Origin of the sequence: Methylobacterium nodulans ORS 2060 (genome assembly GCF_000022085.1) — a bacterium.
Classification (GTDB): Bacteria; Pseudomonadota; Alphaproteobacteria; order Rhizobiales; family Beijerinckiaceae; genus Methylobacterium; species Methylobacterium nodulans.
This window is the reverse complement of sequence record NC_011894.1, coordinates 5414699-5471705: the sequence shown is the minus strand read 5'-3', so window position 1 is coordinate 5471705 and position 57007 is coordinate 5414699. Positions and strand designations below refer to the sequence as shown.

Here is a 57007-nt window from a genome sequence, read left to right as displayed (position 1 = left end):
AGCGGAAAGGTGCGGGTCCGCGTCACGATCCCGGCCCGGGGAGCCACCGCGAAGAAGCTGCTGGCATCCTCCCGCGTGAGGTTGGCGACCGAGACGATCCGCCGTTCGCCCCACAGCAGCGTGTAGGGAAAAGCGGGGATGTCGCTCATGTGGATCCCGCCACAGACCACGCTGCCGCCCTTGCGGATTGCGCGCAGGGCCGCGGGCACGAGGCGGCCATCCGGCGCGAAGATCAGCGCGGCATCCAGCGGGGCGGGGGGCAGCGCATCGGCATCCCCGGCCCATGCGGCGCCAAGCGAGCGGGCGAAGTCCTGACCCGCCCGGTCGCCCGGCCGCGTGAAGGCATAGACCCGGCGGCCCTGCCAGCGACAGACCTGGGCGACGATATGGGCCGCGGCGCCGAAGCCGTAGAGGCCGACCGCCTCCGCCTCGCCCGCCATGCGCAGGGTTCGCCAGCCGATCAGCCCCGCGCACAGGAGCGGCGCCGTCGCGACCGGATCCGCGGCGCGGTCGAGCGCGATCGTGAAGGCGGCCTCGGCCACGACGTGGCTGGCAAAACCCCCGTCCCGGCTGTAGCCGGTGAAGCCCGGCGCATCGCAGAGATTCTCGCGGCCCGCGGCGCAGTGGGGGCAGCGGCCGCAGGTATGGCCGAGCCACGGCACGCCGACCCGCTCCCCGATGGCGGGCGCCGTGACCCCGGGCCCCAACGCCTCGACGAGGCCCACGATCTCGTGGCCGAGGACGAGCGGGAGCCGCGGATCCGGCAGCTCGCCGTCAATGATGTGGAGATCCGTGCGGCAGACCGCGCAGGCCTCGACCCGGATGCGGACCTCGCCGGGGCCCGGAACCGGATCGGGACGGGTCTCGTGAACGAGCGGGCCGCCGACCCTGGGCAGGACCATCGCGTGCATCGCTTCACCCCTTCGCGGTCATCCGACCCCGCAGGCGGCACCGGCCCACCGGAGCGGGGCGCCTCAGCCCGGTCCGGTGCGGATCCGAGCGCCCATGGTCCGCGTCCGGAGCCGGGATGCCAGGGATGATGCCAAGTCGGCCGACGATGCGCGACCCCCCGCCGAGCAGAGCGGATGCCGTCATACGGCTTCCGGTTGATCCGTTCGGAAACGAGAGGGCGCGGGATCCCTCTCCCGTGCGGGAGAGGGGTAGGGGTGCGGGCTCAGGTGGTTCAGCAAGTATCCTGAACCGGCCCGCTGCCAGCACTGCCGTTTCAGCCATACTGCGGAAGGGTCCGGGACCCTCACGCGCGATCTTCGATCGCCTGCCCCTCTCCCGCTCGGGAGAGGGGTTCCCCTCGCGTACTGGTCTCGGAAGGAAGAGACCGGAAACTGTATCATGCCCGCCATCGCCGCAGGCGCATCCCTCAGGCGTCGATCAGCCGGCGCATGCGGGTGCGGCGGAGCGTGACCTGACGGGCGCCCGCGCGCAGCAGCGCGCCCTCGCCCTCGAGCTGCGAGATCGTGCGCGACACGGTCTCCAGGGTGAGGCCGAGATAGTCGGCGATGTCGCGCCGCGTCATGGGCAGATCGAAGCTGCCGGCATCCCCCAGCCGCTCGCCCACCGCCATCAGGAAGGCGGCGACGCGCTCAAGGGCCGAGCCGCGCCCGAGCATCAGCATGTGATCCTGGGCGTGCCGCAGGGTGCGGGCCGTCAGATCCCAGAGCTGGCAGGCGACCTCGGCCTTCTGCGTCGCGGCGCGCTCGATCTGCCGCCGCTTGAAGGTGAGAACCTTGGTGTCGCTCACAGCCTCGGCGGTGTGGCGGTGGATCTCGCCCGGATCGAAGCCGAACAGGTCGCCGGGCAGGTGGAAGCCGGTGATCTGCCGGCGGCCATCGCTCAGGATCTTGTAGGTGCGCACCGCGCCGCTGACCACCTTGTAGACGAACTCGGCCTCCTCGCCTTCGCCGAAGATCTCCTCGTCGCGGGCGAAGACGGAGGGCGAACCGATGAGGTCGGGGCAATTCGCGAACAGGCCGCCCGCGTGGAGGCCGGCAGCCGGTGAGGGAATGCCCAGGTGAGCCGGCCGGGTGCTCTGCCGTGCGGTGTCGGGGGCCATCGGATCCGTCCTCGTCCTGATTGATGAGGCGAGAGTGGCCGAGCCGCGAAGAGGATGAAATTCCGGGCGGACTCTAAGAGAGCCGCCTGAGGGATTCTGCGTAGGTGGCGGGGCCGCCGCACCACGTCGAGGCCGTTCAGGCCCGGCATGATGTCGTCGAGGACGACGAAACCGGGCACGGCGGCATCCGCCGCCTTGTCGACCGGCAGGGATTCCCCCGTAAGAGCGGATTCGTCCGCCTGGAGCTCCGCGGCGGAGAGGAGCCGCAGGTCGGCCGAAACGCGGTCGCCGGCCTCCAGGAGCACCACGTCGCCCGGCACCAGCCCGGCTCTGTCGAACCCGGCGGGCTGCGCGGGGCGGTCGGGTGATGACCCGCGCCGGAGCGGCGCATGGGGCAGGGTGAAGCGGGGCGCATCGGCAGTCATGCGGCCGAGGATGAGGCGAACCATCCGCTCCGCCATGATCCGCATCAAAGGCCGTCCATCGCCCGGCCGGACGCCGTCCTCTCGTGATGCGCCGGCACTCTCGCGCCGGACCGGTCTCGCGGGTCAGGTCGCCTTCGGCGCCTGCGGCGGAGAGGCGGCGTCCGCGACGCTCTGCGAGAGCCGGCCGGACTCCTGCTGGTAGTCCGACATGGCGTGCGACACGAACGTCACCTGGAGCTTGAAGGCGTCCGCAGGCGTGCCGCAGCGGGCGAGCGCCTGCAGATGCTCCGCCTGGGCGTGCAGGCGGCGGCCGGCGAAATCCAGGATCTCCGCGGTGAGCCGCAACGGCAGATCGACGCCGAATGATCGCCACATCCTGGGGTCGGGCACGGCGCCCCCGACCGCGGCGGTGATGCTCTGCCTGTGAAGGGTCTTCTCTGCACTCCTCGTCTCTGCCGTCATGGGTGCCTCCTCCGGAAAGGTCGGTGATGATGAGCGACCCGGATTCGGGAGCCTGCGTCCATCGATCGGAGAGTGCCAGTACAATCGACGCATGACCTGGATCGGAGGACCGTTCACGGCGCCGTGCGCGGCGGGTGCTCCTCTCGCACTGAGGCGCTCGCAGCCGGCTGGCGGTTCATGAGCTGCACCTCGCCCCGATCCGAGGGGCTCGGCGGAGGATGCCGACGGCCTCGAACCCGCTTCGTCGGACGGTGCTCCGACCGGTCAGGCCGCCACCGCGAGGGTGTCGCCGCACCGGATCGGCCCGCCCGCAACGACCTCCGCGTAGACGCCGCAATCGACGTGGCCGAGATGCTGCATCAGGGCGCGCGGGATCGCGAGGTCGCGCTCCCCCGTGGCCGGATCGACGTTGGTGGCAGCACAGCGCTCGATCCGCTTGGTCACCCGCAGGCGCAGGCCGGTTTCCGCCACGAGCTCCGTCCCGACGAGATCGAGCTCGCCGAAGGGAGGCAGGCCCGTGACCTGGAGATTGCCGCGGAAGCGCAGCGGATCGACGGCTGCGCCGACCATGTCCTCGATAGCCGCGACGCTGGCGAGGTTGATGAGCGAGACGAAGCCGCGGCGGGAATCGGTGAAGCGGAAGCCCTCGGGGGCCGCAAGCATCTTCGGCGGGCCGCGCAGCGCATCGGGCATGAAGCGGCGGAAGAAGGCCTCGACCGCGAGCCGCCCCTCCCTCGTCCCGAGATCGGCCCGCAGCACCTCGCGGCCGCCCTCCCGGATCGTCAGCGTGCCCGTCGCGTCGTCGTAGCGGGTCGCCAGCCGGGCGAGCTGCTCGTTGCGCATCAGCATCAGGAACTTGATCTTGGGCTGATGGGCTGGTGCGGCCGGATCGAAGCCGCTCGGGCCGTTCTCGACGGCGAAGAGGCGGTCCCCCGGGAAATACGATCCCGCTGCGAGGTCCGCCGCCTCCAGCGGCTCGGGCGAGAGCCCCTTGACCGGGTAGCGGTGGAGGGCGGCGATGCGGAGCATGGCGGTCATGCCTGACCGCTACGCCTCCGGCGCCTGCGGGACAAGCGAAGCGCTCCCCCGCGCCCCGCGCATGACGGATCCGGCCGCCTGCCCGGCTCCGGCCCTTGTGTCACCGATTTACAACACCACATGGAGCCCACCGGCGGCTCAGCCTGAGAGCCGGAGCCCTGCGCCTGATGGGCGGGGGCAGCTGTCGGTCCGTCCGCGCCCCGCAGGGGGCGGGCGGTCGCGATCAGAGGAGGGGAGACGAATGAACTTCGAAAAATACACCGAGCGCGCCCGCGGCTTCGTGCAGGCCGCCCAGGCCCTGGCGCTCCGCGAAGGCCACCCGCAGCTCGCGCCGGGTCACGTCCTGAAGGTCCTGCTCGACGATCCGGAGGGCCTCTGCGCCGGCCTGATCGACCGCGCCGGCGGCCAGTCCCGCGTCGCGCTCGCCCAGATCGAGGCGTGGCTCGCCAAGCAGCCGAAGGTCTCCGGCGCTGCCGCGCAGCCGCAGGCGACGCGCGACCTCATGCGCCTGTTCGACACGGCCGAGAAGGCCGCCGAGAAGGCGGGTGATTCCTACGTCACCGTCGAGCGCCTGCTGCTCGCACTCGCCGTCGAGAAGGACAGCGAGGCCGGCAAGGCCCTCTCCGCCGCGGGCGTGACCGCCGCCTCTCTCAACGCCGCCATCAACGCCCTGCGCAAGGGGCGCACCGCCGACAACGCCACCGCCGAGAACGCCTACGACGCGCTCAAGAAATACGCCCGCGACCTCACTGAGGACGCCCGCGAGGGCAGGCTCGACCCGGTCATCGGCCGCGACGAGGAGATCCGCCGCACCATCCAGGTCCTGTCCCGGCGCACCAAGAACAACCCGGTGCTGATCGGCGAGCCCGGCGTCGGCAAGACCGCCATCGTCGAGGGGCTGGCGCTGCGCATCGTCAACGGCGACGTGCCCGAATCCTTGCGCGACAAGCGGCTGCTCGCCCTCGACATGGGCGCGCTGATCGCGGGTGCGAAGTACCGCGGCGAGTTCGAGGAGCGCCTGAAGGGCGTGCTCTCCGAGGTCACGGCGGCCGAGGGCGGCATCATCCTGTTCATCGACGAGATGCACACGCTGGTCGGCGCCGGCAAGGCGGACGGGGCGATGGACGCCTCGAACCTGCTCAAGCCTGCCCTTGCCCGCGGCGAGCTGCATTGCGTGGGCGCGACGACCCTCGACGAGTACCGCAAGCATGTGGAGAAGGATGCGGCGCTCGCCCGGCGCTTCCAGCCGGTCTTCGTGTCCGAGCCGAGTGTGGAGGACACGGTCTCAATCCTGCGCGGCATCAAGGAGAAGTACGAGCAGCACCACGGCGTGCGCATCCAGGATGCGGCGCTGGTGGCGGCCGCGACCCTGTCGAACCGCTACATCACCGACCGCTTCCTGCCCGACAAGGCGATCGACCTCGTCGACGAGGCGGCCTCGCGCCTGCGCATGCAGGTCGATTCCAAGCCCGAGGAACTCGACAACATCGACCGCGAGATCGTGCGGCTGAAGATCGAGGCCGAGGCGCTCAAGAAGGAGACCGACGCGGCCTCGCGCGACCGGCTGACCCGCCTGGAGAAGGAGCTCGGTGACCTGGAGGAGCAGTCGTCGGCGATCACGGCGCGCTGGAAGGCCGAGAAGGACAAGCTCGGCCGCGCCGCGGAGCTGAAGAAGAAGCTCGACGAGGCGCGCACTGAACTCGCCTCCGCGCAGCGGCAGGGCCAGTACCAGCGGGCGGGCGAGCTCGCCTACGGCATCATCCCGGGGCTGGAGCGGGAGCTCGCCGAGATCGAGGCGCGCAGCGCCGACGGCACGCGCGGCAACGGCTCGGGCCTGATGGAAGAGGCGGTGACGCCCAACCACGTGGCGAGCGTCGTCTCGCGCTGGACGGGTGTGCCTGTCGACAAGATGCTGGAGGGCGAGCGCGAGAAGCTGCTCGCGATGGAGGAGGCCCTGAGCAAACGGGTCGTCGGCCAGCGTGAGGCGGTGGAGGCGGTCGCGACCGCGGTGCGCCGGGCGCGCGCCGGCCTGCAGGATCCGAACCGGCCGATCGGCTCGTTCATGTTCCTGGGGCCGACCGGCGTCGGCAAGACCGAGCTGACGAAGGCTCTCGCGAACTTCCTGTTCGACGACGAGACCGCGATGGTGCGCCTCGACATGTCCGAGTACATGGAGAAGCACTCCGTCGCCCGGCTCATCGGCGCGCCGCCCGGCTATGTCGGCTACGAGGAGGGCGGGGCCCTCACCGAAGCCGTGCGGCGCCGGCCCTACCAGGTTGTCCTGTTCGACGAGATCGAGAAGGCGCATCCGGACGTGTTCAACGTCCTGCTGCAGGTTCTGGACGACGGGCGGCTCACGGACGGCCAGGGGCGGACGGTGGATTTCCGCAATACGCTCCTTGTGATGACCTCGAATCTCGGCGCCGAGTACCTGGTGACCCAACCGGAAGGCCAGGACACCGATGCGGTCCGCGACGAGGTGATGGCGGTGGTGCGCGGGCATTTCCGTCCCGAGTTCCTGAACCGCGTCGACGAGATCATCCTGTTCCACCGCCTCAAGCGGGCGGAGATGGGGGCGATCGTCGATATCCAGCTCGGCCGGCTGCAGAAGCTGCTCGACGAGCGCAAGATCACGCTCGAGGTCGAGCCGGATGCCCGCGCCTGGCTCGCCGAGCGCGGCTACGACCCGGCCTACGGGGCGCGTCCGCTGAAGCGGGTCATCCAGAAGGCGGTGCAGGATCCGCTGGCCGAGCAGCTGCTCGCGGGCGCGATCCACGACGGCGAGACCGTGCCGGTGCGCCACGGACCGGAGGGCCTGATCATCGGCGACGTCGCGGTGACGGCCGAACGCCGCCCGGCGAATGTCAGGCTGAACTGATCCGGGCCCGTGATGATGCAAGGGCCGGCGCCTCGGGGCGCCGGCCCTTCGTCGTTGGGGGCTCAACCGACGCTGCCTGTCCAGGCTCAGGCCAAGCGACGCGTCTGGAGGCTGCCATGGATCCTCATGCTGAGGTGCTGCGTAGCAGCCTCGAAGCACGCCTGACCGCTCGTCCAAGATCCGGGTGGCCGGGATCACTGGTCCGGGGGTGCTTCGAGGGCCGGCTGCCGCCGGTCACCTCAGCATGAGGACCGTTATGAATGCCATCGGGGCAAGCTGAGGCGTCGATCCGATCTCGGAGGCGGCAGGCCACGGCAATGCCGTTCGCGGCCCGCATGCCCTAGGATGCGGAAGGCGGCGCCCTGAGGAACGGGAATGGACGGCAACGGGCTCACCTACGTGATCGGCGACATCCATGGCTGCGCCGACCTTCTCGACCGCCTCCTGACGCAGATCGAGGAGCACCGGGCAGGGCGGCCGCGGCACCTCGTCTGCCTCGGCGACTACGTGGATCGCGGCCCGGACAGCGCCCGGGTGATCGCCACCCTGCGTCGCCTGCAGGACCGCGAGCCGGACCGGGTGATCTGCCTGATGGGCAACCACGAGGCGATGCTGCTCGGCGCTCTCTCGGGAGCCGACGAGCCGCTCTGGCTGTTCAACGGTGGCCGCACCGTGCTCGCCTCCTACGGGGTGTCGCGGGTCGACCAGCTGCCCCGCGGCGACCTCGACTGGATCGCGGCCCTGCCGACCCTGCACGAGGATGCGGCGCGCTGGTATGTCCATGCCGGGTTCCGGCCCGGGCGCCCGGCCCCCGATCCGGATCCCAACCAGCGGCTGTGGATCCGCGAGCCCTTCCTGTCCGCCGATTATGATTTCGGCAAGCACGTGGTGCACGGCCACACCCCGGTCCGCAGCGGCCGGCCGGAGGTGCGCCGCCACCGCACCAACCTCGACACCGGAGCCGTGTTCGGCGGCGCGCTCACGGCGGGCGTGTTCACGCCGGAGCGGGGCCCTGCACTCGCGTTCCTGCAGGTCTCGTAAGGGTCACTCGTAAGGGTCAGCGGCGCGGCGGCCACAGGGCCGCGACGGCCGCGACGGCCCAGCCGAGCATCATGAGGATGCCTCCGGTCGGCGCCGCCATCGGGAAGAGCGGCTTCTGCGCGAGCGCCCGCAGCGCGAGATCGCCGCAGAACAGCGCGAGGCCGAGGATGAGGGCGAGGGCCGCGAGCCGGGCGAGGCCCGGTCGCAGGCGCTCGCTGCCGGCAAGACCCGCGAGCGCCAGCAGCGGGCCGGCATGGACGAGCAGGAACTGCGCGGCGGTCTGGAGGCTGCCGCCATGCGTCAGATGGGCGGAAGCCGCGGCGAGCGCCACGCCGAGGAGGCCGGAGAGCGCGCCGAGCGCGAGCACGACGCGATCGAGGAGGGGCATCCGGTCAGCTGCGCTCGGCGAGGAGCCGCGCGACGCTGGCGCGCAGCTCCGCGATGCCCTCGCCCGTGCGGCTCGAGGTCAGGATGATCTCCGGATAGGCGGCCGGCCGGCGGGCGAGCGCGGCGGAGGTCGCGTCAAGGCGGGCCTGGATCTCGCTCTTCTTCAGCGCATCGCCCTTGGTCAGGACGATCTGGTAGGACACCGCTGCGGCGTCGAGCTCGTCGAGCACCTCGCCGTCATTCGGCTTGATGCCGTGCCGGGCGTCGATGAGGACGTAGACGCGGGCGAGATTGGCGCGCCCCTGCAGATAGGCGTGGATCAGCTCCGTCCAGGCCGCGACCTTGGCCTTCGACACCGCCGCATAGCCGTAGCCCGGCATGTCCACCAGGGTCAGCTTGCCGCCGAGATCGAAGAAGTTGAGCTGCTGCGTGCGTCCCGGTGTATGCGAGGTGCGCGCGAGCGTGGTGCGCCCGGTCAACGAGTTGATCAGGCTCGACTTGCCGACATTCGAGCGGCCCGCGAAGGCGATCTCGTGGCCCTGCATCGGCGGCAGGGACTCGAGCTTATCCGCCGCCGTGGCGAAGTCGGCGGCGCCCGCGAAGAGCAGGCGCCCGGCCTCGCGCAGAGCGGCCTCCTCGTCCGCCTCCGACGCCATCAGCCCTTGGCCGCCTTGACGGGGCTGCTTCGCGAGAACGTCGTGCGCAGGTTGTCCCAGAGTTCGACCTTCACGCCGTTGCGCCGCATGATCCAGTATTGCTGCAGGATCGACAGCAGGTTGTTCCAGGCCCAGTAGATCACCAGCCCGGCCGGGAACGACCCCAGCATGAAGGTGAAGATGATGGGCATGAAGGTGAAGACCTGGGCCTGCACCGGATCGGGCGGGGCCGGGTTCATCTTCATCTGGAGGAACATGGTGATGCCCATGACGATGGGCCACACGCCGAGATGCACGAGGTCGGGCGCCGCGAAGGGCAGCAGGCCGAACAGGTTGAGGACCGAGGTCGGGTCGGGCGCCGCGAGGTCGCGGATCCAGCCGAAGAACGGCGCGTGCCGCATCTCGATCGTGACGAACAGCACCTTGTAGAGCGCGAAGAACACCGGGATCTGGATCACGACCGGCCAGCAGCCGGCGACCGGATTGATCTTCTCCTTCCGGTAGAGCTCCATCATGGCCTGCTGCTGCTTCACCTTGTCGTCGGCGTAGCGCTCGCGGATCGCCGTCATCTCCGGCTGGACGGCCTTCATCTTGGCCATCGAGACGTAGGAGCGGTTGGCGATCGGCAGGAAGAACAGCTTCAGGATCAGCGTCACCACCAGGATCGAGACGCCGAAGTTGCCGAACAACTTGTAGAAGAAGTCCAGCGCCTTGAACATCGGCTTGGTGATGAAATAGAACCAGCCCCAGTCGATCATCAGGTCGAATTGCTTGATGTCGAGCTTCTGGCGATAGGCGTCGATGGTGGAGACTTCCTTGGCGCCGGCGAAGAGGTGCTGACTCGCCTGCACGCCGGCGCCCGGCGCCAGCGTCCTGGCCTCGCCGAGGCTGCTCGTCTGGTAGACCTTGGTGGCGCCCTCGTCGCGCTCGGTGAAGCTGCCCGTATAGGGGGTCTTCTGGTCGGGAATGGTCGCCGCCGCCCAGTACTTGTCGGTGATGCCGAGGAAGCCTCCGGTCACGCCCGGCCAGCTCAGGCCACGGGTGCCGGGGCTGCCGAGCGGGTTCTCCTTGGCCATCTTGTCGTAGGTGTATTCCTGCAGGCCCTTGTCGCCGAGCACGCCGATCAGGCCCTCGTGCAGGACGTAGTAGCCCTGCGTATGCGGCTTGCCCCAGCGCGAGACGAGCCCGTAGGGATACAGGGTGACGGCGCTCTGGCCCTTGTTCTCGACCGAATCCTCGACCGTGAACATGTACTTGTCGTCGACCGAGAGGGTGCGGCGGAAGACGAGGCCCGCGCCGTTGTCCCAGGTCAGGGTGAGGGGCTTCTTCGCCGTCAGCAGGTCGCCGTCGGCGGTCCAGACCGTGTCGCCGTTGGGCAGCGGCCCGGCGCCCTGCCCGACCCAGCCGAACTCGGCGTAGTAGGGATTGGCGGAGCCGGCCGGCGAGAGCAGGACGATCTCGGGGCTCTTCGGGTCGACGGTCTCGTGGTAGCCCTTGAGCGCCACGTCGTCGATGCGGCCGCCCTTGAGCGCCACGGAGCCCTTGAGGGCCTCCGTGTCGATGCGCACCCGCGGCGAGCGGGCGAGCGCCTCCTCGCGGGTGAGGGCCGCTTGCGGATTGCCGCCGCTCGCCCCCGGCAGGGTGCCGGGCACGGGCGCGGAGGGTCCGCCCTCCTTCGGGCTCGGGGACGCGGACGTCTGGGCCTGCTGCTGGCGCTGGCGCTCCACCTGGGGCGCCGCCACGAAGTAGTTCCAGCCGAGCAACACCGCCAGCGACAGCGCGATGGCGATGATCATGTTGGTCTTGTCGTTACCCATGAAGGTCCCGCGACGCCTGCCGCCTCACGAGCGGGGCCGGGGGCGCCCGCGGCGCGAGGTCCGGCCCTGCGATCTGTTGCTAGAGGCAAGGCCGGGCGACCGGCATCGCCTCACGGTTCTCGTTCCGGCGGCGCGGATCCGCGCCGGGGACCGCCCGGCTTGCCCGCCGGCTTCGGCTTCGTCACCGCGGCGAGGGCCCGCCTTATATCGTCGACCAGGACTTCGAAGGGAGCGCTCAGGGCCTCGCGCCGGCCGATCAGCACCACGTCGAGCGGCTGGTCCGCAGAGTCGGTCCCGATCGCGGCCACCGCGGCCTTCAGGCGGCGGCGGATGCGGTTGCGCTCGGTGGCGTGGCCCGTCCGCTTCGTCACCGTGAAGCCGAACCGCAGCCCGGCGCTGCCGTCCGGTGCCGTCTCCGCCTCGCGCAGGCGCCCCTGGGCGGTCAGCCGCCCGGTGTGGAAACGGCGGCCCGCGGCCGCCGCCAGATAATCGGGGCGCCGGGTGATCCGTCCGACCGGCGGCGCTCCGGTGCGCATGCGGCCTCGGGCCGCGCAGCCGGTTACGCCGACAGGCGCTTGCGGCCGCGGGCGCGGCGGGCGGCGATGACCCTGCGGCCACCGACCGTGGCCATGCGGGCGCGGAAGCCGTGGCGGCGCTTGCGCACGAGCTTGGAGGGTTGATAGGTTCTCTTCACGGCGATGCCTCCGAAGGCCCGGGCCGACGATGCCGAACATCGCCGCAGCCCTCGTGGATTACAGAACTGGTGAGACGAATGGCGAACGCACGCCCTCGTCGGGCGGCGGTCTCGCGTCGGGCGGTGTATGGCGGAATGGTCCGGGCGAGTCAATCGCGTTAGAGCGCTCCCCGCCGAGGCGGAGGCCGGTTCGGCGCAAGGGAGCGCGTCACATCAAAGGCTTAGAGCCGGGAGGCAACCATGCTCACTGACGACGACCGCCCGCGGCCCGCGCCGGCCGCCCACGTGATCGGCCAGGACCTGACGGCGCTCTCGATCGCCGACCTCGATGCGCGCATCGCGCTGCTGCGCCGGGAGATCGAGCGCCTGGAGGAGGCCCGCCGCCACCGCGAGGCCTCGCAGGAAGCGGCCCGCGCGGTATTCAAACTCTGAGCGGCTGGTCCCCCGCCGCCGCGAAGTCCGCCTCGTCTTCCGGCACCATGTCCACCGCGACGGTGAGGTGCTGCGAGCCCGATCCGGCGATGATGCCGGCCACCGGCGCGACGTCGGCATAGTCGCGGCCATGGGCGAGCACGATGTGGTCGTCCTCGACGCCCATGGCGTTGGTCGGGTCGAGCCCGTGCCAGCCGTCGCCGCACCAGACCGCCACCCAGGCGTGGCTCGCATCCGCCCCTTCGAGGCGCTTCATGCCCGGCGGCGGGCGCGTGCGCAGATAGCCGCTGACATAGGCGGCCGGCAGCCCGAGGCCGCGCAGGCCCGCGATCATGACGTGCGCGAAATCCTGGCAGACGCCGTGCCGGCCCGCGAAGGCCTGGGTGAGAGGCGTCGCCACGTCGGTGGCGCCGGAATCGAAGGTGAAGTCGGCGTGGATGCGCCGCATCAGGTCGACGGCTCCCGCATAGGCGCCGCCCTTGAGGGGAAAGCTCGCCCGGGCGTAGTCGGTCACCTCCGCCACCAGCGGCACGCGGCGGCTCGGGCTCACGAAATGCACCGGGGCATCGGGCGCGAGGCTCGGACAGGCGAGCACCCGCTCGCGGACCTCCTCCCAGGCGAGCCCCGAGGCGAGGTCGGGCAGTTCCATCCGCTCGACCTCGATCCGGGACACCGCCTCGATCCGGAAGGCCCGGTGGGGCGTCTCCACGGTGAGAGTCGTCGCAGCGTTGCCGAAGAAATCGCGGATGGTCTCGCGGTCCTGCGGGGCCGGATGGATCCGGAGCCGATGCGAGAGAACCCGCTGGCCTTCGCCGTCCCGCGGCGTCAGCCGCAGGGTGCAGCGCGCATGGGTCACCGCGTTGCGGTACGTATAGGCGGTGACGTGGCGCAGGAGATAGATCACGCGAGGGCCACCAGTCGCTCGGGGCGGGCGGCGTCCGAGTCGCCCGGGAAGTAGCGGGCGGCCACCGCCTCGGCGATGGCCGAGAGGCGCGCCTCCCAATCCGGTATCGCCCCGGCGGGCAGGGAGGCGGCCTCGGCGCTGGCGATCTCTCCCGCGAGGCTGCGCACGAGGCGCGTCTGCGGCTCGGGCAGGCCGTCCTGCCGCAGGCTGGGCAGCCCGGCGAGGTGCTCGCCCAGGCGCTCGATCTGGAAGGCGACCGAGCGCGGGTTGAAGGGGTCGAGCAGCACCATGTCGCGCACCGGCGCCAGCGCCACGCCGAGCAGGTAGCGCGCCCCGTAGGAGATGCGGGAATCGACGAGCTGCAGCAGGGTCGCGAGATCATCGCCGCTCGCGTCGTCGCCCGCGAAGATCGCGGCGAAGCGGCAGGTGTTGATCGCCCGCTCGATGCGCCGGCCCATATCCACGAAGGGCCAGCCGCCGGCCCGGTTCATGTTCTCCTGGGCGAGGCCCGACAGGGCCGAGGCCAGTTCGAGCGCCCGCTCGGCCCGGTCGAGCCACGCGGCCTCCGAGCCCGGCACGGCGTCCGGCCGTTCCAGGACGTCGTGGAGGGTGCTGAGCGCCCGCCACGTTTCGAGGGAGAGCCGCTCCCGCAGGGAGGCGGCGTTGCGCCGTGCCGCGCCCACGTGGGAAAGCGCCGAGCCCCAGGCCTCGCAGCCCGCGAGCGCATGGGCGGCGAGGGCGGCGGCAGGGCCGAAGACCGTCGGCACCGCGCCCCAGGCGTGGAGGAGGCCGCGCAGCCGCGCATGCGTGCCATGATCCTCCTCGGCCCGCGACACGGTGCCCGTCCCGGTCAGCAGGCAGACGGTGAGGCGCAACATCGCCTCCGCCCGCTCCAGGTAGCGGCCGAGCCAGAACAGGTTGTCGGCGGCTCGGCTCGGCAGCAGGCCCTGCACCCGGCGCACCGGGGGCTGGTCCGGCCGCGGCAGCGCTTGGGCCGGATCCTGGGCCGGATCCTGGGCCGGATCGGGATCGCGCCCGGCCAGCACCCAGACATCCGCGGCGCGAACCCCCGCCCCCATGGCGACCGGCTGCACGTCGGGATGATCGGAGATGCGGCAGAACCCGCCCGGCATCACCGCCCAGCCGCCCGGGGTCGCCGCCGCGAAGACGCGCAGGACGAAAGGGGCGGGGCACCAGGCCGGCCCCATCCCAGACCGGCGCCGTCGAGAGCTGGACCGGCTCCTGCGCCACGAGGTCGCCCGGGCGGTCGCGCAGGGTGCCGAGGAGGCGGGCGGTCTCGGCCGGGTCGCGCAGGCCGAAGGCGCGGGTGGTGAAGGCGCCCTGGGCCGGGGCGGCGGCGGGGCGCAGGGTCAGCGCCTCGACATTCGCCAGCACCTCCGCCCGCTGGGCGGCGTCGCCGCACCACCACGTGGCGAGCCCCGGCAGGCGCAGCGTCTCGCCGAACAGGTGCTCGGCGAGACGCGGCAGGTAGGCGGCGAGCCAGCCGCCCTCGACGAGGCCCGATCCCGGCATGTTGCCCGTCACGCAGGCGCCGGCCCTCAGGGCCTCCACCAGGCCGGGGACGCCGAGCCGGGAATCCGGGTTGAGGGCGAGCGGATCGACGAAGTCGCCGTCGACCCGGCGCCAGAGCACGTCGGCGCGCTTGAGGCCCGCCACCGTGCGCACGTAGAGGCGCCCATCCTGCACCAGGAGGTCGTCGCCCTCGACCAGCGCGAAGCCGAGATAGCGGGCGAGGATCGCCTGCTCGACATAGGTGTCGCCGTAGGGGCCCGAGGTGAGGAGGCCGATGCGCGGCTCGCTCCGCTCCGCGGCTGCCGCGAGCCCGTCCCGGAAGTCCTGGAAGAAGAGGGCGAGCCGCTCGACATCGAGGGTTTCGTGCAGCTCCGGCAGGGCGCGGGCGAGCACCATGCGGTTCTCCAGCGCATAGCCCATGCCCGACGGGGCCTGCGTGCGGTCGGCGAGCACCCGCCAGCGCCCGTCCGGTCCCCGCGACAGGTCCGCGGCGTAGAGGTGGAGCTGGCGCCCGCCGCCCGGCTGGCGCAGGCCGTGGAGGGGGCGCAGGAATTCGGGGCTGCCCGCCACCGCGGCGGCGGGGATGAGCCCCGCCGCGACGAGGCGTGCATCGCCGTAGAGGTCGGCGAGCACCGTTTCGAGCAGGCTCGCGCGCTGGGCGATGCCCGCGGCGATCTCCTCCCATTCGTCGCCCTCGACGAGGAGGGGCAGCACGCCGAGGGGCCAGTCGCGCTCCGCCGCCTCCCCGTAGACCCGGTAGGCGATGCCGGTGTTGTGGATGTGGCGCTCGGCGGAGGCAAGACGCGCCGCGATCTCGTCCTCGGGCAGGCCCGAGAGCCGGTCGAGGAAGCTGTCCCAGGCCGGGCGGGTCGTGCCGTCGGGGCCGATCATCTCGTCGGGCACGCCCGGAAGCGGCCGGTAGCCGGCGCTCCAGCGGGCACGCCGCTCCGCCCTCGCCGCATCCGGGTCGACGATCTCAACGGCGGCGAGCGGAGCCGCGGCGCTCATCGGGGGGCAGGCGTGCGCAGGTCGAGGGTGAGCGGGAACTCGCGCCGCGGCTCCTCCGGCGCCAGGGCGACGCGGCCCGGCGTGTGGCCGTGATCCTGGAACCGGGCGAGGCGGCGGCCCTCGGCCTCGTAGGTGTTGACCGGGAAGGTCTCGTAGTTGCGGCCGCCCGGATGCGCCACGTGGTAGGTGCAGCCGCCGATGGCCCGGCCCGACCACGTATCCACGATGTCGAAGGTCAGCGGCGAGTGCACCGGGATCATCGGGTGGAGCGCGGAGGCCGGCTGCCACGCCTTGAAGCGCAGGCCCGCCACCGCCTCGCCCGAGCGCCCGGTCTCGGTGAGCGGCAGGCGCCGGCCGTTGCAGGTGACGACGTGGCGGCTCGGCACGTAGCCCTCGACCCGCACCTGCAGGCGCTCGACCGAGGAATCGACGTAGCGCACGGTGCCGCCCGCCGAGCCCTCCTCGCCGAGCACGTGCCAGGGCTCCAGCGCCTGGCGCAGCTCGAGCATCACGCCGCCATGCGAGACGCTGCCGTAGAGCGGGAAGCGGAACTCGCGTTGCGCCTCGTACCAGACCGGGTTGAAGGCGTAGCCCGCATCCCTCAGGTCGTCGAGGACGCCCAGGAAATCCTGCCAGAGGAAGTGGGGCAGCATGAAGCGGTCGTGGAGCGCGGTGCCCCAGCGCACGAAGCCCCCCTCCTGCGGCTCGCGCCACAGCCAGGCGATGATCGCCCGCAGGAGCAACTGCTGGGCGAGGCTCATGCGCGGATCGGGCGGCATCTCGAACGAGCGGAACTCCAGGAGCCCGAGCCGCCCGGTCGGCCCGTCCGGCGAATAGAGCTTGTCGATGCAGATCTCGGCCCGGTGGGTGTTGCCGGTGACGTCGACCAGCACGTTGCGGAACAGCCGGTCGACGAGCCAGAGCGGCACCTCCGGCCCGCCGGGGGGCGGCACCTGGGCCAGCGCGATCTCCAGCTCGTAGAGGCCGTCGTGGCGCGCCTCGTCCATGCGCGGTGCCTGGCTCGTCGGGCCGATGTAGAGGCCCGAGAACAGGTAGGACAGCGAGGGGTGGCGCTGCCAGTAGAGGACGAGGCTCTTCAGCAGGTCCGGCCGGCGCAGGAACGGCGAATCGGCCGGGCTCGCCCCGCCCAGTACCACGTGGTTGCCGCCGCCGGTGCCGGTGTGGCGTCCGTCGATCATGAACTTCTGGGCGCCGAGCCGGGTCTCGCGGGCATCCTGATAGAGGCCCGTGGTGATCTCGACCGCCTCCCGCCAGGTCCTGGCCGGGTGCACGTTCACCTCGATGACGCCGGGATCGGGCGTGACCTTGATGACGCCGAGGCGCGGGTCGTAGGGGGGCTCGTAGCCCTCGATGTGGATCGGCTGCCCGGTCTCGGCCGCGGCCTGCTCCAGGGCTTCGAGGAGCTGCACGTAGTCGTCCGCGCGCTCGAGCGGCGGCATGAACACGCAGACCGCCCCGTCCCGCGGCTCGACGGCGAGCGCGGTGCGCACCGCGACGCTATGGGCCGGCCCCGAGCGCGCCGCGGCCGGCGTGGCGTCGAGGGGGCCGCGCTCCTCCAGCGGATCCTGAGGCGAATGATAGGGATAGGATTCCGGTGAGATGTAGGAGAGGGAGCTCAGCGGCAGGCGGAAGCCGACGGGGGAATCGCCCGGCTCCAGGTAGAGCGCGCCCCGGCGCGTCTCCCACTTCTCCGAGACCCAAAGCCGCTCCGGGCCGATCACGACGTTGGCGAGCGGCAGCACGTAGCCGACCGGCTCGGCGAGCCCCCGCTTGAACACGCGGGCCATGCGCTCCTGGAACTCGCTGTCGCCGACCTGCGGCTGCAGCACCGTCGTGTTGATCGGCAGCTCCGCCGCCTTACGCTCCCAGTATTCGGGATCCTCGAAGGTCGGCTGGACGAAGGCGTCGAGCCCGAGGCGCCGCGCCAGCGCCTTGGCGACGGCCTCGGCCTGCGCGATGCCGACGTCCCGGGGACCGGCCTCGCGGGCGATCAGGCCGGCATCGCGCCAGATCGGCTGCCCGTCCTTGCGCCAGTAGAGGGCGAAGGCCCAGCGCGGCAGGCTCTCGCCCGGATACCACTTGCCCTGGCCGTAATGCAGGAGGCCACCCGCGCCGAAGCGCTCGCGCAGGCGCCGGATCAGCTGGTCGGCGAGGTTGCGCTTCGTCGGCCCGACCGCGGCGGTGTTCCACTCGGGCGACTGGAAGTCGTCCACCGCCACGAAGGTCGGCTCGCCGCCCATGGTCAGGCGCACATCCTGGGCCTGGAGGTCCCGGTCGATGCGATCGCCGAGCGCGTCCATCGCGTCCCAGGCCTCGTCCGAGAAGGGCTTGGTCACGCGCGGGGCCTCCGCCACGCGGCTCACAGTCATCTCGAAGCCGAAATCGACCTCGGCCGGCTCGGCGAGGCCCGAGATCGGCGCCGCCGAGCGGTAATGGGGCGTGGCCGCGAGCGGGATATGCCCCTCGCCGCAGAGGAGGCCCGAGGTGGCGTCGAGCCCGATCCAGCCCGCGCCCGGCACGTAGACCTCGGCCCAGGCATGGAGGTCGGTGAAGTCGCAGGGAGTGCCGGCCGGCCCGTCGACCGCGGTGGTGTCGGGGACGAGCTGGATCAGGTAGCCGGAGACGAACCGGGCCGGGAGGTTGAGGCGGCGCAGGATCTGGACGAGGAGCCACGCGGAATCGCGGCAGGAGCCGCTTCCCGCCTCCAGCGTCTCGTCGGGCGTCTGCACTCCCGGCTCCATGCGCACCACGTAAGCGACGCTGTCGCGCACCATCCGGTTCAGGGCGACCAGGAACAGAACCGTGTTCTTCTCCTCCGGCAGCCTGCCCATGAAGGCGTCGAGCGCTGGCCCGCCCTCGCTCGGCACGAGGTAGGGGGCGAGTTCCTCCTGCAGCTCGGGCGGGTAGGCGAAGGGCAGCGTCTGCGCATACTCGTCGACGAAGAAGTCGAACGGGTTGATCACCGACATGTCGGCGGTGAGGTCGACCTCGACCCGGAACTGCGTCGTCTTCTCGGGAAAGACCAGGCGCGCCAGCCAGTTGCCGTTCGGGTCCTGCTGCCAGTTCACGAAGTGGTTGCCCGGCGTCACCTTGAGCGAATAGCTCAGGATGCGGGTGCGCGTATGCGGCGCCGGACGCAGGCGGATCACCTGCGGGCCCAGGCCCACCGGGCGGTCGTAGGTGTAGGAGGTGACGTGGTGCAGGGCGGCCTTGATCGACACGGTCTCTCCGGTTGTCTGGCGGCGGCGTCTTGCGTGCGATCGGTCCTGATCTCGTGGACTTCTACACGCCCCCGGTCGCGGCGTCAGCCGCGCGGTGCGGGGCAGGGCTGTCGGGCTTTGCATTCCTCCCGGGATCGGCGCCGTCGGAGGCGCATGGCTGCGAAGAAGCGAGGCAAGTCCCATGCCGGCCGTCGGGGAACCTCGGAGGGGTATCGCCTCTTGGAGGGAGTCCAGCCTGCCCGGAGACGGCGTGCGGGCGCGAGAGCATTTTCCGACGGAGCGGATGCCGGTTCGTCGCAGAAAATGCGGCAAACTCAAAGACCTGGAGTGGCATCCGGTCCACCGTGAACGGATGCCGCTCTAGCGGGTTCGGCGATGAAGATCTTCCAGTGTCAGGCCTGCGAGCAGCCCTTCCATTTCGAGACCGCGCGGTGCGCGAGCTGCGAGCGCCGCGCGGGCTATGATCCCGACCTCGAGGAGGTCGTCACGCTGACCGCGGCGGACGGGACCCTGCGGGCCTTCGGCGAGCCCGGGCGGCGCTACCGGCTCTGCGCCAATGCCGCGCATGCGGCCTGCAACTGGCTCATCCCGGCCGACTCGCCCGAGGTCTATTGCGTCGCCTGCCGCCACAACCGCACCGTGCCGGATCTCTCGATCCCGTGGAATCTCACCCGCTGGCGCGCGATCGAGACCGCCAAGCGCCGGCTGTTCTACTCGCTCCTGCGCATGCGGCTGCCGCTGGCCCTGCGCCGCGACGATCCCGAGGGCCTGGCCTTCGATTTCCTGGTCGATCCGGCCGAGGCGCAGATGAGCGGCCCGGCGGTGCTCACCGGACACGACAACGGGCTCATCACCGTCAACATCGCGGAGGCCGACGATGTCGAGCGCGAGCGGCGGCGCACGCTGTTCGGCGAGCCCTACCGCACCCTGCTCGGCCATTTCCGGCACGAGATCGGCCACTATTTCTGGAACGTGCTCGTCCGGCACGATCCGAGCCTGGCGGCCTTCCGGGCCATCTTCGGCGACGAGCGGGCGGATTACGGCGCCGCGCTGCGGCGCTACTACGCCGAGGGCCCGGGGCAGGCGTGGCAGGAACACTTCGTCTCGGCCTATGCCACCGCCCATCCGTGGGAGGATTTCGCCGAGACCTGGGCGCATTACCTGCACATCGTCGACACGCTGGAGACCGCGAGCAGCTTCGGGCTGCGGATGCAGCCGAAGCTGCGCCCGGGTCTCGCCGCCACGATGGATTTCGATCCGCATCACGCGCCCGATCTCGGGCGCCTGATCGAGGCGTGGCTGCCGCTCACCTTCGCGATGAACTCGCTCAACCGCAGCATGGGCCAGCCCGACCTGTATCCGTTTCGGCTGACGCCCGCGGTAATCGGCAAATTGTCCTTCGTGCACGACCGCATCCACGCCCGCACCGACGCGTCGGGCACGGTCGCCGGCACGCTCAAGGCGGTGATCGCCGGACTGCGCACGCCGATCGCCCCGCCGCGCTCGGCTTGAACATCATCCGCCGGAGCGTCCCACGGTTCGGCGGATGAGGCGGAATCAAAGCAATCCAGGCCGGGTGGCGGGGCTCGGAGCGGCCGCCTCCGCCCCGTCTTGGCCGCAAGCTTAGCTGTGGCGGGGTCGCAACACCGCGAAAGCATCCCAGGATTGCCCTCAAGCGCCCCCTCTGCCGCCCCGATCCCGCCATAAACCGACGGCACCTCAACGGCCACGTTAAACGGCTGTCCCCACAACGATTTACCGTGCCGAACCGGTGCTCCCGGGGGAGCGCGGGCGACGCTGGCGAATTATCCGCCAGGGGTGTCGTTGAGCGCCGTCGTCCGGCCTCCAAAAGGGCGCACGACGGGAGGATCAAGGATTCGGGGAAACCGACCGATCCGGGCAAGAGCGAGTACGGGACAGGCCATGGACGCGCGTCACACCATCGACAAGTCGAAGCTGCCGAGCCGCTATGTCACCGAGGGGCCGGCCCGGGCGCCGCATCGCTCGTATCTCTATGCGATGGGGCTGACGCGGGAGCAGATCCACCAGCCGCTGGTGGGCGTCGCCTCCTGCTGGAACGAGGCCGCCCCCTGCAACATCGCGCTCATGCGCCAGGCGCAGGCGGTGAAGAAGGGCGTCGCCGCCGCGGCCGGTACCCCGCGGGAATTCTGCACCATCACGGTCACCGACGGCATCGCCATGGGCCACCGGGGCATGCGCGCCTCGCTGCCCTCCCGGGAGGTCATCGCCGATTCCGTCGAGCTCACCATGCGGGGCCACGCCTACGACGCCCTGGTGGGGCTCGCGGGCTGCGACAAGTCCCTGCCCGGCATGATGATGGCGATGGTGCGCCTGAACGTGCCGTCGATCTTCATCTATGGCGGCTCGATCCTGCCCGGCTCCTTCCGCGGGCGGCCGGTCACGGTCCAGGACCTGTTTGAGGCGGTCGGCAAGCACTCCGTCGGCCAGATGAGCGACGAGGATCTGGACGAGCTGGAGCAGGTCGCCTGCCCGTCGGCCGGCGCCTGCGGGGCGCAGTTCACCGCCAACACGATGGCGACCGTCTCCGAGGCGATCGGCCTCGCGCTGCCCTATTCGGCCGGCGCGCCCGCTCCCTACGAGATCCGCGACAAGTTCTGCGCGGCGGCCGGCGAGATGGTGATGGATCTCCTCGCCAAGAACATCCGCCCGCGCGACATCATCACCCGCAAGGCGCTGGAGAACGCCGCCACGGTGGTCGCCGCCTCCGGCGGCTCGACCAATGCGGCGCTGCACCTGCCGGCCATCGCCCACGAGGCGGGCATCGTCTTCGACCTGTTCGACGTCGCCGAGATCTTCCGGCGCACGCCCTACATCGCCGACCTCAAGCCGGGCGGGCGCTACGTCGCCAAGGACCTGTTCGAGGCCGGCGGCATCCCGCTCCTGATGAAGACCCTGCTGGACCACGGCTTCCTGCACGGCGACTGCATCACCGTGACCGGCCGCACCATCGCCGAGAACCTCGCCAAGGTGGCCTGGAACCCGGACCAGGACGTCGTGCGGCCGGCCGACACCCCGATCACCCCGACCGGTGGCGTGGTCGGCCTCAAGGGCAACCTCGCCCCCGAGGGCGCGATCGTGAAGGTCGCCGGCATGCCGGCCGACCGCCAAGTATTCGCCGGCCCGGCCCGCGTCTTCGACAACGAGGAAGCCTGTTTCGAGGCGGTGCAGAACCGCCAGTACAAGGAGGGCGACGTCCTCGTCATCCGCTACGAGGGCCCGAAGGGCGGCCCCGGCATGCGCGAGATGCTGGCGACCACCGCCGCCCTCTACGGCCAGGGCATGGGCGACAAGGTCGCGCTCATCACGGACGGCCGCTTCTCGGGCGCGACCCGCGGCTTCTGCGTCGGCCATGTCGGGCCCGAGGCCGCAATCGGCGGCCCGATCGGCCTTCTCAAGGACGGGGACATCATCCGGCTCGACGCGATCCAGGGCATCCTCTCGGTCGATCTCTCCGACGAGGAACTGGCCGAGCGCCGCAAGGCCTGGACCCCGCGCGCGAACGAGGCGACCTCCGGCTATCTCTGGAAATACGCGCAGACCGTCGGCCCGGCGGTGACCGGCGCCGTGACGCATCCGGGCGGAGCCCAGGAGACGCTCACCTATGCGGACATCTGAGGACGGCCGCATGCGCGGCGTGTCGTCCGGCGGTCGGAGACGTCTCGGCGCGGTGCTGGCCGGCGCCGCGCTCCTCGGCGCCGTCCTCGGCGGCGGGCCGGCCGCGGCGCTCGACGCCGCGGTGCGCACCCCCGTGCCGGCGGGCGGCTACCGCAACGCCCGCGAGGCGGTGCGCTCGGGCGTGCGCGACTACAATGCGGGCGACAAGGAGGGCGCGGCACGCGCCCTCGAATACGCGGCAGGGCAGGGGCATGCGCTGGCGCTGTGGAAGCTCGGCCGCATGTATGCCGAGGGCGACGGCGTTCCCCACGACGATCTCAAGGCCTTCGAGTTCTTCTCGAAGATCGCCGACGAGAATGCCGACGAGGGGCCGGATTCCGCCAACGCCACCGTGGTGGCGAGTGCCTTCACGGCGCTCGGCCGCTACTTCCTGGACGGTATCAAGGGCTCCTACGTCCGGCCGAACGTCGAGCGCGCCTACGAGATGTTCAACTACGCGGCCTCCTATTTCGGGGACCCGAACGCGCAGTACAATCTCGCCCGCCTCTACCTCGACGGCACGGGCGTTGCCCAGGACACAAGGCAGGCGGCCCGCTGGTTCAATCTCGCGGCCGAGAAGGGCCATCCGGCCGCGCAGGCGCTGCTCGGCCAGATGCTGATCAACGGGCAGGGCGTGCCGACCCAGCCCGCCCGGGGCCTCGCCTGGCTGACCCTCGCCCGCGACGCCGCGGAGGGGCCGAAGGACCAGTGGATCATCAGCCTGCAGGAACAGGCGATGGCCGCCGCGAGCGAGCGCGACCGGGCCGAGGCCCAGGCGCAGGTCGACGGCTTCTACCGCCGCAGCGCCCGGGCACGGTGACGGGCGCCCCTCATACCAACGGGCATTTCCAATGACCGGTGGTTCCGTTCTCGGATTTTCGCCAAGCCAAAGGCTTGGTGTCGAAAATTCGAGATGGGTCAACGGCCCGCTGCGCCAGCAGCCTGGGCCGTTGGGATCAGCCCTTCCGGGCCGCGATCGCGGCCTTGAACGAGGCCCGCTCGAGGGTCGCGGCCACCCAGGCGGCGAGCTTCGGGAAGCGGTCGGCATCGACGGCCTCGCCCGCGCTGCGCAGGTTCACGAAGCCGGTCCCGACCGCGATGTCGGCGAGGCTGAACGCCTCCCCGACCAGGTAGGGCCCATGGATCTGCGTCTCCAGATAGCCGAAGAGCCGCGGCTGGTCCTCGTCGAGGGCCTTGCGCACCACCGCCTCGTCGCCCGGCAGGTTGAGGACGCGCGGCCTCAGCACCCGGTGCACGAAGGGCCGCAGCAGCGGCCCGATCAGCTCCGTGTCGGCGAACTTGTCGAACCAGATCGTGCGGCCGAGGGCGCGGGCATCGGCGGGCAGCAGAGGCTTAAGCGGGTGGGCACGGTCCAGGTAGTGGATGATGGCGGAGGAATCGGCGAGGCGGACCTCACCGTCGCAGAGGGCCGGGATCTTCCCGAGCGGGCTCGACGCCCGGAAGTCCTGGTCGGGATCGTGGAAGCGCACCGGGATGTGCTCGAAGGCGAGGCCCTTCTCGAACAGCGCCACCAGGACCTTGCGCACGAAGGGCGACAGGCTGCTGCCGTAGAGTATCACGGGGCGTCCTCCCGGGGTTTCGGGAAGGTATAGCACGGGCCCGCGGTCACGCCGGGGGGGTGAAGACGTCCGGCAGCGAGGGAAGGCGCTGGCGCAGGCGCAGGAGCGCGATCCGCTCGATCTCCGCGAGAGCCGTCTCCCGTTCGCTCTCCGGGTCGTGCGCGAGCCGTTCCTCCAGGGCGGCCAGGATCTCGTCCGCCGTGCGGCCCCGCACCGCCATCACAAAGGGGAAGCCGAAGCGGGCGCGGTAGCGGGCGTTGAGGTCGAGGAAGCGGTCGCGCTGCGCCTCGTCGAGGGCGTCGAGCCCGGCGCTCGCCTGCTCGGCGGCGGAATCCGGCGTCAGCGCCGCGACCCGGTCGCCGAGATCCGGATGGTTGCGGATCAGGGCGAGGAGCCGGTCCGGGTCGGCGGCCCGCAGGGCGGCGACCATGGCGGCGTGCAGGCCATCCGCACTGTCCTGGGCAGGGCCGATCCCGCCCGCGAGCGCCCGTTCGGCGACCCAGGGCGCGTGCTCGAACACGTCGCCGAAGGACTCGACGAAGAGCGCCGGGCTCATGGTGCTGGGCGTCAGGTCGCGGGGCGCGTGCTGGCGGATCCAGTGCCGGGCGATGTCGAGGCGCCGCGCCACCCAGACGCCGGGATGCTCCGCCACGTAGTCGAGGAAGCGGGCGAGCGCCGCCGCACGGCCCGGACGCCCGACGAGGCGGCAATGCAGGCCCACCGACATCATCTTCGGGGTCTCGGCGCCCTCGGCGTAGAGCAGGTCGAACGTATCCTTCAGGTAGGTGAAGAACTGGTCGCCGCTGTTGAAGCCCTGCGCGGTCGCGAAGCGCATGTCGTTGGCATCGAGCGTGTAGGGCACGATGAGCTGCGGGCCGTGCGGACCCGCGACCCAGTAGGGCAGGTCGTCCGCATAGGAATCCGCCGCGTAGAGGAAGCCACCCTCCTCCATGACGAGGCGCAGCGTGTGCTCGGAGGTGCGGCCCTGGTAGAAGCCGAGCGGGCGCTCGCCCGTCAGCTCCGTGTGGAGGCGGATCGCCTCGCCGATATGGGCGCGCTCTTCCTCGGCGGAAAAATCCTTGTAGTCGATCCACTTGAGGCCGTGCGAGGCGATCTCCCAGCCGGCCTCCCGCATGGCCGCCACGGCCTGCGGGTTGCGCTTGAGGGCGGTCGCGACGCCGAAGACGGTCACCGGCATCTGCCGCGCGGTGAACAGTCGCCACAGGCGCCAGAAGCCGGCGCGGGAGCCGTATTCGTAGATCGACTCCATGTTCATGTGCCGCTGGCCCGGCCAGGAGGCCGCGCCGATGATCTCGGACAGGAAGGCCTCGGAGCCGCGGTCCCCGTGCAGCAGGCAGTTCTCGCCACCCTCCTCGTAGTTGATGACGAACTGCACGGCGAGCCGGGCACCGTGCGGCCACGCGGCCTGCGGGGGCGTGCGGCCGTAGCCGATCATGTCGCGCGGGTAGGTTGTCTCGGCCATGGCTCCGGTCCGGATGCTGAGACGGTCGAGTCTAGCGACCTGCCGGCGGGTTTCACAACCGGGGCGGCACGCCCGACGGAGCCGAATCAGTTCACCACCGGCTGGGGCGACCCTGACGGATGAAACTGGCCGCACGGGCGCCCCCTGATGGCAGCCCCACCGGCCACCTCAGCATGAGGAGCGGGGCGGTTTCCACGCGCCTCAGTTTCCAATTAGGGCCCTGAAGCGGCCTCCGCGCCGGGCCCGAGGCTGTCGAGCATCGAGTCCACCCGCGCGAAATGCTCCGCCCAGGTCGGCGGGCGGTAGCCGTCGAGCCGGCCGGCGAGCGTCTGCCGCTGGGCTGAGGCCGGGGCTGCGAGGTCTTCGACGGCCCGCATCCAGCCCAGGCCGTCGAGGGGATGCAGGAAGGCCGCGAACGCTTCGCCGATCTCCCGGTGCACCGGGATGTCGGAGGCCACCACGGGCAGGCCCGCAGCCGCGGCCTCGACCACCGGCAGGCCGTAGCCCTCAACGAAGGAGGGCATCAGGAGGGCGGTGGCGCCCCGCATCAGGCGCACGAGGCCGGCCGTCGAGAGGCCCGCCACTTCGATCACGTGGCGGCGCACCGCCGGACAGCGGTCGAGGAGATCGATCAGGTTCTCGCTCTCCCAGCCGCGCCGGCCGACGATGACGAGGCGCGGCGTGCGCTCCCCGTGCCGCGCGTCGAGCTCGCGCCACGCATTGAGGAGCCCGTAATAGTTCTTGCGCGGCTCGATCGTGCTGCAGGCCACGAAGGTCGGTCGGTCCGGCACCAGGGGGGCGCCCGCGCGGTCGAGAAAGGCCGGCTCGATCCCGAGCGGCCCCACCGTCACCGGCGGGACGCGCAGGCGGTGGGCCTCCAGATAGGCCCGGAACCGCGCGCCGACCTCGGCCGAGTTCACCACCACGGCGGCCGCATGGCGCGAGACCGTCCGCATCCGCACCGCGTGGCGCGCCGCCTCGCCCTCGCGGCCGTATTCCGGGTAGTCGATCGGGATCAGGTCGTGGACGAAGAAGACCGGGCGCAGGTCGCGCCGCTCATACAGCCAGTCGAACCGGCCAGGCTTGTCGAGGCGCAGATGCGAGGTGTGCAGATAGATCGCGCCGCGAGGCAGAGCTTCCGGGCCCGGCGCCCGCAGGACCCGCAGGCGGATCGCGGCCTGGACCTGCCGCCGCCGGGGCGGGCGCCGCGCGGCGGGGGCCGGCGGGACGCTCCGGCCGAGGCGGGCGGCAAGCGCGCGGTAGACCGGATCGGCCTCGGCGGTCCCGTCCTCGACCCAGCCGGCCGTCACCTGGTCCACGATCGCCGCTGCCGCGCGCCGGTCGAGGAGCCTCGGCCCGAGCGGCGTCGAGACGAGCCCGAATCGCGGGCCCGCCTGCCCGAGGCAGTGCCGCGCATAGGCGAGGTCCACCCGGTCGATGCCGGTTGGGCTCGCATGGGCGAGGCGGGTGATCAGGCGGGTCAGGTCGAAGACGACGGGGCGATCTGTCATGAGGGTCCGGGGCCAGGCTGCGCTCGGCCGGCCCATAGACGAAAGGCGGCCGGGGAGGCCAGTGAGAGGGAAGCCGGCGTCTGTGCGGTGCCGCACATGGCCGGCCTTGCCAGTGTAAGCAGTGATGATTAATCACAATCGTCAGCGGATCGCCGCGGCGCGGCGGGTCCGGCCTGCGGGCGCGCCGGGGCAGGGCGGCTGCCGGGGCGCTGCGCTTCTTCAGTTTGGTTAACCCGGAGCATTGTCCGACGCGGCGGATCGGACACATCCTCCGGCATGGGGCCGGGCATCCGGACCCGGCGGTCAGGTGGGCGACATGACGATCGTGGACTGGGATCGAGAGGCAGTGAAACGCGGCTTGGCCGACGGCACGGTCCTGCTGATCGATGTGCGCGAGCCGGACGAATTCGCGCAGGGGCATATTCCCGGCTCCGTCTCGCATCCGCTCTCGGGCTTCGACCTCGACCGGCTGCAGGCCCTGATCGCCGAGGATGGCCGGCGTCCGGTGCTGTCCTGCGCGGCGGGCGTGCGCTCGGCCCGGGCGCTCGCCTACGCGCAGAGCCGCGGCGTGCCGCTCACCGAGCATTATGCGGGCGGTTTCAAGGATTGGCTCGGCGCCGGCGAGCCGATCGAGTAGGCGTATCGGCTTAGGACCGCCGGCGGTCCGGAGCCATCGGTTTCCTATGGGATGTCCAGGAGAAGTGGACACCGGTTCTCCGGCCGGACATACGACACAGCAAAGACCGACGTCCGTCGGATGCTGATCGAAGCATCCGGCAGATTCCAAGGCCCTCGGGAGGGCCGCGCCCGGTGCGGCGGCGCGGTTCCCGCAGCGGCCCATCCGGCGCGGACGGGCGGACGGCCCGGTCTCCTCGCGTCCGGACGCGACAGCACCCGAGGCACGGGAGAGTGAGTATGCGCAGGCGCTGGCTGGCAGCGATGGTCTCGACGCTTCTGATGGCGGCGGGCGGGCAGGCGCTCGGGCAGGCCCCGGGCGGTCCGCCGCCGGCCGTCGTGGTGGCCAAGCCCATAGTCAAGGACGTGGTGGAGCGCGACGACTATACCGGCCGCTTCAATGCGGTGGAGTATGTCGAGGTGCGCGCCCGCGTGACCGGCTACCTGGAGAAGATCCACTTCCAGGACGGTGCCGTGGTGAAGAAGGGGGATCTCCTCTTCACCATCGACCGGCGGCCCTACAAGGCCGCCCTCGACCAGGCCCAGGCCTCCCTCGCCTCGGCCCAGGCCCGGCTCAATTTCGCCCAGACCGACCTGGAGCGCGCCCAGACGCTCAGCCGCTCGGGCAACATCTCCGAGCAGGTCACCGACCAGCGGCGCCAGGCCTCGCTCACCGCCCAGGCCGATGTCGACAACGCCACCGCGGCGCTGCGGCAGGCCCAGCTCAACTACGACTTCACCGAGGTGCGCTCGCCGATCACCGGCCGCATCTCCCAGCGCAACGTGACGGAAGGCAACATCGTCATCACGGACCAGACGATGCTGACCACGATCGTGTCCCTCGACCCGATCTACTTCTCCTTCACGGTCGACGAGCGCTCCTTCCTGGCCTACCAGGGCACCCTGCGGATCGGCATGGGCGCGACCCAGAAGGAGCACACGGTGCCGATCCTGGTGGCGCTCACCGGCGAGGACAAGCCGACCCGCAAGGGCGTGCTCAACTTCGTCGACAACCGGGTCGACGAATCGACCGGCACCGTGCTGCTGCGCGCCACCATCGAGAACCCCGACACCTTCATCAAGCCGGGCCTGTTCGGCATCGTCAGCATGCCGGCCTCGCAGCCCTACCGGGGCATCCTCATCCCCGACGAGGCGGTGGCGGCCAACCAGGACAAGCGCATCGTCTACGTGGTCGGCGACGACAACACCGTCTCGACCCGCAACGTCCGGCTCGGCCCGAAGATCGACGGCTACCGCATCGTCCGCGACGGGCTGAAAGGCGACGAGACGATCGTGATCAGCGGGCTCACCCGGGTGCGTTCGGGCGCCAAGGTGACGCCGGACCGCAAGGACCTGCCCCCGACCCGGACCTGACCGGGCGCAAGCGCCCGCCACCCGACCACGACAGAGCGGCCGCCCGCCCCACGGCGGGACCGGGCCGGAGGTCTCCGATGCGGTTTGCCCATTTCTTCGTCGACCGGCCGATCTTCGCCTCGGTGACATCGATCGTCATCCTGATCATCGGCTACGTCGCCTACATCTCGCTCCCGGTCTCGCAATATCCGGAGATCGTGCCCCCGACCGTGGTGGTGCGCGCCTCCTATCCGGGCGCAAATGCCGAGACGGTGGCGGCGACCATCGCGACGCCGATCGAGCAGGAGATCAACGGCGTCGACAACATGCTCTACATGTCGTCGCTGTCGACCAATGACGGCAACATGCAGCTGACCGTCACCTTCGCGCTCGGCACCAATCTCGACATCGCCAACGTGCTGGTCCAGAACCGGCTTTCGGTGGCGACGCCGCGCCTGCCGCCGGATGTGCGCAACCTCGGCGTCACGGTGCGCAAGTCCTCGCCCGACCTGATGCTGGTCGTGCACCTGCTGTCGCCCGACAACACCTACGACCAGAACTACATCGCCAACTACATCTACCTGCGCATCCGCGACCAGCTCTTGCGCCTCAACGGCGTCGGCGACATCACGGTGTTCGGCGGCAGCGAATACGCGCTGCGCCTGTGGCTCGATCCCGACAAGCTCGCCGCCTATCAGCTCTCGACCACCGACGTCATCGCGGCGCTGCAGGAGCAGAACGTCCAGGTGGCCTCCGGCGCGCTCGGCGCCCCGCCCTCGCCGAACGAGCAGGCGTTCCAGCTCGTGGTTCAGACGCAAGGGCGATTCCAGGACCCCAACGAGTTCCGCAAGGTCATCGTCAAGGCCTCGGAGGGGCGCCTCGTGCGCATCTCCGACATCGCCCGCGTCGACATGGGCCAGAAGGACTACGTCACCCAATCCTTCCTCAACGGCCAGCCGGCGATCGGCATCGGCGTGTTCCAGCGCCCTGGCACCAACGCCCTCGAGGCGGCGGAATCGGTGCAGAGCCTGATGCGGGAACTCGCCAAGGACTTCCCGCCCGGCCTCGAATACAAGATCGCCTACAACCCGACCGAGTTCATCGCCGAATCGGTGCACGAGGTCTACAAGACGCTCGGCGAGGCGGTGATCCTCGTGGTCGTCGTCATCATCGTCTTCCTGCAGAGCTGGCGCACGGCTTTGGTGCCGATCATCGCGATTCCGGTGTCGCTCGTCGGCACCTTCGCGGTGATGGCGGCGCTCGGCTTCTCGCTCAACAACCTGACGCTGTTCGGCCTCGTGCTCGCCATCGGCATCGTGGTCGACGACGCCATCGTGGTGGTGGAGAACGTCGAGCGCAACATCGCGGACGGGCTCTCACCCGGCGAGGCCGCGCACAAGACCATGGACGAGGTCGGCGGCGCCGTTGTCGCCATCGCCCTCGTGCTCTCGGCGGTGTTCATCCCCACCGCCTTCATCCCGGGCATCTCGGGCCAGTTCTACCGGCAATTCGCGCTGACGATCGCGGCCTCGACCATCATCTCGATGTTCAACTCGCTGACGCTGTCGCCGGCTTTGTGCAAGCTGCTGCTCCAGCCCCACCACGCGTATGAACGGCCGCGCTTCTTCCTGGCGCGACTCGGCACCTGGGCAGCCAGGACCTTCAACCGCGGCTTCGACGCGACGGCCACCGCCTATGCGGGGACGGTTCGCTTCCTCACCGGCCGCACCGTGCCGCTCCTCGTCATGCTCGCCCTCTATGGCGGCGTGATTGCGGGCACGCTCCACCTCGCCCGCACCACGCCCACGGGCTTCATCCCGCTCCAGGACCAGGGCTACCTGATCGTGGTGGTACAATTGCCGCCGGGCTCGGCGCTGGAGCGCACCACCGCCGTGGTGAAGGAGGCCGCCACCCGGGCGCGCACCATCGACGGCGTCTCCAATGCGGTGGTGATCTCAGGCTTCGACGGCGCCACCTTCACCAACACCACCAACGGCGCCGTGATGTTCCTGACGCTCAAGCCGTTCAAGGAGCGGCTGGCCCGCGGGCGAACCGCCGGCGCCATCCTGGGCGAGGTTTTCGGCAAGACCGCCTCGATCACGGAGGCGCGCATCATCGCGATCCCGCCCCCGCCGGTGCGGGGCCTCGGCAATGCGGGCGGCTACAAGATGCAGGTCCAGAACCGTACGGGCTCGGACATCACCAGCCTGCTCGCCGCCTCGGGCGACCTGATCGCGGCGGCCAACCAGGACCCCAACCTCACCCGCGTCTTCACCACCTTCGGAAACGATACGCCGCAGATCTATCTCGACATCGATCGCACCAAGGCGCGGATGCTGAACGTGCCGCTCGCCAACGTGTTCTCGACGCTCCAGGTCAATCTCGGCGGCGCCTACGTCAACGACTTCAACACCTTCGGGCGCATCTACCAGGTGCGCGCGCAGGCCGACTCCAAGTTCCGCCTGGAGAAGGACGACATCGCGCGGCTCAAGGTGCGCTCCTCCACGGGCGCGCTGGTACCGATGGGGTCGCTCGCCGGGATCCGCGACATCGCGGGGCCGCAGATCGTGCAGCGCTACAACCTGTTCTACTCGATCCCGGTGCAGGGCGACACCCGGCCGGGCGTGTCGACGGGCCAGGCGCTCAGCGCCATGGAGGCTCTCGCGCGGCGGGTCCTGCCGGAGGGCATGAGCTTCGAGTGGACGGAGATCGCCTTCCAGCAGAAGGCTGCCGGCAATACGGCGATCTACGTCTTCGCGCTCGGCGTGCTCCTCGTCTTCCTCGTGCTGGCGGCGCAGTACGAATCCTGGGCGCTGCCGCTCGCGATCCTGCTCGTGGTGCCGACCGGCGTGCTCGCCGCCTTCGCGGGCGTGCAGCTGCGGGCCCAGGACAACAACATCCTGACCCAGATCGGCCTCATCGTGCTGATCGGCCTTGCGGCCAAGAACGCGATCCTGATCGTCGAATTCGCCCACCAGATCGAGGAGAGCGAGCGTCGCGGCCCGGTCGCCGCCGCCGTCGAGGCCTGCCGGCTGCGCCTGCGCCCGATCCTGATGACGGCCTTCGCCTTCATCCTGGGCGTGGTGCCGCTCGCCATCGCCTCCGGCCCGGGCGCCGAGATGCGTCAGGCCCTCGGCACGGCCGTGCTGTTCGGCATGCTCGGCGCGACGATCTTCGGCCTGTTCCTGACGCCGGTCTTCTACGTGGTCATCCGCCACGTCCTGATCCGCATCAACCGCTGGCGCGGCAAGGACGAGCCGCCGTCGGATCTCGCGGCGGCGCACTAGATCCCGGGCGAGACCGGCAGATCGGAGCCCCGCTCCCGGGGGGAGCGGGGCTCCGATGCGTTTGGATCGGATCCGGTGCCGCGAGGCCTAAGAGGATCCGGTCCGATCGAATCGGCGTCCATTTCGTCGGAAAATGCATTAGGCTTTAGCGCCGCGACTTCCGGGGTTCGACCATGGAGATCGAATCCAAACTCTCGGCCGCGATGGCGGCGGCACAGGACGGCGATGCCGCCGCCTATCGCGCGCTCCTGCGCGACTGCGTGCCGGTGATCGCCGCCCTGGCCCGCGCCCAAGGGGTGCGGTCGGAGGCGGTCGACGACGTGGTGCAGGAGACGCTGCTGACCGTTCACCGGGCGCGGGCCACCTACGATCCCGCCCGGCCGTTCCTGCCCTGGCTGCGCGCCATCGCCCAGCGCCGGGCCGTCGACCTCCTGCGCCGCGCGAGCCGGCGCCCGCAGGAGGTGCATGATCCGCTCGCCTACGAGGCCGAGACGGATGCCGGTCCGCTGCCGGGCGAGGGGATCGAGCGGCGCCAGCGCGCCACGCATCTCGCCCGGGCGGTGGCGGCGCTGCCCGAAGGCCAGCGGCAGGCAGTGGAGCAGCTCTCGCTGCGCGAGCGTTCCCTCGAGGAGGCGGCGCTCGCGACGGGCCGCAGCAAGGGTGCCCTGAAGGTCAACCTGCACCGGGCGCTGAAGAGCTTGCGCACCGCGCTCGCGGGCGACAGGGAGAGCGGCCATGTCTGACGTCGTCTCGCACGAGGTGCTGGTCGAAGCGCTCGCCCGGGATCTCCGCCCCGTTCGTCCCCTGGCGCCGCCCGCCCTGCGTGGGCTCTTCTGGTGCGTGGCAGTCCTGGGGCTCGCGCTGCTGGCGCTGCCCTTCGTCGACCTCGACGGCCTGCGTCTGCGGATGGCCGTGATGGACCTGCGGCTCTCGGCGCTCGGCGCCGCCCTGACCGCCGTGACGGCGGCGGTCGCGGCCTTCGCGACGAGCGTGCCGGGGCGCTCGGCCCGCTGGGCGCTGCTGCCCCTCGCGCCGGCGGCGCTCTGGATCGGGGCGAGCGGGCTTGGCTGCCTGCGCGGCTGGCTGGCGCCCGGCACCGACCTGCCCGATGCCGCGGAGATGCGCGGCTGCGCGGCGATCCTGATCGGCCTGTCTCTGCCGCTCTCGGTCCTGCTGCTGGCGATGCTGCGCCGGGCCTGCCCACTGCGCCCGACGCTGACGGCGCTCCTCGGCGGGCTCGCCGTGGCGGCGGCGGCGGCCGCGCTCCTCGTCCTGGTCCATCCGCATGATGCGACCGCGACGGATCTCGTCGTGCACGCCGTCGTGGTCGCGGGCGTGATCGGGCTCAATGCCCTCGCGGGCGGACGCGTGCTGAGCCGCTCTTCGCCGTAACGGCGCGCCGCAGGGCGGCGAATTGTGCGGCATGGCGGGAGCGCTGCCCGGCAATCCATCCCGGCCGGGGGCGATGGACCGGATCGGCACGATAGTCCCCGGCTCGCAGGCGAGGCCGGGGCGGAGGCGGCGATGAAACTGCTGCTGGCAGCCACCCCCCTGACCGGGCACGTCAATCCGCTGCTCGCCGTGGCGCAGGCCGCTTCGGAGCGCGGGGACGAGGTCGTGGTGACGACCTCGGAGGATTTCCGCCGAAAGGTCGAGGAAGCGGGCTTCCGCTGCCGTCCCTACGCGGACGATCACGGGCCCGAATACCGTGAGACCGCCCTGCCGCCCGGTCCGGAGCGTGGCCGCCGGGAGTTCGAGCGCCGGTTCATCGACGGCATGCCCCGGCAGGCCGAGCTGCTGCGCAGCCTGATCGCCGAGGAGCGCCCGGACGTGGTGGTGGCGGGCAGCATGTTCCTCGGCGTGCTGCCGCTCCTCCTCGACAGCCGCAAGCGGCCGCCGATCGTCACCGTGAACGTGAGCTTCCTGTTCCTCGACCGGCCGGATGGCGCACCCCTCGGCCCGGGGCTCCCGCCTGCCCGGGACGCGATCGAGCGGGCGCGCTACGCGGCCATCAAGGCCGAGGTCGATGCCGCCTTCACGGATCAGGTCCGGGCCTACACGGATGCGGTGCTGGCCCGTTCGGGTCTGCCCGGGCTGCCGGCCTCCCTGACGCAGGCGATCCTCACCCTGCCGGACGCCGTGGTGCAGCTCGGCGTCCCGGCTTTCGAATACGATTTCGCGCCGCTGCCGCCGCAGATCCGTTTCGTTGGTGCCTTGCCGCCGCCCGCTGTTTCCGGTCCGCGGCCCGGCTGGTGGGCCGACCTCGACCGCGCCCGCCGCATCGTGCTCGTCACCCAGGGCACCCTCGCGAATGCCGATTTCGGCGAACTCGTGGAGCCGACCTTCCAGGCGCTCGCCGATCGGGACGACGTGCTGGTCGTGGCGACGACCGGCGGCCGGCCTCTCGATGCGATCCGCTTTCCCGTGCCGGCGAATGGCCGGGTCGCGACCTTCCTGCCCTTCGGCGATCTGATGCCCCGGCTCGACGCGCTGGTGACCAACGGGGGCTACGGCACGGTGATCGCGGCGCTCCAGGCCGGGGTGCCGGTGGTGTCGGCCGGGCTCACCGAGGACAAGGCCGAGGTCGGCACGCGCGTCGGATGGTCGGGCGTCGGGATCAACCTCGCCGCGAACCGGCCGGACCCGCAGACCCTGCGCCGCAGCATCGATGCCGTGCTGGACGAGCCCGGCTACCGCGCCCGGGCGCAGGCGATGGCGGAGGAATTCGCCCGGCACGACACGCCGCGCGAGATTCTCTCCGTCATCGACGCCGTCCGCCAGATGCACCCGGCCGGGCGCCGTGATCCCAATGGCCCAAGCTGCTGACGCGTCGGGCCGTGCCTGTCCCCCCTACACCGTGACCTGCGTGCCCACCTCCACCACGCGCCCGGTCGGGATCTGGAAGAAGTCGGTGGCGTCGTTGGCGTTGCGGGCGAGCGCGATGAAGATGCGGTCCTGCCAGAGCGGCATGCCGGATTGCGCGGCCGGGCGGATGGAGCGGCGGGACAGGAAGAACGACGTCGCCATGATGTCGAACTTGAAGCCCTGCTTGCGCAGCAGTGCCAGCCCCTTCGGGATGTTCGGCGATTCCATGTAGCCGAACTTCATCACCACCCGCCAGAAATGCGGTCCGATCGGCTCGATGCGGATCCGGTCGGCGTCGTTGAGGCGCGGAAGGTCGATGGTCTTGACGGTGAGCACGACGTTCTTCTCGTGCAGCACCTTGTTGTGCTTCAGGTTGTGCAGCAGGGCGGCGGGCGCCGTCTCCGGATCGCTGGTCAGGAACACCGCCGTGCCCTTGACGTGGTGCGGCGGGCTCTTCTCCAGCATGCCGACGAGTTCCATCAGCGGCACGTCGGTCTTGCGGGTCTTGTTGAACAGGATGGTGACGCCGCGCACCCAGGTCCACATCAGGAGGATGAGCACGCTCGCGAGCATCAGCGGGACGTAGCCGCCCTCGAGCACCTTGAGCAGGTTCGAGACCAGGAACATCAGCTCGATGGCGATGAACGGCACCATGACGGCGCCGGCCGCGAGGGGCGACCAGTTCCAGTAGCGCCACAGCACCAGGAAGGCGAGGCTCGCGGTGATCAGCATCGTGCCGGTGACGGCGATGCCGTAGGCCGATGCGAGCCCGCTGGAGGAGCGGAACAGGAAGACCAGCACGACCACGCCGACGAGGAGCATCGTGTTGATCTGCGGCAGGAAGATCTGGCCGGAATGCGCCTCGGAGGTGTGGCGGATCTCTAGCCGCGGCAGGAGGCCGAGCTGCACCGCCTGCCGCGAGAGCGAATAGGCGCCCGTGATGACCGCCTGGCTCGCGATCACGGTCGCGGCAGTGGCCAGGATCACCATCGGCAGCAGCGCCCATTCGGGCACGAGCTGGAAGAACGGATCCGACGCGTCCGGATTGGTGAGGACCAGAGCCGCCTGCCCCAGATAGTTGACGGCGAGGGCGGGGCCAGCGACTGCGGTCCAGGCCACCTGGATCGGCCGGCGCCCGAAATGGCCGAGATCCGCGAACAGGGCCTCGGCGCCCGTCACCGCCAGAAACACGGCGCCGAGCACGATGAGCGCCCCTGCGCCGTGGCTGACGAGGTACTGGGCCGCATGCCAGGGATTGAGCGCGAGCAGCACGTCGGGCCGGCGCAGGATGTGCGGCACCGCCGCGATCGCCATGGCGAGGAACCACGCGAGCATGATCGGGCCGAAGAAGCTCGCCATCCGGCCCGTGCCCCGGCTCTGCACCAGGAAGAGCGGCACGATGATCGCGATGGTGATCGGCAGGACGTAGTGCTCGAAGGCCGGCGTGACGAGCTTGAGCCCCTCCACGGCCGAGAGCACCGAGATCGCCGGCGTGATGATGGCGTCGCCGTAGAAGAGCGCGGCCCCGAAGAGGCCGAGCATGAACACCGTGCGGGAGCCGCCGAGCGCCTTGCGGGCAAGCGCCATGAGCGAGAGGATGCCGCCCTCGCCCTTGTTGTCCATGTGCAGCAGCAGCAGGACGTACTTGATCGTCACGATCAGGATCAGCGCCCAGAGGAGGAGCGAGACGGTGCCGAGCACCTCCTCCTCAGTCAGCACGCCGTCGGCGCGTCCGGGGCCCAGGGCCTCGCGAAACGCGTAGAGCGGGCTCGTGCCGATATCGCCGTAGACGACGCCGATCGAGCCGACGAACAGCGTCCAGAATTTCGCGTGAGTCCCTGCATGCCCCTCCGGCTCGTCGACGCTGCCGGCCGGGGTCGGCGGGCCGCCGCTCGGCGGGGTGAGGGTTTCGGGCGGGGCGCTGGTCCCGCTCGCGGGTGCGGCTGACTGTGTCATGGCTGATCGAGAATGCGCCCGCAGGCGGAGCGGGCCGCCGGGCGAGGTGCTGGACCATTCGGCGGCGCGAAGCCTTGAAGGCCGGGCGATCCCCGCGCAGACGATCCCCGCGGCCGGCCTCGATTGAGGCGGGACTGTAGCACGCGGCCTCGCGCGTGCAAGGACGAACGCCCCGCCCGGTGCGACCGAGGGGCGAGGCCGCGCAAGTTACTCGGCCGCGTTGCGCCGGCCCTGACCGAAGCGGCGCTCGATGTAGTCGATGACGATGGCCTCGAAATCCTTGGCGAGGGTGGCCCCCCTCAACGTCAACGCCTTCTTGCCATCGATGAAGACTGGCGCGGAGGGGCTCTCCCCGGTGCCGGGCAACGAGATGCCGATATCGGCGTGCTTCGATTCGCCCGGGCCGTTCACGATGCAGCCCATCACCGCGACGTTGAGGGTCTCGACGCCCGGATAGGTCTTGCGCCATTCCGGCATCGAGGTGGCGATCCAGTTCTGGATGTCGCGGGCGAGTTCCTGGAACACCGTCGAGGTGGTGCGGCCGCAGCCGGGGCAGGCCGCGACGAGGGGCACGAAGGTGCGGAAGCCCATCGTCTGGAGCAGCTCCTGGGCGGCCTTCACCTCCACGGTGCGGTCGCCGCCGGGCTCCGGTGTCAGCGAGTAGCGAATCGTGTCGCCGATCCCCTCCTGCAGGAGGACGCCCATCGCGGCGGAGGCCGCCACGACGCCCTTGGTGCCCATGCCGGCCTCGGTGAGGCCGAGATGGATGGCGTAGTCCGAGCGGCGCGCCACCTCGCGGTAGACGGCGATCAGGTCCTGCACCGCCGAGACTTTGGCGGAGAGCACGATGCGGTCCTTGGGCAGGCCGATCTCGACCGCCCGGTCGGCGGAGAGGAGGGCGGACTGCACCATCGCCTCGCGCATGACCGCGCGGGCGTCGCGCGGGCGCTCGCTGCGGGCGTTCTCGTCCATCAGGCGGGTGAGCAGGGCCTCGTCGAGGGAGCCCCAGTTGGCGCCGATGCGCACCGCCTTGCCGTGGCGAGCCGCCATCTCGACGATGGTGGAGAACTGGAGATCCTTCTTCTCCTTGAAGCCGACATTGCCCGGATTGATGCGGTACTTCGCCAGGGCTTCGGCGCAGGCCGGATGGTCGGACAGGAGCTTGTGGCCGATATAGTGGAAGTCGCCGACGAGCGGCACGTGGACGCCGACGCGGTCCAGGCGCTCGCGGATCTTCGGCACGGAAGCCGCGGCCTCGTCCCGGTCGACCGTGATGCGGACGATCTCGGAGCCGGCACGGGCGAGGGCGGCGACCTGCGCCACCGTGGCATCGACATCCGCCGTGTCGGTGTTCGTCATCGACTGGACGACGATCGGCGCGCCGCCGCCGATGGTGACGGCGCCCTCGCCCTCGCCGATCCGCACACCGACGGTGCCGTGCCGGGGCGCGGGGCCGGCGATCTCGGGCGCCGCGGGAGCTTCCATGGCTTGCATCGGATCCCTCGTGCCGGGCGGTTCGCGCCTCGGCGTGAAACGTTTAGCTGATCCTGCGCGCGTCCGGCGTCAAGTCTGTGACGCCACACACGCCCGGACCCGCGCGGCGGCGACCGCGCGCAGGGTGAAGAGCCGAGACGGCCCGGTGCTTCATGGCCCATCGCCCCGGATCTGTCGAGGCGGGGCGGGCGGCGGAGGGTTGCGTCTCCTGTGCGACGCACCATCTCATCTTGCAATGCAGCAATTTCCCCGGTCGGCCATGACTGACTCGCCCGACAGAACCCGCCCCGCCATTCCCGCCGATCCGATCGGCTTTGAGGCCTTGCGCGGCTCCTCGCCCCGGACCTCCGCCTCCGCAGGTCCCGCCCGCGGCCTCGTCGGGCCGAAGGCCGAGAAGAGCGTCGCCCTCGCGCTGCAGGGCGGGGGCGCGCACGGCGCCTTCACCTGGGGCGTCCTCGACGCGCTGATCGAGGACGGCCGGCTCGCCTTCGAGGCGATCACGGGCGCGAGCGCAGGCGCGATGAACGCGGTGGTGATGACCCACGGCTGGCTCAAGGGCGGGCCCGAGGGCGCGCGGGCACAGCTCGAATCCTTCTGGAAGGAGGTCAGCATCGACGGCGACCTGCCGCGCACGCAGCAGACCGTCTTCGACGGCGTGCTGCGCTTGTGGAAGCGCACGCCCTTGGCCGAGGTCTGGGGGATGCTCGCGAGCCCCTATGCGACGAATCCCCTCAACTTCAACCCGCTCAAGCGCGCGCTGACCGATACGGTGGATTTCGAGGCCCTGCGGGCCGCCGACACGGCGCCCCTGTTCATCTCGGCGACGAATGTCTGGACGGGCAAGATCGCAGTGTTCGAGGGCAAGGACCTCACGCCCGACCACGTCATGGCCTCGGCCTGCCTGCCGACCGTCTTTCAGGCCGTGGAGATCGACGGCGTGCCCTACTGGGACGGCGGCTATCTCGGCAACCCGCCGCTCTATCCCCTGTATCACGCGGCCGAGACCCGGGACATTCTGCTCATCCAGATCAACCCGGTCGAGCGGCGGCAGACGCCGCGCACGCCCCAGGAGATCCGCGACCGGCTCAACGAGATCACCTTCAACGGCAATCTGCTGCGGGAATTGCGCGGCATCGACTTCGTGCAGGAGCTGATCGAGCAGGGCGCGCTGGCGCCGGAGGGCTACCGGCCCCTGCGGCTCCACCGCATCGACGGCTGCGGCGCCCTCGACGACTATGAGGCGTCGACCAAACTGAAGCCGCAATGGCCGTTCTTCCTGCGCCTGCGGGATGCGGGGCGCGAGGCGGCGCAGGCCTGGCTGGCGGAGCATTTCGACGCGGTGGGACGCGAGAGCACGCTCGACCTGCGCGAGATGTACGGCTGAGCCGCACCCCGCCTGGGGCATCCGGATTCCGGTTGATTGCTTTGCCATGCGGATGTCGGCTTCGCTCAAGCCCGCTCGGAACTCTGCTCCGCGCCGCGTGGGCTTGCGGAGACGGTCTTCGAACAGATCGTCCGGGAACCGTCTCATCCCTTGAACCGCCAGACGCCGGTGCGCTTGATCTCCGCATCCTCGAGCGCCCGGGTGACAGGCACCGTATAGGCGGCGAGGCTCTCCAGCCGCTCCTTCGGCAGGTAGGCGCGGCCGGGATCGCCGATCAGCACCTGGGCGCCGCGGGCCTGCAGGCGGCTCAGCCAGTCGCCGACGCGGGCGGCGAGGTCGCGCTCGTAGAAGATGTCCGCGGCCAGCACGCAATCCCAGCCGTCGTCGCGGCCGATGAGGTCGCCGGCGAGCGGCCGGATGCGGTCGCCGACGCCGTTCTCGGCCGCGTTGAGGCCAATCGCCGCGAGCGCGAAGGAATCGAGGTCGCTGGCCTCCACCCGGGCGGCCCCGCGCAGGGCCGCCGCGATGGCGACGAGGCCCGAGCCGGAGGCGAAATCGAGCACGCGGGCACCCGCCACGGTCTCCGGATGGTCGAGGACGAAGCGGGCGAGCCCCTGGCCGCCAGCCCAGGCGAAGGCCCAGAACGGGGGCGGCAGGCCGATCTCGCCCAGCTCCTCCTCGGTGCGGCTCCACAGCTCGGTGGCCTCGTCGGCGACGTGGAGGCGGATCTCCGGCGCGTGCGGCACCGGGCGCAGACGCGTATTGGCCTGGATGAAGGCGAGCGGCTCGATCACGATCCGACTCCCGGGATTCCAAAGGGCCTCGAGGCCCTTTGGCGGGTCCGGGCGGAGCCCGGAATCATGCCAGCATCTCCGCATGGAGGCGGGCGACCGCGCCGGCGACCGCCTCCTCGGTGAAGCCGCCCTCCAGGATGCGCCGCCGGGCGGCCGCTCCCATGGAGGCGACGAGGGCCGGATCCGCGGCGAGGCGGGCGAGCGCGGCGGCGAGCGCAGGCGGATCGTCCGGCGGAACCACCAGCCCCTCGACGCCGTCCCGCACCAGGCTGCGGCAGCCCGGCACGGCGGTGGTGAGGAGGGCCCGGCCGCAGGCCGCCCCTTCGAGGAGCGTGCGGGGCAGGCCCTCGCCGCCGCGCGAGGGCAGGCAGGCGACGTGCGAGGCGGCATGGATCGCCGCCACGTCCGCGGTCGGCCCGTGCCACGCGACCCCGTCGCGGGACCAGTCGCGCAGGGTCGCTTCGGGAATGGCGCGGCGATTCGACGGATCGGGCGCGCCGTAGAGCCCGAGCTCGACCGGGGCCCCGCCCGCCCGCGCGAGGCGCACGGCCGCGACGGCCGTGTCGACGCCCTTCGACCAGAGCATGCGGGCGACGAGGGCGACGCGGAGCGGGGGCTGCGGGGGGAGAGGGGCGGGAACCCAGATTGCGGGGTCGATGCCGGCCCCGCCGACGATGGTAACGCGCGCCTCCGCGGGATCGAGCCCCAGGAGCGCGGCATCGTCCGGGTTCTCGAACAGGTAGCGGGTGCGGGCGGTCTCCAGCGGCCCGCGGATCAGGTGCCGCAGGGCCGTGCGCGCGAGCCGACCGGCCCGATCCTGCCGGGCGCCGACGAGGCCGAGGCCGGTGAGCGCATAGACCCGCCGCGGGATTCCCGCGAGGGCGGCGGCAGCGCCGCCGACCAGGATGCCGCGCAGGGCGATGCAGTGGACGAGGTCGGCCCGCAGGGCCTTGAGGATCGCGGCGAGCTGTCCGGCGGCATAGCCCGCCGCCATGGGGTTGAGGCTCGACCGCTCCGCGTCGAGGGCGACGACACGCGCGCCGGTGGCCTCGATCGCCTCCCGGTGGGCGCGCACCCGCGTCACGACCGCGACGTCATGGCCGGCCACAACCGCGGCGTGGGCCATCGGCAGGAAGTGCGAGGCGAAGAACCAATCCTCCGTGACGACGAAGGCGATGGTTTTTCGGCCGTGCTGCGCCGTCACGCGGATCTCCGTGCTTTACGTCGCCGGACGCTTAAGCAGACTTGGCGGGGCAAGCCAACACGCCGCGCGGCAGGGGCGCGGTCGCGGCGGAGATCCAGAAGCAGAGGCCAGGAACCCACGGCGGCACGCTCCAGTTGAGCAGAGTCCCGAGGCGTCCCACCGTCGAAGAGGCCCTGCATGCTGTCGGATCCCGCGAAGGCGGAAGGCGCGCCGGAGGATCGCGGCGACACCCGCGACGCCGCCCGCGAGGCGGGCCTGCGCTATGTGAGCGACGAGGAGCCGGGCTACCGGCGCAAGCGCAACGGGCGCGGCTTCCGCTACATCGATCCGGACGGCCGGCCGGTGAAGGACGAGGCGGTGCTCAAGCGCATCAAGGCGCTGGCGATCCCGCCGGCCTACACGGAGGTCTGGATCTGCCAGCATGCCAACGGCCACATCCAGGCGACGGGGCGCGACGAGCGCGGGCGCAAGCAGTACCGCTACCACCCGCAGTTCCGCGAGGTGCGGGAATCGACGAAATTCGCCCACATGATGGCCTTCGCGGAGGCGCTGCCGGCCTTGCGCGCCACGGTGCAGGAGCACATGAGCCTGCGCGGCCTGCCGCGCGAGAAGGTGCTGGCCACCGTGGTCCACCTGCTGGAGACCACGCTGATCCGGGTCGGCAACGACGATTACGCCCGCTCGAACCGCAGCTACGGTCTCACCACCCTGCGCGACCCGCACGTGACGGTGGAGGGCGCGGCGCTGAAGTTCCGGTTCAAGGGCAAGAGCGGCAAGGTCTGGCAGCTCTCGGTCCGCGACCGGCGCGTGGCCAGGATCGTCAAGGCCTGCCAGGATCTGCCCGGCCAGGAGCTGTTCCAGTACCTCGACGAGGACGGGGTGCAGCGCGACGTCACCTCGGCGGACGTGAACGCCTATCTGCGCGAGATCTCCGGGCGCGACATCACCGCCAAGGATTTCCGCACCTGGTCCGGCACGGTGCTGGCGGCGCTCGCCTTGCAGGAATTCGAGGTCTTCGACAGCCAGGCGGCGGCCAAGCGCAACATCCGCAGCGCCATCGAGCGGGTGGCCGAGCGGCTCGGCAACACGCCGACGATCTGCCGCAAGTGCTACGTCCACCCCGAGATCCTGGGCTGCTACCTCGAAGGCAAGCTCCTGCTCCAGATCCGGGACGAGGTGCAGGCGGAGCTGCGCGAGGACATCCACCGGCTGCGGCCGGAGGAGACCGCGGTGCTCGCCCTGCTGCAGGCCCGGCTCGCCGGCTCGGCGGTGGAGGTCGAGCCCGCCTCCGCGTCCGGCCGCAGCCGCAAGACGGCCAGGGGTGCCGCCAAGCCCCGTGGGCGGTCCGCCTCCCGGCGGGCGGCCTGACGGGGCGGCAAGGCGGGACGGGATCAAGGCCCGCACGGGCTTAAAGCCCGCTGGCGCCCCCCTCAGTGGGGGGGCGCCGCGTGGCTCTGGTGGCGGGGGTTGCGGATCGAGCCGGTCGGGCGATGGGAGGCCGGTTCGGTATCGAAGACGGGGGCCAGGCCCATCTGCCGGGCGAGCTGCACGAGGTCCTTGAGGCGCCCGGTCTTGGTCTTGCGGCGCAGGTTGAGCCGGTGCGTCTCGACGGTGCGGACGCTGACGGTGAGGCGGCGCGCCACCTCCTTGTTGCTGAAGCCGGCGCTGAGAAAGCGCAGCACCTCGGCCTCGCGGGGCGTGAGGCCGAGGCTCGCCGCCACGTCCTCCTGCCCGGTCAGGTCGGGCGTCCCGCCGCCGAGCGGGAGGCCGCGGGCGAGGGCGAGGATCGCCGCGCAGACCTCGCGCGGGGCCGCGGTCCGGGCCACGAAGGCGTCGGCTCCCGCCTCGGCGAGGCGGGCGAGCGCCGCGGCGTCGGCCGCCAGGAAGGCCACCAGCACCTTCAGGCGCGGGTGACGCTCGCGCAGGGCGGCGATCGCGCTCGCCCCGCGCTCCGGCGCGAAGACCAGCGCCACGCCGTCGAGGGGCGCTCCTTCAAGCCCAGCGCGCAGGTCCGTCTCGTCCACGGTGCGCAGGTCCGGATGGTGCTCCAGCGTCGCCCGGAAGACTGCCCCGAGATCCGGCGGCTCATCAATGATCAGCACTCTCACGGCGTCACTCATGCCGTTCTGCCTCCGTCTCGGCGCGGGACACGCGCCAGGGTTGACGGAGCGTGATGATCAAGCGGCGTTCCAGGAGCTGAATCTCTCCGTGGACCGCACTGAGATTACAGGGAAATTTCCCGTCGTTAAGGTTGACCGGGGGCTGGCAGAGCTTCGGGTTCGGCGTGAATCGGCCGGATTCGTCCCGACACGCGGGACATCTGCATCTGGTGATTGTGCCGGATCTGGACAGTCCGTCCCGCCGCCGCGATGCCATAGGACAGAGGGGTGGGGCTGCGCCATCGCGGCCGTCTACCGAGACGCCGAGCGCCCGTCGGATGCTCCAATCCGCATCCGAGCGTGGTTATACCAACGGCCCGAGAGGCTGCCGCATCGGGCCGCCGAGCCGGTATGAGTTTGCCACCGGCTGCGCTGACCCTGACGGATGAAGCCGGCTGACCGAGCGCTTCCTTCTGGGGCAGCCCCACCGGCCCTCATGCTGAGGTGCAGGGTGGTTTCCACTCACGTCAGTTTCTATTCAGCCCGCCCGGGCGAGGATGAGGTCCGCGAATGCGGAGACCACACGGTTGCGCCCGATCGATTTCGCTTCGTAGAGGGCGATGTCCGCCCGCTTGTGGAGGCTCGCCACCGTCTCGCCCTCGGACCACGCGCTCACGCCGAAGCTGCAGGTGAGCTGGACCGGGCCGCGGGCGCCCTTGAAGCGCAGATGGGTGCAGCGCAGGCGTATACGGTTGGCCGCGGCCTCCGCCTCTTCCAGCGTCCGTCCGGGCAGGGCAATGCCGAATTCCTCACCGCCCAGCCGTCCGACGATGCCGTCCGGGATCTCGCAGAGCGCCTGCGCGACGCCCTGGATGGCGAGGTCGCCGACGTCGTGGCCGTTCTCGTCGTTGATCCGCTTGAAGTGGTCGATGTCGGCCAGGACCAGGCCGAGGCGGCCGTGATCGCCCGCGCGCTCGGCGGCATCCGTCACGCGCTGGAGGAAGGCGCGGCGGTTGAGGAGGCCCGAGAGCATATCGGTCTCCGCGAGGCGGATCAGCTCGCGCTGCATCCGGGTCATGCGGTCGGCGGCCCGCAGGCGGGCATAGAGCTCCTCGGCGCCCGGGGGCTTGTCGATGAAATCGTCCGAGCCGCTGTCGAGCGCCTCCGCGAGATTGCGGGCGTTGCGGGCCGACGACATGGTGATGATGTAGAGCGGCCGGTGTGCATCCGCGAGGAGGCGGGCGGACCAGCACAGTTCGAGCCCGCTCAGAGGCCGGACCTCAAGGCTGGTGATCAGCGCCGTCACCGACCTATGGGTGGTGATGTAGTCGAGCGCCTCCCGCGAATCCGTGAAGGTGTTCACGATGTAGCCGCGAGGGTCGAGAAGCGAGCTGATCACCTTCAGCACGACCCGGCTCGGATCGACCACGACGATGTGCATGACGTCCCCTGAGCGAAGCCCGGCCCGGCGCGACGATGGTCCGCCGCGCCAGCGGCTGTCCGAGGACGACGTTTCGCGCAAGCCGATTAACGCCGCCTCAAGACGATGCCTCGCAGACGGCGTGACGCCGCCCCCGCATGGCCCGATCTCGATGCCTTGTCCGGTCGCGCCGGATCGGGGAAGGTCTGCGGGACTTTGCGTCACATGCGCTTGCACGCCGGATCGGCATCCACGTCGAAGCAGAGCGCTCCGGCTTGTTCTTGTGGTGCGGGTTCTCGCCGGAGCGCCGTGGCGAACCGATCCGGGATCTGCTCGGACGCTCAGTATTCCCAGAAGATGCGCTGCAGCTCCTTGGTGTCATTCGTCTGCGTCAGCGCGACCGCGGTCAGGATCTTGGCCTTCTGCGGATTGAGGTCGTGGGCAACGACCCAGTCGTACTTGTCGTCGGGCTGCTCGGCGTTGCGCAGCACGAAGCCGTCGCCGACGCGCGAGGAGCGGATGATCAGCGTGCCCTTCGACCGCAGGTCCTTGAGCGTGTCGACGAGGTAGCCCGCCACCGAGCCGTTGCCGGTGCCCGCATGGATGATCGCCTTGGCGCCGGCCTCGACGGCGGCGGCGTAGGGCGTCGGGCTCATGTTGCCGGAGCCGTACACGATGGCGACCTCGGGCAGCGCGTCGATCTTCTCGATGTCGAACTCCGACGCCGTGCCGTGGCGCTTCACCGGCGCGCGGAAGAAGTAGGTCTTGCCCTCGACCACCATCCCGAGCGGGCCCCACTGGCTGAAGAAGGCGCTCGGCTTGATGTTGACGCGCTTCGTCACGTCGCGCCCGGCCTGGATCTCGTCGTTCATGGTCACGAGCACGCCCTTGCCGCGGGCCTCCGGGCTCGACGCGGTGACGACCGCATCCGTGAGGTTGAGGGCGCCGTCCGCCGAGAGCGCCGTCGAGGGCCGCATCGCGCCCACCACCACGATCGGCTTGTCGCTCTTCACCACGAGGTCGAGGAAGAAGGCCGTCTCCTCCAGCGTGTCGGTGCCGTGGGTGATGACGACGCCGTCGACGTCATCCTGCTTCAGCAGTTGGGAGACGCGCTTGCCGAGCGTGACGAGCTGCGCGTTGGTGAAGCTCTCCGAGGCGATCTGGAAGACCTGCTCGCCGCGGACATTCGCGACCTGCCCCAGGGTCGGCACGGAGGCGATCAGCTTGTCCACCGGCACCTTGGCGGCCTGATAGGTGGCGCTTTGACTGACATCCGCGCCGGCACCCGCGATGGTGCCGCCGGTGGCCAGGATCACCACGTTCGCCTTGCGGGTGGCGACGGCGCCCGGCTGGGGCGCTTCGAGGGCCGCGGCAGGCCGCTGGCCGGCGAGCGGCAGGGCCGTGGCGAGAAGGAGCGCGGCGAGGCGCAGATGCGGGCGGCGGGGCAGGGCGTAGGGCATCGGAGAGCTTCCGTGAGGGATTCGGGAGCGGCCATGAAACGCAGCCGCGCCACCATAGCAGCCGCCTCGCTCTGCGGAAGCCGGTTCAGGTGAGGCCGGCATCGATGCCGGCCCCGATGGAGCCCGCGCGTATCGGCGCGGGCGCAACGCCGCACAGGTGGTGTTCGCAGCCGGCGCGGAGGCGGTGCGGGGAGCCGCGGCTCACGGCGTGTCCTCCACGGGGCGCGGGGGCGTCAGGTGATTCGCCGCCAGGATGGCGAGGTTCCAGGTGACGGTGACGAGGAGGGCGAGCGGCAGGCCGATCGCCGGTCCGAGCGGTCCGACCGTCAGCGCAAGCAGGGTCAGGGCGGCCACGAAGCCGAGCATCCCGGGCAGGCTCAGGATCAGCACCGTCGCGGCGGCCTGTCCGCCGAGCTGGGGATGCAGGATCACCGCCAGGCTCACCATGACGACGGGGGCGAGCGCGAGGGTTCCGGCGAGGCCCGGTCCGGCCACCCGGCCGGCGACGACGACGACCGCCACGAGCAGCATGACGATGCCGGCGCGAATCGCGACGTCGCGCTGGCGGCCCCGCCGCTGCGGCACCTTTCCGTGGGGGCGGATCGCCCGCCCCGCCGCCATGCAGGCGAGGAGCACGAGCGTGGCCAGGCTCGCCGCCGCCGCAAGACCCGGCGCGAGGTGGCGCAGGATGGGCGCCGCCGCGCCCCAGACGAGGAGCGCTGCGGCGAGGCTCGGGACCGGGCCGCGGCGGCGCGCGAGGGCGGCGTAGACCAGGATGAACAGGCCCGTCGCGGCGGCGGCCGGCAGGCTCGCCACCGCGCTCTCGCGCACGAAGTCCGGCCCATGCTCCAGGGCCAGGAACAGGTAGGCGGGGCCGGCCGAGAGCGGCAGGGTTGCGATCATCGCCCCGACGAGGGGGCTCGCGCGCTCCACCGCCCGGGACGCGATCACCACCACGGCCGCGCTCGCCGCCATCTTGGCGGCGAGCGTCGCCCAGAACAGCTCCGGCACGGCGTCAGGAGACCACCGGCAGCACCACGACGTCGTAGGCGTGGGTCAGGCGCCGGCCCAGGACCGGATCCTCGAGCTCCATCTCGAAGCGCGAGGCCGGGCGGATGCCGCCGATCGCCCCCAGGGTGCCGCCGAACAGCACCGTGCCGGGGGCCAGATCCGGCCCGTCCGGGTTGCGGGCCATCAGGTCGCGCGGCGTGCGCAGGGCCGCGAGCCGGCCCTCCTGATAGAGCTGCCGCTCGCCCCCGATGGTGGCAAAGGAGCGCAGGATCAGCGCATCCCAGTGCGGCTCGACCTCGTCCAGCCGCCACAATTCGGTGCCGATCGGCTTGCCGCAGAGCTGCTTGGACAGGGCGATGCCGATCGTCTCGGCCTTGCGGTCGGTGTGGTCGGAGCCGAGCCCCAGCCAGAGCCCGTCGGCGAGCGAGACCACCACCGGCTCGGCCTCGCCCGACGTGTCCGGCCCGAGCACGCTCAGGCGCGGGGCCTGGGTCAGGGTCTCGGCCGCGACCCGGTAGTAGACCGGCACCGAGGAGGGCCGCGGCACCCCGATCGCGGCCAGTTCCTCGATGTGGTGGCGGATCGCCGCCTCGTCCCGGCCGGCCCAGCCGCCGATCACCAGGGCCTGCGGCGTCAGTGCGATCCGGTCCTCGCGCCCCCCGGCGCTGCGGCGGAAGGTCAGCATGGGCGAACTCCTCAGGGTGCTGCGGGCGCGAGCGCGGCGCCGGAACTCTCGCGCCAGCGCGCGAAACCGAAGACCAGGATTGCGGCCAGGAATTCGAGGCCGGCGACGAAGTAGAGGCCGTTCGTCGAGGCGCCGGTCAGGGTCGTCGACAGGCCCACCATGTAGGGCGCGACGAAGCCCGCGAGGTTGCCGATCGAGTTGATCGCCGCGATGGCGCCCGCCGCCGCGGTGCCGGCCAGGAAGGTCTGCGGCAGCGACCAGAACACCGGGAAGGCCGCCAGGATGCCGATCGCCGCCACCGTGAGGGCGGTCAGAGCCAGGGAGGCCTGCCCGATGAGCGCGCCGGTCGCGGCGAGGCCCGCGGCCGCCACCAGGCTCGCGGCGGCGCAGTGCAGGCGCCGCTCCCGGCTGCGGTCGGAATGGGTGCCGTTCCAGACCATCGCGATCGTGCCGGCGACGAAGGGCACCGCCGCCAGGAACCCGATCGCGATCGGATCGCGCACGCCGATCTCCTTGATGATCGAGGGCGTCCAGAACGCGATCGTGGCGTTGCCGCTGACGATGCAGAAGTAGATCAGGGCGCAGAGCCACACCCGGCCGTCCCGCAGGGCGGCCCGGAAGCTCGCCTCCTTGCCGGCGGCCCGGCTCTCGGCTGCGACGCGCGCGCTCATGGCGGCGGCGATGCGGTCGCTGAGCCAGCGGGCCTTCTCGGGCCGGTCCGGCAGCAGGGCGAGCACCGCGAGGCCGGCGACCACCGAGGGAATGCCTTCGAGGATGAACAGCCACTGCCAGTTGGCGAGCCCGGCCACGCCCCCCATGGTGCCCATGATCAGTCCGGCGATCGGCCCGCCCACGATACCGGCGATCGCGAAGGAGGTCATGAACAGCCCGTTGATGCGCGAGCGCCGGGCGCTCGGGAACCAGTAGGTCAGGTAGAGGACGACGCCCGGGAAGAAGCCCGCCTCGAACACGCCGAGGAGGAAACGCACGGCGTAGAACGCCCATTCGCTGCGCACGAAGGCGAGGCTCATCGAGGCGAGGCCCCACAGGATGGTGATCCGCGCCAGCGTCTTGCGGGCGCCGATGCGCTCCAGGAGCAGGTTGCTCGGCACCTCGAACAGGAAGTAGCCGACGAAGAAAATCCCGGCGCCGAAGCCGTAGACCGCCTCGCTGAACTGCAGATCCGACAGCATCTGGAGCTTGGCGAAGCCCACGTTCACCCGGTCGATCCAGGCCAGGATGAACAGGAAGACCAGGAAGGGGATCAGCCGAAGGGTCGCTTGGCGATAGCCCTCCTCCAGCTCGGCCGTGCTGACGTCGTGTTCCACCCGCTGCATCGCGCTTCTCCTGCGGCCAAGACGTGGCCTTGCGGCGTTTGCCCTCGCAAGTACCATGCCTGTGAAATTTCACAAGCTGTGGTAAGCCGGCTCCGGCAGTGCTGCGGAGCGGCGAGGCGGATGAGAGCGGGCGAGCACCCTTCGATCTCGGAGAACGAGCGGGCCTACCGGCGTCTGAAGAGCGACATCCTGGCGCTTCGCCTCAAGCCGGGCGACGCGCTGAGCGAGGCGGCCCTCTGTGCCGAACTCGACATCGGCCGCACGCCCGTGAACAAGGCACTGCATCGGCTGATGCACGAGGGACTGGTGCAGATCCTGCCCCGCAAGGGCGTGCTGGTTCAGCCCCTGTCGATGGACGAGTTCACGCAGCTCATCGAGGTGCGCCGCCTCACGGAGCCGGCCTGCGCCGCCCGCGCGGCGGCGCGGATCGGCGAAGCGGATCTCGGGCGGCTCGATACGCTGCTCGACGCGCTGCCGGCCGGCCCGCTCGCCGATCTCGATCCGATCATCGAGGCCGACCGCCGCTTCCATGCGGTCATCGCGCAGGCGAGCGGCAACCGCGTGCTCGCCGAGATCCTCGACGGGCTGCACGGGCGCTCGGTGCGGTTCTGGGCCCTGTCCCTCGCGACCGGCCACCATCTGGCGGAGGTGGCCGAGGAGCATGAGGCGATCCGCCGAGCCCTGCGCCGCCGCTCCCCGGAGGAAGCCGCGGCCGCGATGACGGCCCATATCGATTCCTTCGCCCGGACGCTGGCCTCGCGGCTCGGATGAGTCGCCACCGGCTGCGCTGACCCTGACGGATGAAGCCGGCTGACCGACACTTCCTTCCGTGGCAGCCAACCCCGCTCCTCCTGCTGAGGTGCAGGCGATCGAAGATCGCGCAGGCTGCCTCGAAGCATGCCTGACCGCTGATCTGAGACGCGGGTGGCCGGGATCACCGGTCCGGGGTGCTTCGAGGCTCCTTCGGAGCACCTCAGCATGAGGAGTGGGTCGGCTTCCACGCACCTCAGTTTCGCTCGAGACCTCAGTTTCGCTTGAGACCGCGTCGGCCCAGGCGAGGATGTCCGCTCCGCCCTTTCTCGGATCTTCTTCCGCTGGCGCTGCAGTCGTCCGGGAAAGCATCTGTGTTTGGCGTCAAGCCTGTTGGGGCTGATTTGGCGTCCAGAGGCGGTCCTGAGCGATGAGGCTGTTGGCCAGCACGGCGAGCTTGCGGGCCACGGCGATGATGGCGCACTTTGGCTTCTTGCCGTTGGCGATCAGGCGTTCGTGGAAGGCTTTCAGGCCGGCGTTGTGGCGGGCGGCCGAGAGCGCCGCGAGGTAGAGGACGCGGCGCACGGGCGGGCGGCCGCCCCCAGATGACCCGCACGCCCTGGCGCGCGCCGGAATCGTCGGCGACCGGCGCCAGGCCCGCCAGCAGGCCGATCTGCCGGCTGCTGCAGGTGCCCAGCTCGGCCAGGCTGGCCACCAGGGTGGCCGCGATCGTGTCCCCGATCGAGGGGATCGAGACCAGGATGGCATGCCGCCGGGCCAGTCCGGGATCGGCCGCGATGAGCCGGCGGATCTCGCCGGCAAGGGCCTCGATGTCCGCGGCGATCCTGGCCAGACGGTCCTGGAGCTGGCGGATCAGGAACGGGCTTGCGGCCGCGGCCAGCTGGTTCTTGAGGGCGGTTTGTTCGGCCACGGCGCTGTCGCGGGCCGCGACCAGTTCCTGGAGCGCTTCGAGCGCGTCCGAGGCCGGCGGGCGCTGCGGGGGGGCCATCACCGCGGCAAACTGCGCCAGCACGCGGGCATCGAGCCGATCGGTCTTGGCCCAGATGCCTTGCGCCTTGGCGAACATGCGCACCCGAAACGGATCGACGACGGCGACCGGCAGGCCCGAGGCATGCAGGCTGCGGCGGGTCTGGCGGTGCCACTTGCCGGTGGCCTCGACCACGACCAGCCCCAGAGCAAAGCGCCCAAGCCAGCGCTTGAGCTGCCGGATGCCGACCTCGGTATTGGCGAACCGCTGGGCTTGGCCGGAGGGGAGGACGTGGACGTCGAGCCAGCTCTTGCTGACGTCGATCCCCACGCTAGACTTGCCCGCGGTCTCTTGTTTGGACACTTCCTTGCCTTGCATACGGGACTTGCTCCCCAGCATCTGTTCAGGACAAGAGCCAGAGGGCGGCCGGATCCTGCTTTCCCACGGTGCCAATCCTAGAGGGAGATCGATCCCGGCCGCCCGCGTCGCGGCCGGTGGCCACCGGCCGCGACGCACCTCACAGCTTGGTGCGCTGGTCGGCCCGTCAAACATGCAAGAGGGAGGGGGCGGAGACCCTGTGATCGCTCTGCGAACGGAGCGTTCGCAGAGCGTCTCATCGAGCCCGCCGGGTGTAGCCGCCGGCCCCCGCTCCGGGGCATAAGGTGCTCTCCTCGGGCGGGGTTCGTTCCGGCTGGGCCGGACCCCGCTCCAGATGATTGATCATGCCGCATTCTCTGCGACGAACCGGGATCCGATTCGTCGGATGATGCGCGAGCGCGAGGGATCGTCCATGCCCGATCTGCCCTTTCGTCGAGGCTCCCGGATCGGGGCGCGGCGCGCATGAGGGCGGACGACCTCGCCGTCGAGGTTCGCATCCTCGACCCGCGCCTGCCCGGCTGGGGCTTCCCGCGCTGGGGCTCGGCGCTCGCCGCCGGGCTCGATCTCCATGCCTGCCTGGACGCGCCGCTCGCCCTCGCGCCGCAGGCCGCGCCGGCCCTGGTGCCCGCGGGCTTCGCGGTCGCGATCCGGGATCCGGGCTGGTGCGCCCTCGTGTTCCCGCGCTCCGGTCTCGGCCACCGCGAGGGGCTCGTCCTCGGCAACACGGTCGGGGTGATCGACGCCGATTACGAAGGGCCGCTGATGCTCTCCGTCTGGAACCGCAACCCGCCGGGATCCGGCTCCGCCCTCACGATCGCGCCCGGCGAGCGCATCGCGCAACTCGTCTTCACCCGCGTGACCCGCCCGGGGCTGCGCGTCGTCGAGAGCTTCTCGGGCGAGGCGGCGGTGCGGGGGGCGGGCGGGTTCGGTTCGACCGGCCTTCGCTGAGGGGAGGGGATGGCGCAATCCTCGTCCAGGGCCCGCACGGCCCGGCCCGAGACCGAGATGCCCGAGGCCCGTCCGGCCTTGGCGCCGCCGCGTCTCGCCCTCGCGGTGGCGGCGGTGATCGACATCGCGCTCCACGCGCGGCCCCAGCCCGTGAGCGCCAAGGCGCTGGCCGCGCGCCACGGATTGCCTCCGCGCCACCTCGAGACCGTGCTGCAGGCGCTGGTGCGCCACGGATTGCTGAAAGGTCTGCGCGGCCCGCATGGCGGGTACGAACTCGCCCGCGAGCGGCGGCGCATCAGCGCGGGCGACGTCGCCCGGGCCGTGCTGAGCCTCGAAGGCCCGGAGCCGGACAAGCCCGCCGTCGCGGCGGCCCTCGTCGATCCGTTGCTCGCCGCGGCGGGGCAGGCCTTTCTCGCCACCCTCGATGCCGTCACTGTGGAGGATCTGTGCCGTCAGGCCGAAGCGGCCCGGATCTTCCCGCATGATCCGCGGGCCGGAGACTTCGCGATCTGATCGCCGGTACATTTTCTTTAAAGAACGGTTCAGCAAACCCCGCGACAGTGGCGCCATGCCGCCGGACCGGATGGGTCGGGCACGAGATTCGACGCGCATGATTCCAGCCGCCGATCCCTCCGTCGTCATCGTCACGGCCCGGCCGGACCCGACCCCGCTCGCGCGGATCTTCTCGCCGGCCTTTCCGACCCTGGTGCTGAGGAATACCGAGGCCGCCCGCGACGCGCTCGGCCGGCAGGCGGCGGATCTCGTGATGATCGAGGACGCGGCGGATCTCGACGGGATCGGCCTCGTGGGCGAGCTGCGCCGGCTGCCGCACCTTGCGCAAACCTCGCTCATGGTGCTGGCGAGCGGCGATCCGGCCGCGACGCGCCGCCGGGCCCTGGAGGCGGGCGCCACCGACGTGGTGCTGCCGCCCCTCGACGGTCTCGACCTGCAGATCCGCGCCCGCAACCTGATCGCGCTCGCGCGGGCGCAGGGGGTGGCGGCGCAGGCCGACGGGCTTGCCCGCGAGATGCAGCGGGTGAGCGTCGAGAGCGCGCGGCGCGAGCGGGAGATCATCCAGCGGCTCATGCTGGCGGCCGAGTTCCGCGACGACCAGGCGGGGGACCACCTGACTCGGGTGGCGGGCTGCGTCATCGCCATCGCGGACGGACTCGGCCTGCCGGAGGAGGAGGCGAACGACATCGCCCTCGCCTCGACCATGCACGACATCGGCAAGATCGGCGTCGCCGACGCGATCCTGCGCAAGCCCGGCCCGCTCACCGAGGAAGAGCGGGCCGAGATGATGCAGCACGCCATGCGCGGCTACCGCATGCTGAGCGACAGCCCCTCGCGGCTCTTACGGCTCGCGGCCGAGATCGCCCTCACGCACCACGAGCGCTGGGACGGGACCGGCTATCCGCGCGGCCTCAAGGGCGAGGCGATCCCGCTGCCCGGCCGCATCACCGCGGTGGCCGACGTCTTCGATGCGCTGATCTCGGCGCGGGTCTACAAGCCCGGCTGGCCGCTCGACCGCGCCCGCCGCTTCCTGGAGGAGCAGGCGGGCTCGCATTTCGATCCGGCCTGCGTGCAGGCCTTCCTGTCGCGTTGGGACGACGTCGTCGCGCTCGTGGAGGACCACCCGGCGAACCGGGCGGCCTGATCCGCCCTACAGAGTCTCCAGCAGCCGCTGCATCAGCCGGGTGCGGGGCGCGATCGACGGGATCAGGCCGTATTCGCGCAGCGTATGGGCGCCGTCCCCGTCGATGCCGAGGCCGTCGAGGGTGGGGATGCCGAGCGCGGCCGTGAAGTTGCCGTCCGAGCCGCCGCCCGTGAGCGGCACCTCGCCGAGGGAGAGGCCGAGTTCGGCCTCGGCGAGCCGGCGGGCATGGTCGTAGAGGCGGCCGGTCGTCTCGGAGCGGGGATAGGGCGGGCGGTTCATGCCGCCGGTCACGGTCACGGAGAAGTCCGGTGCGGCGCGAAGGCCGAGGATGCGGGCCTCGCAGGCATGCCCGTCCTCCTCCGTCACTGCCCGCAGATCGACGGTGAAGCGGCAATGCTGCGGGATCACGTTCTCGGCGGTTCCGCCCTGTATGCGCCCGACCGTCGTGGTGATGCCGCGCGCGTAATCCGTCATGCCCTCGATCTCGAGGATGAGGCGGGCCGCTTCCCGGATGGCGTTGCGCCCGTCCGCGTGGCGGCTGCCGGCATGGGCCGGACGGCCCTCCACATGGACGTCGAAGCGGCCGACGCCCTTGCGGCCCGTCACCACCTTGCCGCCGTCGCGGGCGGGTTCGGTCACGAGCACCGCGGCGGCCTGCCGCCCGAGATCCTCGATCAGGCCCCGGGTCGTCGGCGAGCCGATCTCCTCGTCGCTGGTGAACAGGAAGACCAGGGGCCGCTCCGCCGCGCCGCCCTTTGCAGCCGCGACGAAGCCCTGCAGGGCGAGCCACGCCCCGCCCTTCATGTCGTAGACGCCCGGCCCGTAGAGCCGGTCGTCCTCGACCCGCACCGGCAGGTCCGCATCGAGCGTGCCGAGCGGATGCACCGTATCGAGATGCGACAGCACGAGCAGCGACGGCCCGGACCGGTGCGGGCCGGCCCGCAGGATCAGGCTGTCGCCGAGCCCGTCCCGGCCGCCGATCCGTTCCCAGGGAATGCCGGCCCCGTCGGCCTCGGCCGCGACGAGATCCATCATCCGGTTGACGCCCGCCGCGTCGTCGGTGGGGCTCTCGACGGCAAGCCAGCGCCCGATGGCGGCGACGGCTTCCTCGGGCGACGGGAAGGCGGATGCGATGCTCATGCGCGGGGCTCCTCGGAGGCGAAAGCCTGCCCATCCCGCGATGGCGCGCTCGCCGCAAGAGGCGATCTGGCGCAGAGGCCGACCGGGAGCACCTCCCCGGAGGATCAGAGGCCGAGGTCGCTCAGGCCCGGATGCCCCTCCGGCCGCGGTCCGAGCGGCCAGTGGAACTTGCGGTCGGTCTCGCGGATCGGGACATCGTTGATCGAGGCCTCCCGCCGCCGCATCAGGCCGCTGTCGTCGAACTCCCACTGCTCGTTGCCGTGGGAGCGGAACCAGTTCCCGGAATCGTCATGCCACTCGTAGGCGAAGCGCACGGCGATGCGGTTCTGGTGGAAGGCCCAGACCTCCTTGATCAGGCGATAGTCGAGTTCGCGCGCCCATTTGCGTTCGAGGAAGGCCACGATCGCCTCGCGCCCGGAGAAGAACTCCGCGCGGTTGCGCCAGCGGCTGTCCGGCGTGTAGGCGAGCGAGACCCGCACCGGGTCGCGGTGGTTCCAGGCATCCTCCGCCGCGCGGGCCTTCCGGGCGGCGGTCTCGGCCGTGTAGGGCGGGAAGGGCGGCCGGCTCTCCGACATCGCCACCTCCTCAGGCGAGATCGAGCATCAGGCGCAGATTCTGCACCGCCGCACCCGAGGCGCCCTTGCCGAGATTGTCGAGCCGCGCGACCAGCACGGCTTGGGCCTGCGCGTCCGAGCCGAACACCCGCAGCTCCAGCCGGTCGGTGTCGTTGAGCGCCTCCGGCTCGATGCGCTCGCGATGCGCGCCGTCCTCGGCGCCCGGCACCACGCGCACGAGTTCCTCGCCCGCATAGCGCGCCTGGAGCGCCGCTTCGAGGTCGCCTGCCGTGGGGCGGCCCGGCAGGGCATCGAGGTGGAGCGGGATCGACACCAGCATCCCCTGCCGGAAATTGCCGACCGAGGGAATGAAGATCGGCCGCCGGGTGAGGCGGCTGTAGGTCTGCGTCTCCGGCAGGTGCTTGTGGGCGAAGCCGAGGCCGTAGAGCTCGAAGGCCGGGGCGGTGCCGGCCTCGTAGGCCTCGATCATCTTGCGCCCGCCGCCGCTATAGCCGCTGACCGCGTTGATGCTTACGGGGAAGTCGGCCGGGATCAGCCCCGCATCGACGAGCGGCCGCAGGAGCGCGATCGCCCCGGTCGGATAGCAGCCCGGATTGGCGACGCGCCGCGCGGCGCGCAGGGCCGCGCGCTGGTCCGGCGTCATCTCGGCAAAGCCGTAGGTCCAGCCCGGGGCGACCCGGTGGGCCGTG

Annotated in this window: 45 protein-coding genes and 3 pseudogenes (2 of these 48 cut by a window edge); 18 read left to right on the top strand and 30 right to left on the bottom strand. The window is 71.1% G+C overall.

Annotated features, from left to right (window positions below):
- From MNOD_RS25490 to MNOD_RS25470, 5 genes and pseudogenes are all read right to left on the bottom strand, one after another.
- On the bottom strand, positions 1-911 hold the 5' portion of the coding sequence (locus tag MNOD_RS25490; protein ID WP_015931841.1) for a zinc-dependent alcohol dehydrogenase family protein. The gene continues 70 nt to the left of window position 1, outside the view; only the first 911 of its 981 coding nucleotides appear in the window; it begins with the start codon at positions 909-911; the stop codon falls past the left edge of the window.
- Positions 912-1378: 467 nt separating this feature from the next.
- On the bottom strand, positions 1379-2071 hold the full coding sequence (locus tag MNOD_RS25485; protein ID WP_015931840.1) for a cyclic nucleotide-binding domain-containing protein: 693 nt from the start codon (positions 2069-2071) through the stop codon (positions 1379-1381).
- 233 nt (positions 2072-2304) lie between these two features.
- A pseudogene (locus MNOD_RS50725) lies at positions 2305-2496 on the bottom strand (P-type ATPase actuator domain-containing protein); the annotation flags it as partial.
- A gap of 123 nt (positions 2497-2619) precedes the next feature.
- Positions 2620-2958 carry a phasin family protein gene (locus MNOD_RS25475; RefSeq protein WP_015931837.1) on the bottom strand — a complete coding sequence of 113 codons (339 nt, stop codon included), beginning with the start codon at positions 2956-2958 and terminating at the stop codon, positions 2620-2622.
- A 264-nt stretch (positions 2959-3222) separates the two neighbouring features.
- Complete coding sequence (locus MNOD_RS25470) at positions 3223-3996, bottom strand: MOSC domain-containing protein (RefSeq protein ID WP_043749391.1); 774 nt, start codon at positions 3994-3996, stop codon at positions 3223-3225.
- 241 nt (positions 3997-4237) lie between these two features.
- Between MNOD_RS25470 and clpB the strand changes: the two genes are divergently transcribed.
- Together clpB and MNOD_RS25460 are read left to right on the top strand one after the other, a co-directional pair.
- Positions 4238-6874 carry an ATP-dependent chaperone ClpB gene (gene clpB / locus MNOD_RS25465; protein ID WP_015931835.1) on the top strand — a complete coding sequence of 879 codons (2637 nt, stop codon included), beginning with the start codon at positions 4238-4240 and terminating at the stop codon, positions 6872-6874.
- Between the two features lie 375 nt (positions 6875-7249).
- A complete protein-coding gene (locus MNOD_RS25460; protein WP_015931834.1) occupies positions 7250-7915 on the top strand; it encodes a metallophosphoesterase family protein in 666 nt (221 codons plus the stop codon).
- Positions 7916-7931: 16 nt separating this feature from the next.
- Here the strand turns inward: MNOD_RS25460 and MNOD_RS25455 are convergent, their stop codons facing one another.
- From MNOD_RS25455 to rpmH, 5 genes are all read right to left on the bottom strand, one after another.
- On the bottom strand, positions 7932-8303 hold the full coding sequence (locus MNOD_RS25455) for a DUF423 domain-containing protein (protein WP_015931833.1): 372 nt from the start codon (positions 8301-8303) through the stop codon (positions 7932-7934).
- A 4-nt stretch (positions 8304-8307) separates the two neighbouring features.
- Entirely contained in the window at positions 8308-8958 is a 651-nt protein-coding gene (yihA, locus tag MNOD_RS25450) for a ribosome biogenesis GTP-binding protein YihA/YsxC (RefSeq protein ID WP_015931832.1), read from the bottom strand.
- Positions 8958-10775 carry a membrane protein insertase YidC gene (gene yidC, locus MNOD_RS25445; RefSeq protein WP_015931831.1) on the bottom strand — a complete coding sequence of 606 codons (1818 nt, stop codon included), beginning with the start codon at positions 10773-10775 and terminating at the stop codon, positions 8958-8960. The genes yihA and yidC overlap by 1 nt, the downstream gene beginning before the upstream one ends.
- A 110-nt stretch (positions 10776-10885) precedes the next feature.
- Positions 10886-11311 (bottom strand): ribonuclease P protein component, encoded by a 426-nt coding sequence (locus tag MNOD_RS25440; protein ID WP_015931830.1) that lies wholly within the window; start codon positions 11309-11311, stop codon positions 10886-10888.
- Positions 11312-11334: 23 nt separating this feature from the next.
- Positions 11335-11469 (bottom strand): 50S ribosomal protein L34, encoded by a 135-nt coding sequence (gene rpmH / locus MNOD_RS25435; protein ID WP_015931829.1) that lies wholly within the window; start codon positions 11467-11469, stop codon positions 11335-11337.
- A gap of 240 nt (positions 11470-11709) precedes the next feature.
- Between rpmH and MNOD_RS25430 the strand changes: the two genes are divergently transcribed.
- Positions 11710-11901 carry a DUF1192 domain-containing protein gene (locus MNOD_RS25430; protein ID WP_015931828.1) on the top strand — a complete coding sequence of 64 codons (192 nt, stop codon included), beginning with the start codon at positions 11710-11712 and terminating at the stop codon, positions 11899-11901.
- On the opposite strand, the gene MNOD_RS25425 is transcribed toward MNOD_RS25430, so the two are convergent.
- The 3 genes and pseudogenes from MNOD_RS25425 to MNOD_RS25415 all read right to left on the bottom strand — a co-directional run bounded on the left by MNOD_RS25425 (position 11891) and on the right by MNOD_RS25415 (position 18588).
- Positions 11891-12805, bottom strand: a complete 915-nt coding sequence (locus tag MNOD_RS25425; protein WP_015931827.1) for a transglutaminase family protein — start codon at positions 12803-12805, stop codon at positions 11891-11893. The genes MNOD_RS25430 and MNOD_RS25425 overlap by 11 nt on opposite strands.
- Positions 12802-15346: pseudogene (locus MNOD_RS25420) on the bottom strand (circularly permuted type 2 ATP-grasp protein). Before MNOD_RS25420 ends, MNOD_RS25425 begins: the two are co-directional and overlap by 4 nt.
- Positions 15343-18588, bottom strand: coding sequence for a transglutaminase family protein (locus MNOD_RS25415; RefSeq protein ID WP_015931824.1), 3246 nt, complete (start codon positions 18586-18588; stop codon positions 15343-15345). The pseudogene MNOD_RS25420 and the gene MNOD_RS25415 overlap by 4 nt, the downstream one beginning before the upstream one ends.
- A 375-nt stretch (positions 18589-18963) precedes the next feature.
- On the opposite strand from MNOD_RS25415, the gene MNOD_RS25410 reads away from it, so the two are divergent.
- From MNOD_RS25410 to MNOD_RS25400, 3 genes are all read left to right on the top strand, one after another.
- A complete protein-coding gene (locus MNOD_RS25410; RefSeq protein ID WP_015931823.1) occupies positions 18964-20100 on the top strand; it encodes a zinc-binding metallopeptidase family protein in 1137 nt (378 codons plus the stop codon).
- Positions 20101-20511: 411 nt separating this feature from the next.
- Positions 20512-22245, top strand: coding sequence for a dihydroxy-acid dehydratase (ilvD, locus tag MNOD_RS25405; protein ID WP_015931822.1), 1734 nt, complete (start codon positions 20512-20514; stop codon positions 22243-22245).
- Positions 22232-23104 carry a tetratricopeptide repeat protein gene (locus MNOD_RS25400; protein WP_015931821.1) on the top strand — a complete coding sequence of 291 codons (873 nt, stop codon included), beginning with the start codon at positions 22232-22234 and terminating at the stop codon, positions 23102-23104. Before ilvD ends, MNOD_RS25400 begins: the two co-directional genes overlap by 14 nt.
- Before the next feature lie 136 nt (positions 23105-23240).
- Here the strand turns inward: MNOD_RS25400 and MNOD_RS25395 are convergent, their stop codons facing one another.
- From MNOD_RS25395 to MNOD_RS25385, 3 genes are all read right to left on the bottom strand, one after another.
- Positions 23241-23864: a glutathione S-transferase family protein gene (locus MNOD_RS25395; protein ID WP_015931820.1), complete on the bottom strand. Its 624-nt coding sequence runs from the start codon at positions 23862-23864 to the stop codon at positions 23241-23243.
- Between the two features lie 46 nt (positions 23865-23910).
- Complete coding sequence (gene puuE, locus MNOD_RS25390; protein WP_015931819.1) at positions 23911-25347, bottom strand: allantoinase PuuE; 1437 nt, start codon at positions 25345-25347, stop codon at positions 23911-23913.
- A gap of 212 nt (positions 25348-25559) precedes the next feature.
- Entirely contained in the window at positions 25560-26858 is a 1299-nt protein-coding gene (locus MNOD_RS25385; RefSeq protein ID WP_015931818.1) for a glycosyltransferase family 4 protein, read from the bottom strand.
- Between the two features lie 316 nt (positions 26859-27174).
- On the opposite strand from MNOD_RS25385, the gene MNOD_RS25380 reads away from it, so the two are divergent.
- The 6 genes from MNOD_RS25380 (at position 27175) to MNOD_RS25355 (ending at position 34999) form a co-directional block, all read left to right on the top strand.
- Positions 27175-27495 (top strand): rhodanese-like domain-containing protein, encoded by a 321-nt coding sequence (locus MNOD_RS25380; RefSeq protein ID WP_015931817.1) that lies wholly within the window; start codon positions 27175-27177, stop codon positions 27493-27495.
- A gap of 278 nt (positions 27496-27773) precedes the next feature.
- Positions 27774-28907 (top strand): efflux RND transporter periplasmic adaptor subunit, encoded by a 1134-nt coding sequence (locus tag MNOD_RS25375; RefSeq protein ID WP_015931816.1) that lies wholly within the window; start codon positions 27774-27776, stop codon positions 28905-28907.
- Positions 28908-28984: 77 nt separating this feature from the next.
- Positions 28985-32173, top strand: coding sequence for an efflux RND transporter permease subunit (locus MNOD_RS25370; protein WP_015931815.1), 3189 nt, complete (start codon positions 28985-28987; stop codon positions 32171-32173).
- Between the two features lie 173 nt (positions 32174-32346).
- A complete protein-coding gene (locus tag MNOD_RS25365) occupies positions 32347-32916 on the top strand; it encodes an RNA polymerase sigma factor (protein ID WP_015931814.1) in 570 nt (189 codons plus the stop codon).
- The gene (locus MNOD_RS25360; protein ID WP_015931813.1) at positions 32909-33565 is read left to right on the top strand and encodes an NrsF family protein; all 657 of its coding nucleotides are present in this window, start codon (positions 32909-32911) and stop codon (positions 33563-33565) included. Before MNOD_RS25365 ends, MNOD_RS25360 begins: the two co-directional genes overlap by 8 nt.
- Positions 33566-33697: 132 nt before the next feature.
- Positions 33698-34999, top strand: coding sequence for a glycosyltransferase (locus MNOD_RS25355; RefSeq protein ID WP_015931812.1), 1302 nt, complete (start codon positions 33698-33700; stop codon positions 34997-34999).
- Between the two features lie 24 nt (positions 35000-35023).
- On the opposite strand, the gene MNOD_RS25350 is transcribed toward MNOD_RS25355, so the two are convergent.
- Together MNOD_RS25350 and ispG are read right to left on the bottom strand one after the other, a co-directional pair.
- A complete protein-coding gene (locus MNOD_RS25350) occupies positions 35024-36994 on the bottom strand; it encodes a potassium transporter Kup (RefSeq protein ID WP_015931811.1) in 1971 nt (656 codons plus the stop codon).
- 207 nt (positions 36995-37201) lie between these two features.
- Entirely contained in the window at positions 37202-38488 is a 1287-nt protein-coding gene (gene ispG, locus MNOD_RS25345; RefSeq protein WP_015931810.1) for a flavodoxin-dependent (E)-4-hydroxy-3-methylbut-2-enyl-diphosphate synthase, read from the bottom strand.
- Positions 38489-38747: 259 nt separating this feature from the next.
- Between ispG and MNOD_RS25340 the strand changes: the two genes are divergently transcribed.
- The gene (locus MNOD_RS25340) at positions 38748-39872 is read left to right on the top strand and encodes a patatin-like phospholipase family protein (RefSeq protein ID WP_157091546.1); all 1125 of its coding nucleotides are present in this window, start codon (positions 38748-38750) and stop codon (positions 39870-39872) included.
- 143 nt (positions 39873-40015) lie between these two features.
- On the opposite strand, the gene MNOD_RS25335 is transcribed toward MNOD_RS25340, so the two are convergent.
- Positions 40016-40666 carry a class I SAM-dependent methyltransferase gene (locus tag MNOD_RS25335; protein ID WP_015931808.1) on the bottom strand — a complete coding sequence of 217 codons (651 nt, stop codon included), beginning with the start codon at positions 40664-40666 and terminating at the stop codon, positions 40016-40018.
- Between the two features lie 64 nt (positions 40667-40730).
- Complete coding sequence (locus tag MNOD_RS25330; protein WP_015931807.1) at positions 40731-41870, bottom strand: glycosyltransferase; 1140 nt, start codon at positions 41868-41870, stop codon at positions 40731-40733.
- 177 nt (positions 41871-42047) lie between these two features.
- Between MNOD_RS25330 and MNOD_RS25325 the strand changes: the two genes are divergently transcribed.
- The gene (locus tag MNOD_RS25325) at positions 42048-43238 is read left to right on the top strand and encodes a DNA topoisomerase IB (RefSeq protein WP_015931806.1); all 1191 of its coding nucleotides are present in this window, start codon (positions 42048-42050) and stop codon (positions 43236-43238) included.
- A 62-nt stretch (positions 43239-43300) separates the two neighbouring features.
- Here MNOD_RS25325 and MNOD_RS25320 read toward each other — a convergent pair whose 3' ends face one another.
- From MNOD_RS25320 to MNOD_RS25295, 6 genes are all read right to left on the bottom strand, one after another.
- The gene (locus MNOD_RS25320) at positions 43301-43990 is read right to left on the bottom strand and encodes a response regulator transcription factor (RefSeq protein ID WP_015931805.1); all 690 of its coding nucleotides are present in this window, start codon (positions 43988-43990) and stop codon (positions 43301-43303) included.
- Between the two features lie 517 nt (positions 43991-44507).
- Positions 44508-45410, bottom strand: coding sequence for a GGDEF domain-containing response regulator (locus MNOD_RS25315; RefSeq protein WP_015931804.1), 903 nt, complete (start codon positions 45408-45410; stop codon positions 44508-44510).
- Positions 45411-45730: 320 nt separating this feature from the next.
- Positions 45731-46849, bottom strand: coding sequence for an asparaginase (locus tag MNOD_RS25310; RefSeq protein WP_015931803.1), 1119 nt, complete (start codon positions 46847-46849; stop codon positions 45731-45733).
- Between the two features lie 201 nt (positions 46850-47050).
- On the bottom strand, positions 47051-47860 hold the full coding sequence (locus MNOD_RS25305; protein WP_015931801.1) for a hypothetical protein: 810 nt from the start codon (positions 47858-47860) through the stop codon (positions 47051-47053).
- Between the two features lie 4 nt (positions 47861-47864).
- Positions 47865-48545: a DUF2848 domain-containing protein gene (locus MNOD_RS25300; RefSeq protein WP_015931800.1), complete on the bottom strand. Its 681-nt coding sequence runs from the start codon at positions 48543-48545 to the stop codon at positions 47865-47867.
- 11 nt (positions 48546-48556) lie between these two features.
- Positions 48557-49882, bottom strand: a complete 1326-nt coding sequence (locus MNOD_RS25295) for an MFS transporter (RefSeq protein WP_015931799.1) — start codon at positions 49880-49882, stop codon at positions 48557-48559.
- Positions 49883-50002: 120 nt separating this feature from the next.
- Between MNOD_RS25295 and MNOD_RS25290 the strand changes: the two genes are divergently transcribed.
- Positions 50003-50653, top strand: a complete 651-nt coding sequence (locus MNOD_RS25290) for a GntR family transcriptional regulator (RefSeq protein WP_015931798.1) — start codon at positions 50003-50005, stop codon at positions 50651-50653.
- 363 nt (positions 50654-51016) lie between these two features.
- Here MNOD_RS25290 and MNOD_RS25285 read toward each other — a convergent pair.
- A pseudogene (locus MNOD_RS25285) lies at positions 51017-51998 on the bottom strand (IS110-like element ISMno29 family transposase).
- 462 nt (positions 51999-52460) lie between these two features.
- On the opposite strand from MNOD_RS25285, the gene dut reads away from it, so the two are divergent.
- From dut to MNOD_RS25270, 3 genes are all read left to right on the top strand, one after another.
- Positions 52461-52946 (top strand): dUTP diphosphatase, encoded by a 486-nt coding sequence (dut, locus tag MNOD_RS25280; protein ID WP_015931796.1) that lies wholly within the window; start codon positions 52461-52463, stop codon positions 52944-52946.
- Positions 52947-52955: 9 nt separating this feature from the next.
- Positions 52956-53459 carry an RrF2 family transcriptional regulator gene (locus tag MNOD_RS25275; RefSeq protein WP_015931795.1) on the top strand — a complete coding sequence of 168 codons (504 nt, stop codon included), beginning with the start codon at positions 52956-52958 and terminating at the stop codon, positions 53457-53459.
- Between the two features lie 97 nt (positions 53460-53556).
- Positions 53557-54603, top strand: a complete 1047-nt coding sequence (locus MNOD_RS25270; RefSeq protein WP_015931794.1) for an HD-GYP domain-containing protein — start codon at positions 53557-53559, stop codon at positions 54601-54603.
- A gap of 6 nt (positions 54604-54609) precedes the next feature.
- Here the strand turns inward: MNOD_RS25270 and MNOD_RS25265 are convergent, their stop codons facing one another.
- From MNOD_RS25265 to argC, 3 genes are all read right to left on the bottom strand, one after another.
- Positions 54610-55743 carry a M20 family metallopeptidase gene (locus MNOD_RS25265; RefSeq protein ID WP_015931793.1) on the bottom strand — a complete coding sequence of 378 codons (1134 nt, stop codon included), beginning with the start codon at positions 55741-55743 and terminating at the stop codon, positions 54610-54612.
- 104 nt (positions 55744-55847) lie between these two features.
- Entirely contained in the window at positions 55848-56318 is a 471-nt protein-coding gene (locus MNOD_RS25260) for a nuclear transport factor 2 family protein (protein WP_015931792.1), read from the bottom strand.
- A gap of 10 nt (positions 56319-56328) precedes the next feature.
- Positions 56329-57007, bottom strand: the 3' portion of a protein-coding gene (argC, locus tag MNOD_RS25255) for an N-acetyl-gamma-glutamyl-phosphate reductase (RefSeq protein WP_015931791.1). 269 nt of this gene lie beyond the right edge of the window; the window shows 679 of its 948 coding nt (coding positions 270-948); the start codon falls outside the window, past its right edge; its stop codon occupies positions 56329-56331.

Bases quoted from the DNA above. Each gene is read 5' to 3' on its own strand.
- MNOD_RS25485 (WP_015931840.1), bottom strand. From the start codon at position 2,071: ATGGCCCCCGACACCGCACGGCAGAGCACCCGGCCGGCTCACCTGGGC.
- MNOD_RS25475 (WP_015931837.1), bottom strand. From the start codon at position 2,958: ATGACGGCAGAGACGAGGAGTGCAGAGAAGACCCTTCACAGGCAGAGC.
- MNOD_RS25470 (WP_043749391.1), bottom strand. From the start codon at position 3,996: ATGACCGCCATGCTCCGCATCGCCGCCCTCCACCGCTACCCGGTCAAG.
- clpB (WP_015931835.1), top strand. From the start codon at position 4,238: ATGAACTTCGAAAAATACACCGAGCGCGCCCGCGGCTTCGTGCAGGCC.
- MNOD_RS25460 (WP_015931834.1), top strand. From the start codon at position 7,250: ATGGACGGCAACGGGCTCACCTACGTGATCGGCGACATCCATGGCTGC.
- MNOD_RS25455 (WP_015931833.1), bottom strand. From the start codon at position 8,303: ATGCCCCTCCTCGATCGCGTCGTGCTCGCGCTCGGCGCGCTCTCCGGC.
- yihA (WP_015931832.1), bottom strand. From the start codon at position 8,958: ATGGCGTCGGAGGCGGACGAGGAGGCCGCTCTGCGCGAGGCCGGGCGC.
- yidC (WP_015931831.1), bottom strand. From the start codon at position 10,775: ATGGGTAACGACAAGACCAACATGATCATCGCCATCGCGCTGTCGCTG.
- MNOD_RS25440 (WP_015931830.1), bottom strand. From the start codon at position 11,311: ATGCGCACCGGAGCGCCGCCGGTCGGACGGATCACCCGGCGCCCCGAT.
- MNOD_RS25430 (WP_015931828.1), top strand. From the start codon at position 11,710: ATGCTCACTGACGACGACCGCCCGCGGCCCGCGCCGGCCGCCCACGTG.
- MNOD_RS25410 (WP_015931823.1), top strand. From the start codon at position 18,964: ATGAAGATCTTCCAGTGTCAGGCCTGCGAGCAGCCCTTCCATTTCGAG.
- ilvD (WP_015931822.1), top strand. From the start codon at position 20,512: ATGGACGCGCGTCACACCATCGACAAGTCGAAGCTGCCGAGCCGCTAT.
- MNOD_RS25400 (WP_015931821.1), top strand. From the start codon at position 22,232: ATGCGGACATCTGAGGACGGCCGCATGCGCGGCGTGTCGTCCGGCGGT.
- puuE (WP_015931819.1), bottom strand. From the start codon at position 25,347: ATGGCCGAGACAACCTACCCGCGCGACATGATCGGCTACGGCCGCACG.
- MNOD_RS25385 (WP_015931818.1), bottom strand. From the start codon at position 26,858: ATGACAGATCGCCCCGTCGTCTTCGACCTGACCCGCCTGATCACCCGC.
- MNOD_RS25380 (WP_015931817.1), top strand. From the start codon at position 27,175: ATGACGATCGTGGACTGGGATCGAGAGGCAGTGAAACGCGGCTTGGCC.
- MNOD_RS25375 (WP_015931816.1), top strand. From the start codon at position 27,774: ATGCGCAGGCGCTGGCTGGCAGCGATGGTCTCGACGCTTCTGATGGCG.
- MNOD_RS25370 (WP_015931815.1), top strand. From the start codon at position 28,985: ATGCGGTTTGCCCATTTCTTCGTCGACCGGCCGATCTTCGCCTCGGTG.
- MNOD_RS25365 (WP_015931814.1), top strand. From the start codon at position 32,347: ATGGAGATCGAATCCAAACTCTCGGCCGCGATGGCGGCGGCACAGGAC.
- MNOD_RS25360 (WP_015931813.1), top strand. From the start codon at position 32,909: ATGTCTGACGTCGTCTCGCACGAGGTGCTGGTCGAAGCGCTCGCCCGG.
- MNOD_RS25355 (WP_015931812.1), top strand. From the start codon at position 33,698: ATGAAACTGCTGCTGGCAGCCACCCCCCTGACCGGGCACGTCAATCCG.
- MNOD_RS25350 (WP_015931811.1), bottom strand. From the start codon at position 36,994: ATGACACAGTCAGCCGCACCCGCGAGCGGGACCAGCGCCCCGCCCGAA.
- ispG (WP_015931810.1), bottom strand. From the start codon at position 38,488: ATGCAAGCCATGGAAGCTCCCGCGGCGCCCGAGATCGCCGGCCCCGCG.
- MNOD_RS25340 (WP_157091546.1), top strand. From the start codon at position 38,748: ATGACTGACTCGCCCGACAGAACCCGCCCCGCCATTCCCGCCGATCCG.
- MNOD_RS25325 (WP_015931806.1), top strand. From the start codon at position 42,048: ATGCTGTCGGATCCCGCGAAGGCGGAAGGCGCGCCGGAGGATCGCGGC.
- MNOD_RS25320 (WP_015931805.1), bottom strand. From the start codon at position 43,990: ATGAGTGACGCCGTGAGAGTGCTGATCATTGATGAGCCGCCGGATCTC.
- MNOD_RS25315 (WP_015931804.1), bottom strand. From the start codon at position 45,410: ATGCACATCGTCGTGGTCGATCCGAGCCGGGTCGTGCTGAAGGTGATC.
- MNOD_RS25310 (WP_015931803.1), bottom strand. From the start codon at position 46,849: ATGCCCTACGCCCTGCCCCGCCGCCCGCATCTGCGCCTCGCCGCGCTC.
- MNOD_RS25300 (WP_015931800.1), bottom strand. From the start codon at position 48,545: ATGCTGACCTTCCGCCGCAGCGCCGGGGGGCGCGAGGACCGGATCGCA.
- MNOD_RS25295 (WP_015931799.1), bottom strand. From the start codon at position 49,882: ATGCAGCGGGTGGAACACGACGTCAGCACGGCCGAGCTGGAGGAGGGC.
- MNOD_RS25290 (WP_015931798.1), top strand. From the start codon at position 50,003: ATGAGAGCGGGCGAGCACCCTTCGATCTCGGAGAACGAGCGGGCCTAC.
- dut (WP_015931796.1), top strand. From the start codon at position 52,461: ATGAGGGCGGACGACCTCGCCGTCGAGGTTCGCATCCTCGACCCGCGC.
- MNOD_RS25275 (WP_015931795.1), top strand. From the start codon at position 52,956: ATGGCGCAATCCTCGTCCAGGGCCCGCACGGCCCGGCCCGAGACCGAG.
- MNOD_RS25270 (WP_015931794.1), top strand. From the start codon at position 53,557: ATGATTCCAGCCGCCGATCCCTCCGTCGTCATCGTCACGGCCCGGCCG.
- MNOD_RS25265 (WP_015931793.1), bottom strand. From the start codon at position 55,743: ATGAGCATCGCATCCGCCTTCCCGTCGCCCGAGGAAGCCGTCGCCGCC.
- MNOD_RS25260 (WP_015931792.1), bottom strand. From the start codon at position 56,318: ATGTCGGAGAGCCGGCCGCCCTTCCCGCCCTACACGGCCGAGACCGCC.